We start from the raw sequence: 57,671 nt of genomic DNA on the forward strand, positions 1-57,671 counted from the left end.
TCAATACCCTGCTCGACGCCGCCCCCGCCGGGCTGAGCGAGCGCCTGAGCGCCGCAGCCAGGGCCGTGCCCGGCGTCGTCGCGGTGGAATGGCTGAAGGTTCGGCCCTCGGGCGGCCAGACGCATGGCGAAATCGGAATTCGCGTCTCGCGGACGCTCCCGCTCGACCGCGTCGTCGCCATCAAGGATGCGCTCGTGCTGGCGCTGCGCGAGGTCGAGCCAGGGGCCGAGATCACCGTCACCGCCAACCCGATCCAGGTCGATGACGAGACCGCGCTCGAACGGGTTCTGCTGATCGCGCTCAAGCTCAAGATCCCGGTCCACCACGTCACCGTGCACAGCATCGGCGACCGGCTCTCGGTCAGCCTCGATATGGAGGTCGATTCCCGGTTGCCGCTCGGTGAGGCACATGAGATCGCAACCCGGCTCGAGACTGCGATCCGGGCCGAGTTCGGCGGCGAGACCGAGGTCGAGACTCATATCGAGCCGATGGAAACCGGCACGCCGCCGGGCCACAATGCCGCCTGGGATGCGGTGGAGGACATCGGCAAGGCGCTTGCCAAGGAGGCTGCGGCGCTCGACGGCCCGATCCACGACATCCACAGCGTCCGCGTGCGCCAGACGCCGAACGGCCTCGTGGTCAATTATCACTGCCGCGTCGATCCGGCGCTCGATGTCGCCGCGGTCCATGCTGCGGTCGACGCGATCGAGCGCGCCGTCCGGATCGCGCGCCCGCAGGTCTGCCGGCTGGTCAGCCATGCCGAGCCTGCGCATCTGCCCCAGCCCGCCTGATCAGCGCGCACGGACTTTCAGCGGACGGGGGCTCGGGCTACAGACAAGGCTCAGATGTCGTTTTCGCCAGGGTTGTCCATGCGCGCCGAAGATACCCCCCTGATCCGTCTCGAGGATTATCGTCCCTCCGACTGGCTGATCGACACGGTCGATCTCGACTTCGTTCTCGATGCGCATGAAACGAAGGTGCGTGCCCAGCTTGGCCTCAGGCCGAATCCGGCGGGCCAGCCCGGATCGGCACTGGTCCTCGACGGGGACGAACTTGCGCTGGTCTCGCTCAAGCTCGACGGCACGACGCTGGATGAGGCAGCCTACAGCGCCACGCCCCAGGGACTGACCGTGCTCGCGCCACCGCAGCGCGGCTTCACCCTCACGATCGAGACGGTGCTGAATCCCTCGGCCAACACCAAGCTGATGGGGCTCTATCGCTCGTCCAACGTCTACTGCACCCAATGCGAGGCGGATGGCTTCCGCCGGATCACCTATTTCCTCGACCGCCCTGACGTGATGTCGGTCTACACCGTGCGTCTGGAGGCAAAGAAGGCCGAGGCTCCGGTCCTGCTCTCGAACGGCAACCGGGTCGCGACCGGCGATGTCGCCGGCACCGACCGGCATTTCGCAGTCTGGCGCGACCCTCATCCGAAGCCGGCCTATCTGTTCGCCCTGGTCGGCGGCACGCTCGATCATGTCCGCGAGGACTATGTCACCGCCGAGGGTCGCAAGGTCGAGCTCGCCGTCTATGTCGAGCCCGGCAAGGGCGGCCGCGCCGGCTGGGCGCTCGACTCGCTGGTGCGCTGCATGCGCTGGGACGAACGCGTCTTCGGCCGGAACTATGATCTCGACGTGTTCAACGTCGTCGCCGTGTCGGATTTCAACATGGGCGCGATGGAGAACAAGGGCCTCAACATCTTCAACGACAAATATGTGCTGGCCGACCCTCAGACCGCCAGCGATGGCGATTATGCCAGCATCGAGGCGATTATCGCGCACGAGTATTTTCACAACTGGACCGGCAACCGCATCACCTGCCGCGACTGGTTTCAGCTCTGCCTGAAGGAAGGGCTCACCGTCTTCCGCGATCAGGAATTCTCCTCCGACGAGCGCTCGCGGCCGGTGAAGCGCATCGCCGATGTACGCACCCTGCGCGCAACCCAGTTCTCCGAGGATGCAGGCCCCCTCGCCCACCCTGTCAGGCCGCGCGCCTACAAGGAGATCAACAACTTCTACACGCCCACCGTCTACGAGAAGGGTGCGGAGGTGATCCGCATGCTCAAGGTCCTGATCGGCGACGGGGCCTTCAAGCGCGGCATGGACCTGTATTTCGAGCGCTGCGATGGCACCGCCGCGACGATCGAGGAATTTCTGGCCTGTTTCGCCGAGAGCTCGGGCCAGGATCTCAGCCATTTCGCCCGCTGGTACGAACAGGCCGGCACCCCGACGATCGTCGCCTCCGGCCGCTACGACGCCGCTGCAAGGAGCTATACGCTCGACCTCGCCCAGAGCACGCCACCGACCCCCGGCCAGCCCGAGAAAGCGCCCGTGGCGCTGCCGATCGCGCTCGGCCTCGTCGGCAAGGCCGGCGACCTGCCGCTCCGCAGCGGCTCGAACGCCTATGCGGGCGACGGCCTCATCGTCCTCGACCAGCCGTCGCTGTCCGTGACCTTCACGGGCCTGGACGAAGCGCCGATCCCCTCGCTGCTGCGCGGCTTCTCGGCACCAGCTCGGCTGGAGCTCGATCTCGCGGACACTGATCTGCTGCGCCTGTTCTCTGCAGACAGCGATTCCTTCAATCGCTGGCAGGCGCTCCAAACGGTCGCGACGCGCGCGTTGACAAGCGCCGGGCGCGGGGCCCTCGGTGCGGCCGGGCTTGCGGACAAGGCGACGGAACTCGCCGGTGCGCTCGACGCTTTCCTGCGCGATCACGCGCTGGCCGACCCTGCCTTTGCCGCCCAGGTGCTGCGCCTGCCAGCCGCCGCCGATATCGCCCGAGAGATCGGCAGGGATGTCGATCCCGATACGATCCATGCGGCCCACCGCACGCTCTCGGCCAAGATCGGTGAGGCACTGGCGGACAGGCTTTCGAGCTTGCGCGACGCGCTGGACGTGAAGGGCCTCTATTCGCCGGATGCCACGGCAGCCGGGCGACGGGCGCTGCGTAACGAGGCGCTGGGATTGCTGGCCATCGGCGCCCCCGAAACCAGCGCGCGCCTCGCAGACACCCAGTTCAGCGTCGCTGACAACCTGACCGACCGGCTCGCGGCACTCGCCGCCATGACGCTGATCCCCGGCGACGCTCGCGAAGCCCTGATCGGGCGCTTCGGAGAGCGCTATGCGGCTGAGCCGCTGGTGCTCGACAAATGGCTGATGGCGCAGGCCCTGATCGCCGAAGCCGGCACGCTCGGCCGCGTCAAGGAACTGATGCGGCACCCGACCTTCTCGCTCGGCAACCCGAACCGCGTCCGCTCGCTCATTGGCGGCTTCGCCGCCAATCTGACGCAGTTCAACCGCCCCGATGGTGCCGGCTACGATTTCGTCGCCGACATCGTGGTCGCCCTCGACCGGACCAACCCCCAGATCGCCTCGCGCCTGCTCGGCTCCTTCAAGACCTGGCGCACGCTGGAATCCGGCCGCCGCGGCCTCGCTCAGGCGGCCCTCACCATGGTGTCACGCACCCCCAATCTGTCGCGGGACGTCGCCGATATCGCGGAGCGCGCACTCGCCTGAGAGGCGGGGCACGCGCCGCCTGTCCGGTTCATTAACGATTTATTACCCGCACAAGATTCATTCTATGAATTACTACAACCATAAGGCGAAATCTGAGACCCTGATTCAACTCAAGGCTAGACAAACCGATTCGGTCGGATTCAACTGACGGTGATTCGAGGGGATGCGGCACGTCTCCCGATCTTACTGACGGTACTGTTATCCGAAGGGGGACGGGCATGGCGCGTGCGAACGCGACCTGCGCGGCAACGCGCGCAGGCACGATTCTGGGTGTCGCAAGATCGCTGACTCATCCGCTCTATCAGCGGTTTGAGAAGGCTGAGCCGACCTTTCGCAAAGTCATTCCTGCCCTCGTCCTCGGATTTTTCGTTCTTTTCGGTGCCGGCGCCTATATCCAGACCTCCGCAATGCGCGATGATGCATTGTCGGATGCGATATCTGACCTTGACCTCGTCGCGGCACTGATCGCGCGAGAACTCGACATCGCAACAAAGATCGATGCGGCACCTGCGACTGTTCTTGCCGCTCTTGCGACTAAGCACCTGTCCTCACACGGCCGTCTCGTCCATGTCAGCGATGCCAGCGGGCAGGTCATTGCCAGCGAGCCGGTGATCGGACAGGCCCGCCGCACGCTGATCGACTTCCTTGGCCAGACCCAGCCCCTGACCGTGTTCGGCGACCGCGCCGGCGTCATGAAGATCGTCCTCCCAGGCGGCCTCGAGACTTTCGCGACGGTCCGCAACCTCGCCGCCCCGCTCGGCCAGGTTGCGGTGCTGCAACCGGCGTCGCGGGTGCTCTCGCTCTGGAATGAGCGCAGCCGTGCGCTCAACATCCTGTTCGGCTCCGCCGCGCTGGTCCTTGGAACGCTCACCGTCGCCTTCCTGATGCAGTCGAAACGCGCCCGTGCTGCCGACGAGGACTGCGACTGTGTGCGCGAGCGCATCGACACCGCGCTCAACCGCGGCCATTGCGGCCTCTGGGACTGGGATCTGGCCCGCGGCCGCATCTACTGGTCGGACTCGATGTATGCGATGCTCGGCTATGATCGTGCCGGCGATTTCATGTCCTTCGGCGAGGTCAACGCCTTCATCCATCCGGCGGATGTCGATCTCTACGCGCTCGCCGACGCGATCAGCCGCGGCGAGGCCGACCATCTCGACCAGGAATTCCGGGTTCGCGACGTCAATGGCGGCTGGGTCTGGCTCAAGGCCCGCGCCGAGCTGGTCACCGACCGGCGCACCCATTCGCAGCATCTCGTCGGCATCGCGGTCGACATCTCCGAGCAACGCCGCATGGCCGAGCAGACCGCGACAGCCGATGCCCGCCTGCGCGATGCCGTCGAGGCCATTTCGGAAGCATTCGTGCTCTGGGACGCGGATAACCGGCTCGTGCTCTGCAACGCCAAATATCAGCAATTGCACCAGCTTCCCGCCGACGCCGTCCGCAGGGGCGTCAGCCATGAAGAGGTGATGAGCCTCAGCGCCCAGCCCAATATCGACCGCGAGCCGACCCGCCACTCCCGCGAGAACGGCACCTCCTATGAGGCGCGCCTCTCCGATGGCCGCTGGCTCCAGATCAATGGCCGCCGCACCAAGGATGGCGGTTCGGTTTCGGTCGGCACCGACATCACCACGCTGAAGCAGCAGGAAGAGCGGCTCACCCAGTCCGAGCATGAACTCCTGATGCACGTCACCAATCTCAAGGCCTCACGCCAGAAACTCGAAGCGCAAGCGCAGCAACTCGCCGACCTCGCCGAGCGCTATCTCGAGCAGAAGGCCGCCGCCGAGAGCGCCAACCGCGCCAAGTCGGAATTCCTGGCGAATATGAGCCACGAGCTGCGCACGCCGCTCAACGCCATCATCGGTTTCTCCGAGATCATGGAGAACGGCATGTTCGGTGCCCTCGGCAGCGAACGCTATGTCGAATATGTCCGCGACATCCGGACCAGCGGCGGCTATCTGCTCGGGGTCATCAACGACATCCTCGACATGTCGCGGCTGGAATCCGGCAAGCGCCGGCTGGAAGCCTCCGATGTCGCCGTCGACCTGGTCGTCGCCGAGGCCGTCCATGAGGCCCAGGAGCAGATCACGCGCAAGGATCTCACCCTGACTGTCGAGGGAGCCAAGAACCTGCACCTCGTCGCCGATCCGCATGCGCTCTACCAGATCCTCCAGAACCTGCTCGACAACGCGATCAAGTTCACCCCCACCGGCGGGCGCGTCGCCATCCGCACGCGGCAGGTGCCGGACGCGCTCAACATCTATGTCGAGGATACCGGCATCGGCATCCCGAAGGAGAAGATCGATCGCATCGGCCGGCCTTTCGAGCAGGTGGAGGGCGAGCTGATCCGCAGCCATGGCGGCTCCGGCCTCGGCCTCGCCATTGCCCGGTCCCTGACGGAGCTCCATGGCGGCTCGCTGCGCCTGCGCTCGACCAGCGGCGCCGGCACGATCGTGATGGTGCATCTGCCCCTGAACGGGGGCGCCGGGCGCATCAGCGCCCAGGCTGCGTAAGGTTGCCTCAGCCCTGACGGGCTGCGCCCAGCACGCGCTTGAAGATCCCGCGCACGGCGCTACGCGTTTCGTCCAGTTCTGCGCGCAGCACCTTGGCGTCCGGCCGCCCAACCGCCGTCGCGATCCGACGTAGCACACGATCCGGCACCGCCTTCGGATCGAAGGCCTCCTCAACCGTGAAGCGCTGCCAGAGCTGCACGTCGCCGATCAGGCGTTGCGCCTCCACGAGAACCGAGGCATCGCCCTGCGTGAGCAGCCCGGCCTCGCGCGCAGCGACGAAGACGGACGCGGTCTCTCGCACCAGAAGTCCGGGATGACCGCTGGCGTGAGCCAGGATCAGGAACTGAGCCAGGAAATCCAGGTCCGTCAGCCCGCCCGCGGCGAGCTTGAGATCCCATGGATCGCTTTCACCCTTCTCCCTGGCGATCAGCGCCCGCATATCCGCAACCGCCGCAGCGACCTTGGCCGGCTCGCGCCGGCGGCTCAGGATGGCCGCGATCGCCGCTTCAGTGCGCCGTGCAAGCGCAGCATCGCCGGTGATGACGCGGGCTCGGGTCAGCGCCATTTCCTCCCAGATCTCGGCTTCGCCCCCATGATAGGCCTCGAAACCGGCGAACTGGGTCGCCGCCGGGCTCTTGTTGCCAGAGGGCCGCAGCCGCATGTCGACCTGATAGAGCGTCCCACGCCGCGTCGGCACGGTAAGGGCGGCAACGAGGCGCTGGGTGAAGCGGATATGCCAGGTGACAGGATCGAGCGATTTGCGCCCGGTGCTGGCCTCGGACGATGCCGGCCGGTCATAGAGCAGGATCAGATCGAGATCGGAAGACGGCGTCAACTCGCCGGCCCCGAGCCGTCCGAGCCCGAGGACCACAGTTTCCGCCCCCTCGATCACACCATGATCTTCGCCGAAGGCCGTCTTGGTGTCGTCGAAGGCAACGCACAGGCAGGCGTCGGCCACCGCGCAATAGGCCTGTCCCGCCTGCTGGGCAGCATAGACGCCCGAAAGCAGCCGCGCCCCGACGAGGAAGTTCTCCTGCCGGGCCGCATCGCGCAGTCGATCGAGTCCGTCCTCCACGCTGGGCGGCGGTGTGCCGACTGCTGCACGAATGCGCCGCGCGATCGCCTCGCCATCAAGCACGGATGATGTGAAGGCCGGGTCGATGACGCCATCAAGCACATGCGGGTGGAGGGCGGCGACCTTGGCCAGGCGGGGAGCGCTGCCAAGAATTTCGGCGAAGATCGTCAGCAGCGAGCCATGCGAACGTAGCAGGGTCAGCAGTTCGACAGCCGCCGGCATCCGCACAAAGGCGTTGTCGAGATGGGCGAGCGCACCATCGGGATCGGCCGTGCGGCCAAGCGCCACGAGCAGCGCCGGCGTCAGCTCGGTCAGGACCTCACGGGCGCGGGCGCTGGTGACGGCGGCGCGGCGGCCGAAATGCCATCCGCGCACGGTCTCTGCCACGGTCTTGGGGGCGCGGAAGCCGAGCTTGCCCAGCGTTTCCAGCGTGTCGGGATCGAGCTCGGTGCCCGTGAAGCTCAATGTGCCCGCTTCGCTCGCCAGGCTCGGCCCCTCCTCGAACAGCAGCCCATAATGGCCCTCGACGTGCTTGGCATGAGCCGTCAGGGCCTTGCCGAAGGCGGCCGTCGAGGGATAGCCGCAGAAACGGGCAAAGGCCTCGAGATCGGCCTTCTGCGTCGGCAGCGTCTGCGTCTGTTCGTCATTGCGCATCTGCAGGCGGTGTTCGATCGTGCGCAGGAAGCGATAGGATTCCCCGAGTTCGTCGCGCGCCTGAGGCGTGATCCAGCCTTCGCGGGTCAGTTCGGCCAGCATGTCGAGAGTTCGCGCGCCGCGCAAAGCCGGGCGCCGGCCGCCGAAGACCAGTTGCTGCGTCTGTACGAAGAACTCGATCTCGCGGATGCCGCCGCGCCCGAGCTTCACATTATGGCCGGCGACCGCAACGGTCTCGTGGCCCTTCACCGTCTGAATCTGGCGCTTCATCGCGTGGATGTCGGCGATCGCGGCGAAGTCGAAATATTTGCGCCAGATGAAGGGGGCGAGATCGCCGATGAAGCGGTGCCCAAGCGCGAGATCGCCCGCCACGGGGCGCGCCTTGATCATCGCCGCCCGTTCCCAGTTCTGACCGACGGTCTCATAGTAGGAATAGGCGGTCGGCAGCGCGACGGCGACATGGGTCGAGCCGGGATCGGGGCGCAGCCTGAGATCGACGCGGAAGACGTAACCGTCCGGCGTACGCTCCTGGATGATCCGGGCGACCTGCTGCGTCAGCTTGACGAAAAAGCTCGACGGCTCGGCGACGCCGGCGGCCTCGGCCGCTTCGGGATCGAAGAACACGACGATGTCGATGTCGGAGGAGTAATTCAGCTCGCCGGCGCCGTGCTTGCCGAGCGCGAGAACGACGAGTCCGGAGCCCGGCCCGGGATCGGCTGGATCGGCCAGGGTCATCCGGCCAAGGTCGGCCGCCTGCCGCAACGCATGCGCAACCGCCAGCCGCACCGCCACGTCAGCCGTTGCGGTCAGGGCGGCTGTCACCGTCTCGACATCCCAGAGGCCGCCGATATCGGCGAGCGCCACGAGCAGCGCCATAGCCTGGCGAAAGCGCCGCAAGCCCCGCATCAGCTCGCTCATCTCGCATTCGGCGGCGGCACCTAGAGCCTGGATAGCACTGAGCAGAGCGTCCCGGCGCGCTTCCGGCGCCAATGTCAGCGAGGCGAGCAGCCCTTCGGGATCAAGCCGCATGACCTGCGCGAGAAAGGGCGAATGCGCCAGCAGGCCGGCGACGAGTTCGGCCGAACGCGGATGTCCGGCGAAATGAGCGGCGAGCGCCTGGGCGAGGTCCTCGTCCCGCAGACGATCGATCAGATCATGCGCGATGAGCGCGTCGATCTTGGCCCGCGCCGGCAGGACAGGCGCGCTCGATACTCTCTCGCAAAGCTGCCCGTCCATTGCATAACCCCGCCGTTCAAACCGACTGGAGGCCAGCAGGGTTCGCCTGCGCTGTCGAGGCGGGAAGCGCTCCTTCCCCGGCTGTTTCCACAGGCTTGCGCGGCGCTTCCGGCAGCAGCATGACGACGCGAAGGCCCGGCGCATTGTCCTCGAGCCTGATCAGGCCACCATGCAACCGGACAACGCCGGCCGCGAGCGAAAGGCCGAGGCCGAAGCCGGGCTTGCTGCGACTCTGATCCAATCTGACGAAGCGCTCGAGAACGCGACCGCGGTCGGCCTCGGGAATGCCCGGCCCATGATCAGCGACGGTAAGTTCGATCTGCTCTCCGACCACCCCGGCGGCAACCCGCACGACCGGGACCGCGTCCCCTGTCGGCTTGCCATATTTCAGGGCGTTGTCGATCAGATTGGCGAGCGCCTGGCCGATCAGCTCTCTGTTGCCCGACACGCGCAGGTTCGGCGTGACCTCGGTGACGATCTCAAGCCCCGCCTCCTCCGCCAACGGTTCGTAGAGCTCGGCGAGACCCGAGACGACCTCCGAGAGATCGAGCTCGGCCATGCTGTCATTGATCCGCCCCGTCTCAAGCCGCGCGATCATCAGGAGCGCATTGAAGACGCGGATCAGATTGTCCGCCTCGTCGATGGACGCATCCAGTGCGCCACGGAGTTCGTCCGGCGACTGAGCGGTGCGCAGCGCCTCCTCTGCCCGGTTGCGCAGGCGCGTCAGCGGCGTCTTGAGGTCATGGGCGATATTGTCCGAGACCTCCTGCATGCCGGCCATCAACTCGCCGATCCGGTCCAGCATGGCATTGAGATTGAGCGCCAGCCGATCCAGCTCATCGCCGGTGCCGGAGATCGCGAGCCGTCCCTTGAGATCGCCCGCCATGATGGTTTGCGCGGTGTCGGTCATGTCGTCGATGCGCTTGAGCACGCGCCGCGCCACGAACCAGCTCGCGAAGCAGCCCAGCACGAAGACCAGCAGGAGCGACCAGCCGGCGGCCCGCCGGATCACCACTCCCAGCCGGTCCCGCTCCTCCAGATCCCGGCCGACGAGCAGCCTGAAGCCGCCAGGAAGCATGAAGACCCGAACGATGGCGCGGCTCGGCGTGTCAAGCGCGTCGCTGCTGCGGGAATATTCGATCTCGCTCTCGCCAGGCCGGTCGAGCGCGCCCGGCTGCAAGGCCTCGACATTTCCGGCCAGGCGCTCACCGACCGGCGTCGTCACGAGATAAAGCGAAGCGCCAGGCCCGCGCGAGCGCCGCTCGATGATATTGACGAGGCGCCTGATGCCCCCCAGGCGCTGCTGCTCGGCGAGCCCCTGGATCTCGGCATCAATCGTCGAACGGATCTGGTCGTCCAGCAGGCGCTTGGCATTCCAGGCGACGTAGCCAAGCACGAACCCCGCGAAGAGCGCGAAGATGACGAGATAGATCGCGGTCAGCTTGAAGGCCGTGGTGCGGAACAGGTTCGGCAGGAAGCGCTGCTTCCTCTTCGGAGCCTGAGACGCACCGGAGCCCGGCGAGACGATGTCAGCGGGTCGTGTCACGAACCATGTATCCCGCGCCGCGAATGGTGTGGATCATCGGATGCTCGAAGCCCTTGTCGACCTTCGAACGCAACCGCGAGACATGCACGTCGATGACGTTGGTCTGCGGATCAAAATGATAGTCCCAGACATTTTCGAGCAGCATCGTGCGCGTCACGACCTGCCCGGCATGCTTCATCAAATACTCAAGCAGGCGGAATTCGCGCGGCTGCAGCGGAATCTCGCTGTCGCCGCGGGTGACCCGATGGGCCAGCCGGTCGAGTACGAGGTCACCGACACGATAGGTCGTTGGCTCCGAGGCCGGAGCCGCACGCCGCCGCGACAACACCTCGACGCGCGCCAGCAGCTCGGAGAAGGCATAGGGCTTCGGCAGATAATCATCGCCGCCAGCACGCAGCCCCTTCACGCGGTCATCGACCTGCGCAAGCGCGGACAGGATCAGCGCCGGCGTCGCATCGTTCTGCTCCCTGAGCGAACGGATCAGCGACAGGCCGTCGAGCCGCGGCAGCATGCGATCGACCACCAGAACATCATAGCCGCCCCCTTCCGCCATGGCATAGCCCTGCAGGCCGTCGGCAGCATGATCGGCGACATGGCCTGCCTCGCGAAAGGCCTTGACGAGATAGGCCGCCGCTTCGGCGTCGTCTTCAACGATAAGGAGTCGCATGACGGCAGGTTACCTCAGGACACTGAAAAACGGCAGGCCGGATGAGTACATCCGGCCTGCCGCGTTAAGGCTGGTTTACCTGGCAGGGGCGACTGAAAGCCAGGAACCCGCCCAACCTTGCTTAGGCGGCCGGCTGACGGCCGACCTCGAAGCTGACCTCGCGCTCCTTGCCTTCGCGCCACACGGTCAGGGTCGTCTTGGTGCCCGGCGCGAAGACCGCGATCTTCTTGGAGAGATCGCGGGCGTCGGCGACCTTCTCGCCATTGACGGCGATGATCGTGTCACCGCGCTTGATGCCTGCCTTGGCAGCGGGGCCATTGGCCTGCGCCTCGGCGATCAGGGCGCCACGCGGCTCCTTGAGACCGATCGCGTCGGCGAGTTCGGCGGTGACGGGCTGGATCTGGACGCCGATGAAGCCACGGGCGACAGAGCCATCCTTCTTCAGCGAGGCGACGACGCTCTCGACAGTGGCAGCCGGAACGGCGAAGGCGATGCCGACATTGCCACCCGAAGGCGAGTAGATCGCGGTGTTGACGCCGACGACCTCACCCTTCTGGTTGAAGGTCGGGCCGCCCGAATTGCCGCGGTTCACGGCCGCGTCGATCTGCAGGAAATCGTCATAAGGACCGGAGCCGATGTCGCGGCCCTGGGCCGAGACAATGCCCGCAGTCACGGTGCCGCCGAGGCCGAAGGGGTTGCCGACAGCCAGCACCCAGTCGCCAATCCGCGGCTTCGCCTTGGAGAGCTGGACGAAGGGATAATTGCCTTCCTCGGTGACCTTCAGCAGTGCGATATCGGTCCGCGGATCGGTGCCGATGACCTTGGCCGCAAGCGTCTTGCCGGTGTCGGTGACGAGTTGGACCTCGGTCGCGTTCTGGACGACGTGGTTGTTGGTCACGACATAGCCGTCCTGGCTGACGAAGAAGCCCGAGCCCTGCGACATGCCCTGACGCGGCTGCGGCCTGCCCTGGCGCGGACCCTGGCCCTGCCCCTCTTCACCGAAACGGCGGAGGAAACGCTCGAGCGGGTGGCCGGGCGGCAGGCCCTCGATGCCGCTCTCGCCGTCCTCAGGGGAGGCAGCAGCGACACTGGTCTTGACGCGAACGGAAACGACAGCCGGCTTCACGTGGTCGACCATGTCCGCGAAGGACGGAAGCTGGGTCTGGACGCCGGAGAGCTGGATCGGCTGGGCGAAGGCGCTGTGGTTCTGCATGAGAGCGCCATCGGCGAGACCAGCGGCAAGGCCGATGCCCAGCGTGGCCGCACCAGCGATCAGGGCGCCGCGCTTGAGAATGGACTTGGAGGTGTTGGGGGTCGTCATGGTTTTACCTCTGCGACTGACGGCAGGGGCATTCCCTGCTTGGTGTCGTGACCATGACGGGCAGCGCCTTACCTCGTTTTCGCGCCGAGATGACGGTTTTGTAAGGTTGAGCGGACGACGGGCCCATGCGCCGCCGGAATACCTATGCCGGGCCACAAACCCAGGGTGGAGCCTATCTCACGGGCAGGAGGATCGCAGCCCAGCGGGGGTATTCCGGGGACAAGCAGCCTGCTTCGCCCGGGTCTTCGCTGAGAACGCGACGTTCAGGCCATCACCGATCCGTACCGGCGTTGTGAATTGGAGCGCCAACCTGGGTCCTGCCATAACAGGCGAGATGCTGAGCCAGTGCGGCATCTCCGTCTGACCTGGGCGTCAGTGTTTGCATCGGCTTTCCCAAAAACCGCAACCCACTTTTCGGGCCGATGCTCTAGTTGCCGTCCCGCCTGATCAACGCATCAAGCCGTGCCTGCTCGTCCTCGCTCAGGGGTTTCGTCTTCTGACCGGCCGGGGTCCGCATCAGCCGGCTTTTCCGACCGAGATAGGCAAGGCCGAAGGCAAGGATCAGGAATGGCGCAACCCACAACGCAATCGTGCGGATATTGAGGGGGGGACTCAGCAGGACGAAATTGCCGTAACGCGCGACGACGAAATCCCGCACCGCCTCATCCGTATCACCGGCAACCAGCCGCTCGCGCACAAGGATGCGCAGGTCGCGGGCAAGGGGCGCGTCGGAATCGTCGATCGATTGATTCTGGCAGACGAGGCAGCGCAGCCCGCCGGAAATCTGCCGCGCCCGCTGCTCGAGCGTAGCGTTAGGCAGGACCTCGTCGGGCTGCACCGCCCCGACCGGGCTGGCGCAGAGCAGGCCGAGCATCAGCAAGGCAAGGACGCGGCGCATGGGTTCACTCCGCCGGCTGGATGACGGCGCGCGTCGCAGCGGGCCGCGGCACGGCGAGGCGGAAGCGCCGGTCGGTCAGCGAAAGCGCGCCGCCGAAAGCCATGACGACGGCACCGATCCAGATCAGCAGGATGAGCGGCTTGTCATAGACCCTGACGGCAATTCCGCCGCCCTGCGGCTCGCCAAGGCTGATATAGACCTGGCTGAGGCCGTCGGTCCGAATGCCGGCCTCCGTCGTCGGCATGGCGCGCGCGGTGTAGACCCGCTTCATCGCCTCGACGGGCGGCAGCTGCCGGTCGCCGGCAGAAATCCGGAAGCGCGCCACATCCTCGGTAAAGTTGGAGCCCTTGCGCGGGGTGACCGACTCCAGGACCACGGTATAGCGGCCGCTGGTCAGGCTCTCGCCCGGCTTCAGCACGCCGATCCCCTCCGCGCTCCATGCGGCAGCCGCGATACCGATCACGCTGAGGCCGACGCCGGCATGGGCAAAGGCCGTGCCCCAGGCCGAGCGCGGCAGGCCGAGCGCGCGTGACAGCATCGCCGAGGCGCCGCTCGCACGCCTCACCACGCGCTCCCCGATATCCCAGGCAGCGCCTGCAATGAGGAAGACCCCAAGCCCGATGCCGAGCGGCGCCAGGACGGCCCCCCCGCGCATGATCGCGACGACCGCAAGCCCGGAGAGGACTGCAAGCGCGAGAGCAGCCGACATGCGTTGTGCCGCACCGAGCAGATCGCCGCGCTTCCAGGCCAGCGTCTGGCCGATCGGCAGCAGCAACAAGAGGGGCACGACCACGGGCACGAAGGTGGCGTTGAAGAACGGTGGGCCGACCGAAATCTTGTCGCCGGTCAGCATCTCCAGCACCAGCGGATAGAGCGTGCCGATGAAGACCGTCGCGCAAGCGGTCGCGATGAAAAGGTTGTTCACGACCAGCGCGCCCTCCCGCGAGATCGGAGCGAAGAGGCCCCCCTGCCGCAGCAGCGGCGCGCGCCAGGCGAAGAGCGCCAGCGAACCGCCGACGAAGAAGACCAGGATCGCAAGGATGAAAAGGCCGCGCCCGGGATCGCTGGCGAAGGAATGCACCGAGGTCAGGACGCCGGAGCGGACGATGAAGGTGCCCAGCAGCGAGAGCGAGAAGGTCAGGATTGCGAGCAGGATCGTCCAGACCTTCAGCGCATCGCGCTTCTCCATCACGACGGTGGAGTGAATCAGCGCCGTGCCCGCCAGCCAGGGCATCAGCGAGGCGTTCTCGACCGGGTCCCAGAACCACCAGCCGCCCCAGCCAAGCTCGTAATAGGCCCAGTAGGAGCCCATCGCGATGCCGAGCGTCAGGAAGACCCAGGCCAGAAGCGTCCACGGCCTCACGGCGCGCGCCCAGACGGCATCGATGCGCCCGTCGATCAGGGCGGCGACCGCGAAGGCATAGGTGATCGAGAAGCCGACATAACCGACATAGAGCAGCGGCGGGTGGATCGCGAGGCCGAGATCCTGAAGGATCGGGTTGAGATCCTGGCCCTCGCCGGGCGCCGGATCGAGCCGGCGGAACGGGTTCGAGGTCAGCAGCACGAAGGCCAGGAAGGCGACCGTGACGAACCCCTGCGCCGCCAATGTTCCGGCCCTGAGACGCGTCGGCAAAGAGCGGCGCGACAAGGCGACCAACGCGCCGAACAATGTCAGGATCAGCACCCAGAGCAGCATGGAGCCTTCGTGATTGCCCCAGGTTGACGTCACCTTGTAGATCAGCGGCTGGGCCGAATGCGAATTGGCGACGACGTTCTCGACCGAGAAGTCCGAGCGCACATAGGACACGACGAGCGCAACGAAGGAGAGGGCAACCAACAGGAAACAGGTCACCGCCGCCGTCGGACCGACTGAAGCCAGCGCCGCATCCCGCCGCGAGACTCCCCAGAGAGGGACGAGCGCCTGGACGACGGCGACACCCAGCGCCAGCGCCAGCGCGAAATGTCCGATCTCGACGATCATCCTGCCCTCACCGCTGCGGCTTCTGCGCGCCGGCGTCGCCGGGCTGCCAATGACCTTGCTTCTTCAATGCGTCCGCGACTTCGCGCGGCATATAGGTTTCGTCATGCTTGGCGAGGACCGAATCCGCACGGAACCGGCCTGCGGCCTCGAGCACGCCTTCCGTCACGACGCCCTGCCCCTCACGGAAGAGATCCGGCAGGAGTCCGTCATAGCTCACCTGGACCGTGGTCTTGCTGTCGGTGATGGCGAAGGTCACGCGCTGGCCTGGCCCACGAGATACCGACCCCGTCTCGACGAGACCGCCGAGCCGCATGCGCGTGCCGGGCTGAAGTCCCTTCTCGGTGATTTCCGTCGGCCCGTAGAAAAAGACGATCGTATCGCGCATGGCGAAGAGCACGAGGCCGGCGGCAAGGCACAGGACTGCGCCCGCCGCGCCGATCAGGGCAAGGCGACGTTGCTTGCGGCTCATCCCGCGGCGCGGTGCCACCACCCGCGACGGTTGCGTAGCGGTCATGGTGCGGGCTCCCGCAATCCGAGTTCTCCGGCCAGGGCATCAAGCTGGCCAAGCGCCGCACCATCATCGACGAAGCGCTGGCGGGCAGCGATGATCGCCTCTCGCGCCGCCGGCTTGTCGCCGAGCACGACCTGCGAGCGGATCAGACGCGTCCACTCGGCGAAGGTGCCACCGCCCATCTTGAGGCGCTCGGCGAGACCATCGACCATGCCCCGGATGGCGAGCTGCTGCTCGCCCCGCGGCAAGGCTGCAATCGAGGCGCCGGTGGAAGGCGCAGCTTCCAGCCCCTCCAGGCGCAGGCGCACCGTCCCGACCCAGGTCGCATCGGCCGGGGCCTCGGCCAGCAAAGCCCGCAGATCCGCGATCGCGCTGGCATTGTCCCCGTCCTGCTCCTTGGCTATGGCCAGGAAGAAGCGGGCCCGGGCATTGCCGGCGTCGAGCTTGACCGCTTCGGTCAGCGGCTGGCGCGCTTCGGCCGTCACCACCCCGCCCGCCGCGAGCGCGCGCGCCTCGCCAAGGCCCGCCAGCCATTCGGCATTGGCTCCGCCATGCTCCAGTGCCGCCGCGAAGGCCCGCGCCGCCTCGTCGTAGCGACCCTGGCGCAAATAGACCGGTGCCACGACGGACCAGCCCCGTGCATCCCCGGGGTTGGCTGCCAGATGAGCCTCGATGCGGCTAACCGCGAGCGCAAAATCCTGAGAGGGGTCCGATCTCAGCCGCGCCGAGAGGGGCTGATCCGGCCGCTCGGGCGAGCCCTGGGCGCCATAGAGCAGAAGAGCCAGGAGCGGCACGCAGGACAGCGCGATCGCCGAGGCTGCACGCCGGCGACGCAGCGCGGGTTCGCTGTCTCCCGTGGGGCCAGCTTCGCCGTCTGCCGCGCGCAGCAGCCTGCGCCCGGCCTCCGCGCGCGCGGCATCTGCCTCGGCACCGCCGATCAGGCCGCGGCCAAAATCACGGTCGATTTCCGCAAGCTGGGAGCGATAGAGGCTCTTTGCATCGGCGACCTCGGCAAACGCGTGCGCGTCCCCGCGCCCAAGGGCCCAGAGCAAGGCGAAGACCGCCGCTGCCGTCATTGCTGCAAAGATGATCCAGATCAGCATGTCGCGTTCATAGCCAATCGCTGACGCCGTATCATGTCCGCCGATGGCGACAAAGGGTCACGTCGGCACCGTCAAACCGAAGGAAGCAGCAGGCGCGCTCGCAGCCCGCCGAGGCGAGAGCGCTCGAGCGTGACCTCGCCGCCATAGAGCTTGGCGAGATCGACCACGATCGAAAGCCCGAGGCCGGAGCCCGGCGTCGTCTCATCGAGCCTGCGGCCGCGCTTGAGCACGTCGAGCAAAGCCTCGGACGGCAGCCCGGGACCATCATCGTCGATCAGCAGCGCGATCCGCCCTTCTTCGGCTTCGGGTGCCAGGCTCACCTCGACCGCCGAGCGCGCCCATTTGAACGCATTGTCGAGCAGGTTGCCGAGCATCTCCTCCAGATCCTGCCGTTCGCCGCGAAAACGGACATGGGCCGGGACGTGGTGCATGCCGGTTATGCCACGCCCCTGCGAGATCTTGGCGAAGGTGCGGATCAGCGCATCGAGCGAGGGTGCAACCTCGGTGACGCTGCCGAGCGCCCCGGAGAGCGCGGCCGCCCGCGCACGGTCGAGATAATATTGCACCTGGTCACGCATGATCGCGGCCTGGGTCTGCACCGTCTGCGGCAGATGCGGGTCGCTCGCCTCGGCTTCGTTCAGCATCACGCTCAGCGGCGTCTTCAGCGCGTGGGCGAGATTGCCGACCTGTGTCCGTGCCCGCTCCAGGATTTCACGGTTGGCATCGATGAGCTGATTGAGCTCGCCCGCCAGCGGGGCAAGATCAGGTGGGTATTTTCCGGCGATCCGGGCCGCCTCGCCGGTCCGCACCGAGCCGACCGCGGTGCCAAGCCTGACGAGGGGGCGCAGGCCGAAGCGAACCTGGATCAGGGTCGAGGCGACGAGCGCAAGCCCCAGGAGCAGGAAGGTCAATGTCAGCGCCAGGCGGAAATCACGGATATCGCCCTCGATCTCGTCAGCAGGCGCCGCGACGCCGACGGTGAAGCGGCCATCCTCGCCGACATCGATCTCGCGCTCGATGATGCGCAGGTCTCTCTCGTCCGGACCCGAGACATAGCTCTCGCGCAGGCCGCGCGCATTCGGCGTCAGTTGCTGGTCGAGAAGCTTCGGCAACTGCCCGCCGACGAGGGAGCGCGAGGTGCGCACCACAGGCTTTTCGCCGTCGAGCCTGACGATCTGCCAGTACCAGCCGGACAGCGGCAGATCGAAACGCGGCTCGCCGAGATCGCCGATCGCCTGGCGTTCGGTTTCCGGCGGAGCAGCGAGATCCGCGACCAGTTCCTTGATATAGACGCTGAGCCGCTCGTCGAAGCCGCGCTCGGCCGAGCGTCGGTAGAATGTCGTCAGGCCGAAACCGGCAAGGGCCAGAACCAGCGCGCAGCACACTGCCGCCGACAGGAAAAGGCGGGCGCCGAGCGAATAGCGATGCGATTTGCCCGGCATGGACGGTCGTCAGACCTTGGCAGGCGCGGCGGCGATGTAGCCAAGCCCACGGACGGTCTCGATGATCTCGACGCCGAGCTTCTTGCGGAGACGGCCGACGAAAACCTCGATCGTGTTGGAGTCCCGGTCGAAATCCTGATCGTAGAGATGCTCGACCAACTCGGTACGCGAGACGACGCGCCCCTGGTGATGCATCAGATAGGCAAGCAGCCGGTACTCGTGCGAGGTGAGCTTGACCGGATTGCCGTCGACGACGACCCGGCTGGCGCGGGTGTCGAGCCGCACGGGGCCGCAGGTCAGCTCCGAGGTGGCATGGCCAGCCGCACGGCGCAGCAGCGCCCGGACGCGAGCCAGCAGCTCCTCGATATGGAACGGCTTGACGACATAGTCGTCGGCGCCCGCATCGAAGCCCGAGACCTTGTCGCTCCAGCGATCCCGCGCGGTCAGGATCAGCACCGGCATGGTCTTCTCGGCCCGGCGCCAGCCCTGGAGCACAGTCACGCCGTCGACCTTCGGCAGGCCGAGATCGAGGATCACTGCATCATAGGGTTCGGTCTCTCCGAGATAGAGACCCTCCTCGCCGTCGAACGCCTTGTCGACGGCATAGCCGGCATTCTCCAGCGCGGTCACGATCTGGCGATTGAGGTCCTTGTCGTCCTCGACGACGAGCAGTCTCACGTCGGCTCACTCCTGTCTTGATGTCCGGGGCCGGATGCCTTCGCCTGAAGGCTGCCGCTCAGCGAATGGTTGAGACCTTGCCGGACTGGCCCTCGAGCGTCACGCGGGCCACGCGACCGTCGCGCTTCAACGTCGTTACAACATAGACGAAATCTTCGCCCTGGCGACACAGTCTGATACGGACGACCTCGCCCGGCGCAGCGTTGCGCGCATGCCTGGAGGCCTGGGCCGGCTGGATCACCCGCCCTTCCGACACCGCATCGCGCATCTCGTCCGCCGACAGGCAGGAGATGGGCTCCTGGCTGTCGATCGTGACAATCGGGAGAGGTTGGGCAAGCAGTGTCAGGGCGAAGATCGTTTCGACGGGCATCATCGACATTCGCTAATCCCGAGCAACTGAACACGCCATGAATGGGCGGCTCGCGTATCGTCAGGATATGCCAGCGCACTGCCAGCCGTCCACGCCATTCCTCCCCCTTGCCCACAACCTTGCGGAGCTGTGCGGCAGCGATCTCAATCTCGGTTTGCAGAAGCAGGATCCAAGTGTCCTGCATTTTCTGTCCTGCATTTTCTGTCCTGCATTTTCGCGCCTCGTCGGCCGCATCGCCACCAGACCGGCCTCAGCGAGCGAATCCGGCTCGCGTGCGCAAAGCGTCGGGGGCACCGGGTTTCGTGGGCCGCTCCGATTGCGGGTTCAATTGTGCGGTTCGACGCGCTATCGCTCCCGGCTCACGAGGAGAGGAGATCCGATGAGCGTCAGAGGTTCGATTGGTCTTGGCGGGCTCGCACTCGTCGCGCTGCTCGCGGCGACGCCTGCCCTGGCCGTGCTCGGCGGACGCGAGGGCGGTCCTTCGGCCGCTTCGGCGCTGATGGTCCTGAATGCGCGCGGCGGCGTCTGCACCGGGATCGTCCTGTCATCACGAACGGTCCTGACCGCAGCACATTGCGCCGATGGCGGCGTCGAGCTGCGCATCCACTGGAAGGACGGCAGCGGCGAGCCCGTGCTGATCGCTCCTGCCACGGTCTCCTTCCATCCCGGCTTCGACGCGAAGGCGATCACGGCCCGGCGCCGCTCGATTGATCTCGCGCTGCTGCGCCTCTCCGCACCGCTCCCTTCGCGCTTCTCGCCCGCTACCCTGATCGACGGTGGCCTGCCGCGCGCCGGTTCGGAGATAATGCTTGCCGGGTATGGGGTCGCGCGGGAGGGAGAGGCCCGCACGACCGGTACCTACCGTTCCGCCATTCTGGCGACGGTCGAGCCCTATGGCCCGGGAAAGGTCCTGCTCTGGGCGGCAGACCCTGCAGGCGCCGGCAGCCGTCCCGGCGCCGGCGCCTGCCAAGGCGATTCCGGCGGCCCGATCTGGCAAGGCAGTGACGGCGTCATTGCCGTGACGAGCTGGTCCACCGGCCCGAAGGGCAGGAATTGCGGGCTGCTCAGCCAGGGTGTTCTGATCGCGCCCCAGAGAAACTGGATCGATCGCACCTTGTCGCAATGGGGCGAGAGCGCTTCCTGGACAACCGGTCGCTGATCGAAACACTGGACTGGCTCGAAACAGACCATAGAGTGGCAAAGTGAATCCGGCGGTTTCTCCATGATATCTCGTGCTTCGATCCTTGCCTTTGCCGCTGCGCTTTGCGCGGTTGCCTCGCCGGCGGCGGCCGTCGTTGGTGGTTCTGCCTCGCGAGGGGTCGACGGCCCGCGCGCCTGGACGGTCAGGGTCGAGACCAGCCGCGGCGAGCTCTGCTCCGGCGCGGCGATCGCCCCTGAACTCGTCCTGACCGCGGCGCACTGCCTGATGGGCGGCGGGGCCGTCCGCGTCGTGAGCCTGGACCCGCGTTTTCGCGAGCGCAGCCATCCGGTGATCGGGGTCCTGCCGCATCCGAGCTTCGTTCCCGGCACCACGCCGCGCACCCAGCCAGGCACCGATCTCGCTGTTCTGCGGCTGGCCTCTCCCCTCCCCGCCGATATCGAGCCGCTCTCGCTTGGCAGCGGCCTCTGGCAGGGCGAGACCGTGACGATGGCTGGCTATGGCCTCTCGTCCGAGAACAACAAGCGCACCGCGCGGCGGCTGCGCGAGACACCGCTCGTCAATGCCGGAAACTACACGACCTCGAACACGGTGAAGGTCGCGGTCGATACGCAAGCCATGGGCGAGACGCCTGGCGCCGGTGCCTGCCGTGGTGATTCCGGCGGTCCCGTCCTGCGCGGCGCGGCTGCCTCGCGCGATCTGGTCGGCATCGTCAGCTGGTCGAGCGGCCCACTGAATGCGCGCGTCAGGCGCATCTGCGGCGGCTTCACCGCCATTACGCCGGTCAGCGACCATCGCTCCTGGATCACCGAGGCCAGCGGCCGGCTGCTTGCGCGTGGCGAAGGCGGGCGACAGGAAACTCCGGTCGCGCCGCGCGCCAGCTATAGCTGGTGGTTCGGGCGCTGAACCGAACCGGGCGGCTCGCACGGCGAGTTTCGCCCCTGCCGCCAGATCCGCTCGATGCGTTAGACGTTCACAACCCGAGCGGCGAAACCCCGCAAGGAGCGGAAGGAGGCTCAGGTCTCGTCCTTCTCCACCCATTTGAAGGTCGCGGATGGGACATATTGATCCATCCTCTCGATCAGGGTCGCCGGCTCGGTGTCCGTCATCGCCATGGCGCGGTGGTTCTGCTTCAGGAAACCCGCCTCGACGGTGTTGTCGAGGAAGGTCGCAAGCGGGTCGTAGAAGCCGCCGATATTCAGGAAACCGAGCGGCTTTGTGTGGATGCCGAGCTGGCCCCAGGTCCAGACCTCGAAAATCTCCTCGAACGTGCCGATGCCGCCCGGCATCGCGATAAAGCCATCCGAGAGTTCGGCCATGCGCGCCTTGCGCGTATGCATCGTGTCGACCACCTCGAGCCGGGTCAGCCCGTTATGGCCGATTTCCTTTTCGCGGAGCGCGCGCGGGATGATGCCGTGGACCTCGCCTCCGGCCGCGAGCGCCGCGTTGGCGACGACTCCCATGAGGCCGACAGCACCGCCGCCATAGACGAGCATCAGCCCGCGCCGAGCGATCTCGGCCCCCATGGCCCGGGCGCCGGCCGCATAGACCTCGTCATTGCCCGGGTTGGAGCCGCAAAAGATACAAACCGATTTCATGCGCCGAGCGCCTGCAGGATGCGGGCCCAGGAACGCTGGCCCTTGTGGAAGGAGGAGAGGTCGTATTTCTCGTTCGGCGAGTGGAGACGGTCATCGTCGAGGCCGAAGCCGACGAGCAGCGTATCCATGCCGAGCGTGCGCTTGAAGTCGCCGGCGACCGGAATCGAGCCGCCCGAGCCGATGGTCACCGCCTTGCGACCCCATTCCTCGGTCAGCGCGGCCTGCGCCTTGAGCAGTGCCAGCGAATCGACCGGAACGGCAATCGCTGGCGAGGCGCCATGCGCAATGAACTCGGCCGTGACATCCGCCGGCAGCCGCGCCCGCACAAAGGCCTGGAATGCCGCCGCGATCTTCTGCGGGTCCTGCTTGCCGACGAGGCGGAAGGAGATCTTGGCCGAAGCCTTGGCCGCGATCACCGTCTTGGTGCCTTCGCCGATATAGCCGCCCCATATGCCGTTGACGTCGCAGGTCGGGCGCGACTGGATCTGCTCGATCAGCATCCGACCCTTCTCCCCGATCGAGCGCTTCAGGCCGATCCCCCCGAGGAATTCCGCCTCGGTCAGGCCAAGCGCCTGCCAATCCGCCTTCTGCTCGGCGGTCGGCTCCTCGACACCGTCATAGAAGCCGGGAATGGTGATCCGCCCGGTCTCGTCGCGGAGCGCCGCGACAATGCTCGAGAGCACATGGATCGGATTGGCGGCGGCACCACCGAACAGCCCCGAATGCAGGTCACGGTCGGCGCAGGTGATCGTCACCTCCTGATAGACCAGCCCGCGCAGCGAGGCGGTGATGGCCGGCGTTTCCCGGTCCCACATGCCGGTGTCGCAGATCAGCGCGACATCCGCCTTCAGTTCCTCGGCATTCGCCGCGACGAAGGGCGGCAGGTTGGGCGAGCCGGACTCCTCCTCGCCCTCCACCAGGATGGTGATGCCGACCGGAAGATCGCCGGTTTCCTTCAGCGTCGCCCGCAAGGCCTCGATGAAGGTCATCACCTGGCCCTTGTCGTCACAGGCTCCGCGCCCCGTGATGACCTTCCGGCCGGGCGCGATCTCCTTGACCACAGGCTTGAAGGGCTCGCTTTCCCACAGGGTCAACGGGTCGACCGGCTGCACGTCGTAATGGCCGTAGAACAGCACATGCGGTGCGCCAGGCTTGGGTCGATGCCCGACGACAATCGGCTGACCGGGCGTTTCGCGCAGCGACGCCTTGAAGCCGAGCGATTCGAGATCATCCCGAAGCCATTGCGCGGCGCGGCGGCTATCGGCGGCATAGGCCGGATCGGTGGAGATCGACGGAATCGCAATCCACGAGGCCAGCCGAGCCAGCGAGGCATCAAGTTCGGCATCGAGGCGGGAGAGAATCGCAGGAAGCTTGGGCATGTCGCTCGATCTCACTATGGGCTCAAGGCATGAGCGGATTCAGGTTGCATCATCATGACAAGCCATGGTGCCGGCGCCAGCAGGCCGGCCGGCATGGCTGCCCCGCGTCGCGGGTTATTTGCGCCCGCCCATCATCGAGCCGAGCACCCCACGCAGGATGGCCGAGCCGATCTGGCGCCCCATCGTCGAGGCGGCCGAACGGGCGGCCGACGTAATGATCTTCTCCGTCATGCTTGGCGGAATCCGTCCGCCACGGCTGCCCGGACCGGTCTTCGGCCGCTCGCCATTGCCGACCGCGTCGCCGAGCCAGCCGCCGATCGTATCCATGATGCCGCCGCCGCCGGTCGACGCTTCGACCGGCGAACCATCGCCGTTCAGGCCCTTGCGCTTCATCAGTTCTTCATAGGCCGAATCGCGGTCGATCATGGTGTCGTATTTCCCGGCAAAGCCGGAATCGCGCATGCACTGGGCACGCGCCTGCGGCGAGACCGGACCGACCTGCGCCATGGGTGGTGCGATCAGCGTGCGCTCGACCATGGTCGGCGTGCCCTTGCCTTCCAGTGTCGAGGTCAACGCCTCGCCGACCGCCAGCTGGGTGATCGCTTCCTCGGTCTTGAATTTCGGGTTCTGGCGGAAGGTTTCTGCGGCGGCCTTGACCGCCTTCTGATCGCGCGGCGTGAAGGCGCGCAACGCGTGCTGCACGCGGTTGCCGAGCTGGGCCAGAACCGTGTCCGGGATATCGAGCGGGTTCTGCGTGACGAAATAGACGCCGACGCCCTTCGAGCGGATCAGCCTGACGACCTGCTCGACGGCCGTCAGCAGCGCCTTCGGCGCACCGTTGAAGAGCAGGTGCGCCTCGTCGAAGAAGAAGACCAGCTTCGGCTTGTCGAGATCGCCGACCTCCGGCAGCTGCTCGAACAGCTCCGAGAGCAGCCAGAGCAGGAAAGTGGCATAGAGCCGCGGATTGGCCATCAGCTTGTCGGCCGCGAGCATGTTGATGATGCCGCGCCCGTCGCGGTCGGTCCGCATCAGGTCGTTGATGTCGAGCGCCGGCTCGCCGAAGAACAGATCGCCCTTCTGGTTTTCCAGCACCAGCAGGGCGCGCTGGATCGTCCCGACCGACTGGGCGGTGACATTGCCGTATTTCGTCGTCAGCGCCTGCGCGTTCTCGGCGATGAAGGCGAGGATCGAACGCAGATCCTTGAGGTCGAGCAGCAGCAGCTTCTGCTCGTCGGCGATGCGGAAGGCGATGTTGAGCACCCCTTCCTGCGTATCATTGAGATCAAGCAGGCGTGAGAGCAGCAGCGGGCCCATTTCCGAGATGGTGGCGCGGACGGGATGGCCCTGCTCGCCGAACACGTCCCAGAACACGGTGGTGAACTGGTCGGGCTGGTAGGTCACGCCGATCTCCTCGGCGCGCTTGACGAAGGGCGGCTTGGAATCGCCCGGCGCGGCAACGCCGGACAGGTCGCCCTTGATGTCGGCGGCAAAGACGGGAACGCCGTGGCGCGCGAAGCCTTCGGCCAGAACCTGCAATGTCACCGTCTTGCCGGTGCCGGTTGCACCGGTGATCAGTCCGTGACGATTGGCGAGCTTGAGCAGGAGCGATTCGGGCTTCCAGCTCTTGCCGATCAGAATCGTGCCGTCATCCGCCATGAGATTCGCCTATGCTGTTGTCGAAGCGTCAGGCGACGGGTGTAGCGAAACGGGCCGACCGGCGGAAGCCTGAACCCTGTTTGATTCAGGTCGTAAATATGTAAACTATCGCCAAGCGGCGCAGGCCGACCCCTTGAAGAGGACAAATCCATGGATGAACTGATCTCCCGCATCATGACGGCTTCCGGTCTCGATGAAGGCCTTGCCCGCAAGGCGATCGGCATCATCCTCGCCTTCCTGCAGAAGGAAGGTCCGGCCGCCGAGATCGAGCAGTTGATGTCGGCCCTGCCCGGAGCACAGGAGCTCGCCAATGCCGCCAATGGAGGCAAAGGCGGCCTGATGGGCATGGTCGGTGGCCTGATGGGCGGTGGCGGTGGCGGTGGCGTCATGGCGCTCGGCGGGCAGTTGATGGGCGCCGGGCTCTCGATGGGCCAGATCCAGAGCGTGTCCAAGGAGATGTTCGCGGTCGGCCGCGAAAAAGCCGGCGAAGATGCGATGGGCGCGATCGTCGGAGCGATTCCGGGGCTCGGCCAGTTCGTCTGATCCCGTTTCCGGCTTGAGTATCGAACGCCGCCCGGCACCGGGCGGCGTTTTCGATTCGCCCTGGGATTTGCGCACGCGGCGTTGGACGAAGTAGGGATGGCGGTGCGTCTGCGCACGTGGCATCACGCATTCGCAATTGCAGCATGCCGCAAGCAGGGAGACCGGCGCGCATGAACTCGGCCTCGATATCCGATCTGCCCTTCATGGAAGCCTTTCCGCGGCCCGATCAGGCGCAGTGGCGTGCAGCCGTCGACAAGGTCCTGAAGGGCGCCGATTTCGAGAAGCGCCTCGTCGCGCGAACCGCAGACGGCATCCGGATCGAGCCGCTCTATGCAGCAGTCAGCCCGCAGGCGCGGCCGTCGCGATCACAGGCCGGGCGCTGGCATGTCAGCACGCGGGTCGACCATCCTTCCCCCGCTGAGGCGCGCGATCTGGCGCTGGCCGATCTCGAAGGCGGCGCGGACTCCCTCGTTCTCAGCTTTGCAGGCGCTCGCGCGGCCCGCGGCTACGGGCTCGTCGCCGATGATGTCGCCGCGCTGGATGCCGCACTCGACGGCGTGATGCTCGACCTGATCAGCCTGAGGATCGACCCCGCTGCGGGCGGCCGCATCAACGCGCTGCTGCTTGCCGCGCTTGTCGAACGTCGTGGAATAGACCCCGCGACGACGACAATCGACTTCGGACTCGACCCGGTCGGCATCCTGGCCAGCCGGGGCGCATTCGCGGCCTCCTGGCCCGAGATCGGTCGCCGCCTCGTCGAAACCATCGCAGCGCTGAAGGCGCGCGGCTTCGCCGGACCGTTCCTTACGGCCGATGCACGCCCCTATCATGAGGCTGGCGCGACCGAGGCGCAGGAGCTCGGCGCGGCCATGGCGACCGCGGTTGCCTATCTGCGCGCGCTGGAAGCCGGCGGCATGCCCCTCGATCAGGCCCGCGACGCCATGTCCTTCATTCTCGTCGCCGATACCGACGAGTTCATGACCATCGCCAAGTTCCGCGCCGCGCGGCTGCTCTGGCAGCGCGTGCAGCAGGCCTGCGGGCTTGAGCCCAAGCCCATGGTGCTGAACGCCGAGACGGCATGGCGCTCGCTGACCCGGCGCGACCCCTGGGTCAATCTGCTGCGTGCGACGGTCGCGACCTTCTCGGCCGGAATCGGCGGGGCAGATTCTCTCACCGTCCTGCCATTCACCGCCGCGCTCGGCCTGCCCGATGGCTTCGCCCGCCGGGTCGCCCGCAACACCCAGCTCGTCCTGCTGGAGGAGGCCAATCTCTGGCGCGTCGCCGACCCTGCCGCGGGAGCCGGCGGTTTTGAGGCTCTGACGCAGGCGCTGTGCGAACAGGCCTGGACCAAGTTGCAGGATCTGGAGCGCGAAGCCAGTGGTGATCAGCCCGGCATCGTCGCGGCACTCGCCAATGGACATGTCCAGCAGGGCCTTGCCCGCCAGCGCGACGTCCGCGCCAAAGCCATCGCGACCCGCCGCGAGCCGATCACCGGGACCAGCGAGTTCCCGAATCTGGCGGAGGCTCCGGTCAGGGTGCTCGAGATTGCGCCGGTCAAGCGGACAGGATCGTCGCCGTCCTCGACCAGGGCAGCCGATCAGAACCAGGCGGCCCTGATCGACAAGCTTGCAGAGGGCGCAACGCGCGCCGACGCCACGACGGCCCCAGAACAGGATGGGCTGAAGGTCGCCCCCCTCCCCTCGGCGCGGCTTGCGGAGGCTTTCGAGGCCCTTCGCGACAAGGCGGATATGCTGACGCAGGAGCGCGGCACGCGTCCGACCGTTTTCCTCGCGACGCTGGGCCCCGTCTCCGACTTCACGGCGCGTGCCGGCTTTGCCCGGAACCTGTTCGAGGCCGGTGGCCTGTCGACTCCCGGCCATGACGGCTTCCCCGGCAATGGCGGGACCGACATGGCGGCGCTGGTCGCGGCTTATCAGGCTTCGGGCGCACGGCTCGCCTGCCTCTGTGGCTCGGATCCCGGCTATGCGGCCGAGGCGGTTGCCGCCTCGGAGGCCTTGCGCGCCCAGGGCGCAACGGTCTGGCTCGCCGGCAAGCCCGGCGAACTCGAGCATGCGTTGAACCAGGCCGGCGTAGCCGCGTTCATTTTTGCGGGAGCCGATGTCGTCGCCACGCTTGAACAGGCGCAGGCGATCGCGGCCGCCTGATCTGGAGAGCATTGCCGTGACACCCATCGCCCTTACCATTGCCGGCTCCGATTCCAGCGGCGGCGCCGGGATTCAAGCCGATCTCAAGACCTTTGCGGCGCATCAGGTCTATGGCGCCAGCGTCATTGTCGCGCTGACCGCACAGAACACCACCGGCGTCACCGCCATCCATGCCGTGCCGGCCGATTTCGTCGCCCAGCAGATCGACGCCGTCTTTTCCGATCTCGACGTGGCAGCGGTGAAAATCGGCATGCTCGCCACGGCCGAACTGATCGAGACGGTTGCCGCGGGCCTGGTGCGGCACAAGGCCCGCAACATCGTGCTCGATCCGGTCATGGTCGCGGCTTCAGGGGCTCGCCTGCTTGAGGACAAGGCCGTTGACGCCATCCGGCTCCTGCTGTTTCCGCTCGCCACCCTGGTCACGCCCAATCTGCCGGAAGCAGCGGCGCTACTCGGCGCCGCGATGGCGACCAGCGATGCGGCGATCGACGAGCAAGCCGAAAGGCTGATCAGCTTCGGCGCCGAGAACGTGCTGCTGAAAGGCGGGCATGGCAGCGGCGAGACCAGCACGGATCTGCTGGTCCTGGCGGGCGGCCAGCGCCAGCACTTCAGCGCGCCGCGCCATGATACGCGCAACACCCACGGCACCGGCTGCACATTGTCCTCGGCAATCGCATCCGGCCTCGCCAAGGGATTGGCACTGCCTGAAGCGATCGGCCAGGCAAAGACCTATATCTCGGCGGCCATCGCCGCCGCCGACCAGGTTCCGGTTGGCCATGGCCATGGACCGGTGCATCATTTCCACCATTGGTGGGACAGGACCGACGGGAGGAAGCCATGACCGCGATCCCGGATTTCACGACGCTCGCCTTCGAGGATCGCACCCCGGTAGCAGCTCCGCTTCCGGCCTCGGCAGCCGAGCCCTGGCTGACGCCGGAGGGCATCCCGGTCAAGCCCGCCTATACCGCCGCCGACCGCGACGGGCTTGCCTTCGTCGACAGCCTGCCGGGCCTGCCGCCCTATCTGCGCGGCCCCTACCCGACCATGTATGTGAACCAGCCCTGGACGATCCGGCAATATGCCGGCTTCTCCACGGCGGAGGATTCGAACGCCTTCTACCGGCGCAATCTCGCCGCCGGGCAGAAGGGGCTCTCGGTCGCCTTCGATCTCGCGACCCATCGCGGGTATGACAGCGACCATCCGCGCGTCGGCGGCGATGTCGGCATGGCAGGCGTCGCGATCGACTCGATCTACGACATGCGCACGCTGTTCTCCGGCATCCCGCTCGATCAGATGAGCGTGTCGATGACGATGAACGGCGCGGTCCTGCCGGTTCTCGCGCTCTATATCGTCGCGGCCGAGGAACAGGGCGTGCCGGCAGCCAAGCTCTCGGGGACCATCCAGAACGACATCCTCAAGGAGTTCATGGTCCGCAACACCTATATCTATCCGCCATCGCCCTCGATGCGGATCATCGGCGACATCTTCGCCTATACCTCGGCGAACATGCCGAAATTCAACTCGATCTCGATCTCCGGCTATCACATGCAGGAGGCAGGAGCGACGCAGGACCTGGAGCTCGGCTACACGCTTGCCGATGGCGTCGAATATATCCGCGCCGGGCAGCAGGCCGGTCTCGGCGTCGATGTCTTCGCGCCGCGGCTCTCGTTCTTCTGGGCCATCGGCATGAACTTCTTCATGGAAGTGGCGAAGCTGCGCGCGGCCAGGCTGATCTGGGCCAAGCTGGTCAAGGATTTCGGCGCCCAGAACGAGAAATCCCTGCCGCTGCGCACGCATTGCCAGACCTCCGGCTGGTCCTTGACCGCGCAGGACGTATTCAACAACGTGCCGCGCACGATGATCGAGGCGATGGCGGCGACGCAGGGCCACACCCAGTCGCTTCACACCAATGCGCTCGACGAGGCGCTGGCATTGCCGACCGACTTTTCCGCGCGCATCGCCCGCAACACCCAGATCCTGCTGCAGCAGGAGAGCGGCACGAGCCGGATCATCGATCCCTGGGGCGGTTCCTATTATGTCGAGCGGCTCACCGCCGAACTCGCGGCCAAGGCCTGGGACCATATCCAGGAGGTCGAGGCGCTCGGAGGCATGGCCAAGGCGATCGAGGCCGGCATTCCGAAGCTGCGCATCGAAGAAGCAGCCGCCAAGACCCAGGCACGCATCGACGGCAAGCAACAGGCGATCATCGGGGTCAATATCTTCAAGCCGGAGAACGAGGCCTCGATCGACGTGCTCAAGGTCGACAACGCCTCGGTCCGGACCCAGCAGTTCGACAAGCTCCGTCGCCTCAAGGCCGAGCGAAACGAGGCCGAGACGCAAGCCGCACTGACGGCGCTCACCAATGGTGCCGCCGGGGACGCCAACCTGCTCGATCTCGCGGTCAAGGCGGCCCGCGCCAAGGCGACGGTCGGCGAGATTTCCATGGCGATGGAGACAGTCTTCGGGCGGCACCGAGCCGAGATCAAGTCGATCTCCGGCGTCTACAAGCGGGAGGTCGGCATGGAGAATCCGGCGGTGACGCGCGTGCAGATGATGACGCAGGCGTTCGAGGAGGCCGATGGTCGCCGGCCGCGCATCCTCGTCGCCAAGATGGGCCAGGACGGGCACGACCGCGGTCAGAAGGTGATCGCGTCGGCCTTCGCCGATCTCGGTTTCGACGTCGACATCGGACCGCTCTTCGCGACGCCGGACGAGGCGGCGCGACAGGCCGTGGAGAACGACGTCCATATCGTCGGCGTCTCCTCGCTGGCGGCGGGGCATCTGACGCTGGTGCCGGAACTGAAGGCGGCGCTCGGCAAGGCAGGCAGGCCCGACATCATGATCGTCGTTGGCGGCGTGATCCCGCCGCAGGATTTCGAGGCGCTGATCGAAGCTGGCGCGAGCGCCATATTCCCGCCGGGCACGGTGATCGCCGATGCCGCCGAGAAGCTGCTCGAGGAACTCAACCAGCGGCTCGGCTACAGCCAGCGCACGGCTGCCGAATAGCAAACGGGCGCGGCTGGAAGTGCCGCGCCCGCGCCACGACTACCGGCTGTCGCTACACGACATCAACGCCAGCCGTAGCCATGGCTCTCGTAGTGGCGGGGACGAGCATAGCGCCGGTTGTCCTCGCCGAAGCGACGCCACTGACGGTGCCCCCAATAGCCATGGAAAGCGGGCGGAGCCGGGCGCCAGCCATAGGCCGGGCGATCCTGATGGCGATCCCAGCGGCCATCATAGGCCGCGGCGGAGCCCGTTCCCGCGAGGCTTGCCGCGCCCAGGGTCGCAGCGCCGATGATGAAGGTCGCGAGTCCGGCTGAGGCGAGTTTGCGGAACATGGTCCTGATCCTGTGTGGCGGCCCGGGCGATCCCCTTGCCTGACACCGACATTCGCAGGTTCCGGCTGAACGGCCCTTGAGGGAGCCATTCACCAGCCGTTCAAGCGCCGGCCAGTTGATCGCGCTTGAGGAGCAGCGAGGCCGCGATGACGACGAGCGCGACGGCGCCGATCATGATCGTGCAGGCCGCGTTGATTTCAGGAGAGACGCCCAGCCTGACCGCGGAATAAAGCCGCATCGGCAGGGTCGTCGCGCCTGGACCGGTCGTGAAGCTCGCGATCACGAGATCGTCGAGCGACAGCGTGAAGGCGAGCATCCAGGCGGCGGCAACGGCCGGCCAGATCAGCGGCAGGGTCACGGTCCAGAAGGTGATGACAGGCGTGGCACCGAGATCGCGCGCCGCTTCCTCCAGCGAGCGGTCGAAGCCGGCGAGCCGCGACTGCACGACGATGCAGGCGAAGCCGAGGCTGAAGGTGGCGTGGGCGATGGTGACGGTCCAGAAGCCGCGCTCCACCTGCGCCGAAACGAAGAGCAGCAGCAGCGACAGACCGGTGATCACCTCCGGCATCACCAGCGGCGCCAGCACCATGCCCGAGAACAGGGTGCGTCCGCGAAATGCGCCATGGCGTGCGAGCGCCAGCGCGGCCAGCGTCCCGAGCACCGTCGCAGCCGTCGCCGAGACGAAGGCCAGGCGGATGCTGAGCCAGGCCGCATCGAGCAGCGGCTCGTTCGCCATCAGCGCGCCATACCAATGCGTCGAGAACCCGCCCCAGACCGTGACCAGCCGGGAGGCGTTGAAGGAATAGGCGATGAGCGCGAGGATCGGCAGGTAAAGGAAGGCGAACCCCGCCACCAGCGCCATGATCAAGCCGGGGCCGAGCCGCTTCATGCCACCCCTCCCCGCGCCAGCCGCGCCCGCTGCAGCAGAGCGAGCGGCGCGACCAGCACGAACAGCAGGACCACCGCGACGGCGGAGGCAAGCGGCCAGTCGCGGTTCGAGAAGAATTCGCTCCAGAGCACCTTGCCGATCATCACCGTATCGGGGCCGCCGAGCAGATCGGGAATGACGAACTCGCCGACCGCCGGAATGAAGACGAGCGCCGAACCCGCCAGGATGCCGGGAATGGACAGGGGCAGCGTCACCGTCGCGAAGGCCGTCAATGCGGGGGCACCGAGATCGGCGGCAGCCTCCAGCAGCGAGCGATCGAGCTTCTGCAGCGTCGCAAAGAGCGGCAGCACCATGAAGGGCAGATAGGAATAGACCATGCCGATCAGCACGGCGGCTTCCGTGTTGAGCAGCCGCAGCGGTTCGCTCGTCACTCCCATGCCGGTTAGGACGATGTCGAGCAGCCCCTCGGGCCGCAGGATTCCGATCCAGGCGTAGACGCGGATCAGGAAGGAGGTCCAGAACGGCAGGATGACCAGCACCAGCAGCATGCCCTGCCAGCGCCTCGGCACGCTCGCCATCGCATAGGCCAGGGGATAGCCGATCGCGAGCGCGATCAGCGTCGTCAGCGCGGCGATGCGCAGCGAATACAGATAGCTCTGCCAATAGAGCGCGTCGTCGCCAAGGAGCCTGAAATTCTCGAGATCCAGCGCGGCGATGAACTCGCCAAGTTGGGAGAAGCCCTGGAAATGCGGCGCATAGGGCGGCAGATCGGTCGCTGCATCCGAGAATGCCATGCGCAGGACGATCGCGAACGGCGCCAGGAAGAACAGCAGCAGCCAGAGATAGGGCACGGCCACAACGAGGTGGCCGCGCCGATGCGCGGGACCATTCCCCGTCTTCATGGCGGCAGGACCAGCCCGGCTTCGACATCCCAGGAGAGCCAGACGCGGTCCTCCCAGGCAAAGGGGCGCTCGATTCGGCGGGTGCGGTTGGCCAGCGCAACCTTGAGCAACTGCCCGTCATCGCCGCCGACCATGACCTGCACCATGGTGAAATCGCCGAGATAGCCGATATCCCAGATCTCGCCGGCGACCTTGTTGACCACCTGCGCTGGCTCGTCATGGCTCAGCGTGATCTTTTCGGGCCTGAGGCCAACGAAGATCGCCTCACCGATGGCAAGCGAAGCCGCCTCCTCGTCGAGCTCGACCGCGCCGGCCATCGCCGTCTCGACCCGAACGATCTCGCCGGCGACGGACGCAACCCGACCTTCAAGAATGTTGATGTCCCCGACGAACTCGGCGACGTAGCGGCTGGTCGGCGCCTCGTAGATCTCATCGGGCGGGCCGATCTGGACAAGCCGGCCATGGTTCATCACCGCCATGCGGTCGGCCATGGTCATCGCCTCGTCCTGGTCGTGGGTGACGACCATGAAGGTGAGCCCGAGTTCGCTCTGCAGATCCATCAGCTCGAACTGCGTCGACTCGCGCAGCTTGCGATCAAGCGCCGCCATCGGCTCGTCGAGCAGCAGGAGCTTCGGACGCTTGGCGAGCGAGCGTGCCAGTGCGACGCGCTGGCGCTGGCCGCCGGAGAGCTGGTCCGGGCGGCGCTTCTCGAGCCCGTCGAGCTTGACCAGAGCCAGCATCTCCGCGACGCGCCGCGCGATCCTCTCGCGCGGCAGCCCTTCCCGCCTCAGGCCATAGGCGATGTTGTCGCCGACGCTGAGATGCGGAAACAGCGCATAGGACTGGAACATCATGTTGATCGGCCGACGATGCGGCGGCACGGCGGTGATGTCGACACCATCGAGCAGAATCTCGCCCGCATCCGGCTGCTCGAACCCCGCCAGCATCCGCATCAGCGTGGTCTTGCCGCAGCCTGACGCGCCGAGCAGCGCGAAGAATTCGCGCGGGTAAAGCGCAAGCGACAGGTTGTCGACCGCCGTCACCGTGTCGAAGCGCTTGGTGACATTGCGGAAGACGACCAGCGGCTCCGCCGCGGGGTCATTCCATGGCTGGAAGGCCCGGCGAACGCTACCGGGCGAAGCCTTGCGCTTCCCCCGGAGCGGAGCCCCAGCCCCGGCATCGCGTGGGTTCATTTACCGGTCTTGATGCGGGTCCAGAGCCGGTTGACCACCTTCTGGCTCTTCTGATCGTAGGGGGTGATCGTGTAGAGCCGGCTCATCACGGCCTCCGAGGGATAGATGCCGGGATTGTCGCGCACCGCCGCCGAAAGCAGCGGTTTCGAGGCGATGTTGCCATTGGCATACTGGATGAAGTCCGAGTTCTTCGCCGCCATCTCGGGCCGGTTGACGAAATCGATGAACTTCAGCGCGGCATCCGGATTGGCGGCATCCTTCGGAATGACGAAGGAGTCGAACCACATCAGCGCGCCTTCCTTTGGAATGGAATAAGCGATCTCGACCTTGTTCTTGGCCTCTTCCGCCCGCTTCTTCGCCTGCAGGATGTCGCCGGAATAGCCGACCGCGAGGCAGATATCGCCATTGGCGAGCGCGTTGATGTATTCCGAGGAATGGAACTTCTGGATATGCGGGCGGATCTTGCGCAGCAATTCGCCGGCCTTGTTCAGATCCGCCTCGTTCTTCGAATCCGGGTTCAGGCCGAGATAGCGCAGCGCCGCCGGGAACATTTCCTCGACCGCATCGAGAACATGCACGCCGCAATTCGAGAGCTTCTTGAGCTGGTCGGGTTCGAACAGGATGCGCCAGGAATCGATCACCGCGTCCGGGCCAAGCCGCTCCTTTATCTTGGCGACATTGTAGCCGATGCCGGTCGTGCCCCACATGTAGTTCACGGCGAACGTGTTGCCGGGATCGTATTTCGCGAGCCGCTGCTGGATCTCGAGCCAGGCGTTCTTCAGGTTCGGAACGGCGGCTGCATCGATCGGCCTGTAGAGATTGAGCGGGATATGGCGCGGCAGGAACGAGGCCGTGACCACGATCAGGTCATAGCCGGTCTTGCCTGCGAGCAACTTTGTCTCGACCGTCTCCATCTGGTCGAACGTGTCGTAGACGACAGTGATGCCGGTTTCCTTCTTGAAGGCATCAAGCACCTCCGGATCGACATAGTCCGACCAGTTGAAAATCCGCAGCTGCTTGTCCTGCGCGCTAGCGGCCGTTCCCGAAACCAGCGCCCATCCAAGCGCGATGGCTGTCGCAAGGCCCTTCAGCCCCCGTACCGATGAACCCAATCTGCCCCTCCTTAGCGAGTGAATCTCCACCCGGCGCGCGGCACGCTATCAGCTTGCTGCCAAGCCTCAACCACCTTTTCGTGAAGTCATGTCGCAGTGTCTTTTCTTGCGATGCCACAATCCGGCTCACTATCGTCCAGTCATGCACCATCTACGCCGCGTCCTGACCCTTTTCCTCGTCCTTTTCCTGCTGCCTGTCGCCACGCATGCGGCCTGGTGGCAATGGCAGCCGCTCGCCGCCGACTGGCGCCGGGCGGACTGGTCCAGCGCCAGGCTCCTGCCGGCCGCGGCAACCGTGCCCGAGGCGACGATCCATGTCTTCGCTGCCCGCGTCGGACGCTGGCGCGGGATCTTCGCGCATCATTCCTGGGTGGTGGTCAAGGAGGCGGGCGCGCGCGCCTATACGCGCTTCGATGTCGTCGGCTGGGGCAATCCCGTGCGCGTCAACCATCGTGAGGCCGATGGCCGCTGGTTCGGCAACGTGCCGGAATTGGTGACGGAGGTGAAAGGCGACGCGGCGGAAGCGCTGATCCCGCGCCTTCGTGCTGCCGTGCAGAGCTATGCCTATAGCGCGTCAGGCAGCTATTCCGCTTGGCCGGGCCCCAATTCGAACAGCTTCGTGCAACATGTGCTCGCCGAGATTCCCGAACTCGCCCATGCCTTGCCGCCAACCGCGATCGGGAAGGACTGGCGCGATGAAGGCCTGTTTGTCGGCATGGCGCCGAGCCGCACCGGCGTCCAGGCCTCGCTCTTCGGAGTTGCCGGCATCACGCTGGCCTGGGTCGAAGGCGTCGAGATCAACCTGCTAGGGCTCGTCACCGGCTTCGACATCCGCCAGCCGGCACTGAAGCTGCCGGGCTGGGGGAGATTGGGCTTCTAGGCGCCGTCTCTTCATAGCGCGCGCCAGGCCAGGCACGGCGCGCTGCAGCTCGCGAACAGGGATGGCCGGCTCGAGACCGGCCATGATGCTGCCGCTCACACCGCCTCGAAGGCCTGCGCCAGATCCGAGATCAGGTCCTCGATATTCTCGATGCCGACCGAGATGCGGATCAGCGCATCGGTGAGCCCGATCTCCTCGCGCAGCTCGCGGGCGACACCCGAATGGGTCATCGCGGCCGGATGCGAGACAAGCGTCTCCGTGCCACCAAGGCTGACCGCGAGCTTCATGATCTGGAGATTGTCGAGCAGTGCGAATGCTTCCTTCTCGCCACCCTTGACGTCGAAGGAGAAGGTCGAGCCCGGCGCCGAGCACTGCTTGTCGAAGACGGGCTTGCGCGGATCGCCGTCCTTCAGATCGCCAAGGTAATGCAGCTTGGCAACCTTGGGATGGCCAGCGAGATACTCCGCCACAAGTCGGGCGTTCTCGTTGGCGCGGCTCATGCGGATGTCGAGCGTCTCCAGCGAGCGCATCAGCATCCAGCAGGAATTCGGATCGAGCTGCGTGCCGAGCGACGAGCGCCAGCCCTTGACCTGGCGGACGAGCGCATCCTTGCCGCTGATCGAGCCGCCGACGAGATCGCTATGGCCGCCGACATATTTGGTGAGCGAAAGCAGCGAGAGATCGGCGCCATGCTGCAGCGGCTTCTGGAATTTCGGGCCAAGCATGGTGTTGTCGACCACGACGGGCGGGCGATGTCCCTGCGACTTCTCGAGTTCGTCGGCGATCGTCGCGCAGGCTGCGAGATCGACCAGCCCATTGGTCGGGTTGGCCGGAGTCTCGACCAGGATCATCCCGACGCGCCCCTTGGCGGCCGCAGCCTTGGCGGTCGCACGCATCTGCGCGACATCGACGCCGTCGGTGAAGCCGAAAGGCGTCACCCCGAAGGCGCCCATCTGGTTCTTCAGCAGGGTCTCGGTTCCGCCATAGAGCGGCCGGCTGTGGATGATTGTGTCGCCCGGGCGGAGGAAGGCGAAGCAGGTCGTCGCGATGGCCGCCATGCCGCTGGCGAAGACGGCGCAGCGTTCGGCCTCGTCCCAGATCGCCAGGCGATCCTCGAGGATCTCCATGTTCGGATGGTTGAAGCGCGAGTAGACCAGACCGGATTTCTCGCCGGGCTTGAGCTGGCGACGCCCCGCGGTGAGGTCGAAGAAATCCTTGCCCTGCTGGGCGCTCTCAAAAACAAAGGTCGAGGTCAGGAAGACCGGCGGCTTGAGCGAGCCCTCCGACATCGCCGGCGAGTAGCCATAGCCCATCATCAGCGTCTCGGGATGGAGCTTGCGGTTGGCGATGCGGTCCTTGTGATAATTGTCCTGGCTCATCGCGCTCTCCTCTGCCGGTCAGGGGCGCCGACCTTGCGGCTCCGGAAAAGCAGGTTAGGCCGATCCGCGCGGCATTGCATGAATGATCCCGCCCGGATTACATCCCGTTTGCGCATCTTCCTGCTCAGATACCGAATTCGAGGAGCATCTTATGCTCGATACGACCGACCGCCGTATGCTTGCCGTGCTGCAGGAGGACGGGCGCATCACCAATCAGGACCTGTCGCAGAAGATCGGCCTGTCACCGACGCCCTGCCTGCGTCGGCTGAAACGACTGGAAGAGACCGGCGTGATCAAGGGCTATGCCGCGATCGTCGATCCCAAGGCTTACGGCCTGCCCTTCAGCGTCTTTGTCTCGATCCGCTTGAGCCAGCAGACCCAGGAGCATATCAGCGAGTTCGAGAAGGCGGTAGAGAGCTGGAACGAGGTCGCCGAGTGCTACCTGATGACCGGGTCGCAGGATTACCTGTTGCGGGTGCTGACGGACGGGATCGAGGGCTATGAGCGCTTCCTGAAGCAGAAGATCACGCGGCTGAAATGCATCCAGTCGGTCGAGTCCAATTTCGCCATGGCAACCATCAAGAAGCGCAACGGCCTACCACCGCTCTGAGCCCTATTTGCCGCCGAACAGCGCCTGCGCCGCCGCATTGGCCATCTTCCCCTGCTCATGCCCAACGCCCGGCACGACGCCCTCGCGCCATGGACTGGCAACACCGAGACGCTTCGCCTCTGCAGCCGCAACTTGCGTGAAATTCTGTCCGCGCGCGAAGCGGCTGGGGCCTTGCGCCTCGGCGCCCTTGGATTTGTTGAGTTGGGAGTGGTTCGGATCGGTGTCCTGGTCGCCCAGCATGATCAGCATCGGTTTGGCGAAGGCGGCCTTCGTGCTCGCCTCGGTCGCCGGCGTGCCATCGAGCGAGTAGGGATAGCTGAAGCCGCCTGCCGCCTCCTTGCCGACAGGCAAGGTGTAGTAGCCGGCATTGGCGATGATCGCCGTCGAAAACCGTGCCTCCGGCACCAGGAGCGCCATGCGGTGGACGAACTGCGCTCCGGCGGAATGGCCGAACAGCACATAGCCCGTGTCCGTGACGCGACCGCTTTTCAATGCCCGATCATAGAAGCGCTCGATGACGGAGTAGACCCATTTCGCCCGGTCCGGCTCCCCCTGGACTCCGCCCTGCTGGTAAAGGCGCGTCGGAAAGCGCTCCTTGTCGAAATGCGGGGCGGCGATGATCAGGCCGTGCCGGTCTGCGGCTTCAACCCAGTTGTCGCGCGCCGAGGCTGCATTGCGCAACAGACCGTGCAGCGAGATCACCAGCGGGCAGCGCGTGTCGGCACAGGCCTGCGGCACATAGGTCTCGATGTTGATGGTCTCGGTGCCGGCGGGCGAAACGTCCTCATGCAGGACATGCGAGCGCCCGGGTTCCTGGAACGGCGTCAGGTCATGCGCCTGCCCGGCCAGAGGCATGAGCACAAGCAGGCAAGCAGCACGCAACAATACTCGTGGCATCGGCGTCTCCTTGACGGCAAGCGCGATGCTGCCCCCAAGACGAGCCGTTCTGCAAGCGTCAGGAGCCCGTGCGGTCCATGGCGCGCCGCACCACCTGCGTGACCTCGCTGTCCGTCAGGAAGAGATCGTGCCTGAGCATGCTCCAGCCGCGGCCGGAAGTGTCGGCGACACGCACGCCCAGAGCCTCGAGCCGCGAGCGTTCGGCTGCGCCGGCTCGCGCCACGCCACCGGCGATACGCGAGGAAACTGCGAGTGCCCTATCGCCCGGGTCGATGATCAGGGTCATGCGCTGGGCAAGCGGGCCCAGCCGGGAGACCGTCTGCTCGAATGCGTCGATGTCGATATCGGGCGATGCGAAAACAACCGAGCCAATCTGCGAGGAGACGTCCGACGAGTCCCGGAGCTCGCGCAGGCCTTCCAGCGTCAGGAAGGTGCCCATCGAGTGCGCAACGATGTGGATGCGCCCCACGGTCGGGTTGGCGACGAGGGCGCGCAAGGCCTGGACGAAGCCCTCGCGCGACCAGAGTGCGCTCTCGCGGTCATAGCCGTAATCGAAGAGCTTGCCGCCGGAAGGCCAGGTGAAGAGCGCGGTGCGCCCCTGGAATTTCAGCGCATGCGAAAGCTGCCCGGCGCTGCGGGCGGCGGATTCGAATGTCTCGTTATAGCCGTGGACGTAGAGCAGCACGTCGCGCCCGGTCGCAGCGTCGGCGAAGGCGCGGGCGGCATTGGTGGACGTCCGGTTGCTGACACCAACGACGCGCCAGTCGCTGCCGACGGTCGCAGCGACAACGCCGCGTCCCGGAGGCGAGAGCCGCGCTTCGGCGAAACTCAGGCCCGAACCACGATCCGGCCCGAAGAACGGCTCGCGGTCGCCGAGAGACTTCCGCGTGGTCGCAACCAGGAGCACAGGCTCCCTGCCGAACGTGGACGACTCCGCGTGAGCCGTTTCGGAGAATGGCGAGATCGCGGCCTCGGTCTGCGCGCAGGCCGACAATGCGAGCGAAAGCAGCGCTGCAAGCGCAACGAAGCGACGGGAAGGGGCGTGCCGCACAGCGGACATGGTCGATCGAGAATTCCAGTGTTGCAGGAAGGCAGGCCGAAATGGCCAGCCCGGCCTTAAAGCCAAGCTAACGCGGCCATAATGCGGCAACCCTGCAGCAATCTTCGCGCAAGGCTCGTGCGTGTCTCTGGCGCAACAGCTGCCCTATTGCTGGACAATCGCGGCCGGGGCCGTGACCACGAACTCCAGCGTGCCGCCCACGGTGCCGACCACGCCACCGGCGATATCGCCCAGGCGATCACCGAATTGAGGTCCGCGCATCGCGATACCCCTGTCCGCCTGCAGCCGCTTGCCGATCATCTGGACGACCTTGAGCGAGGCGGCGAACTTGCCGTGGTTGAGACTGTCGCTGGTCGAGACCTCGGAAAGATCGACAATGGAGCGCCGCACGCATCATGACCGATCTTCGGCTCATTGACGTAGCGGATGTTCAAGAGACGCGGATGACACAGTGATGACCGAACTCGTGGCTTGTCGCCCGAGCCCAAGGCTTGCTAGGTGCCTGTCATGGTTGATGTCTCCACCCTCGCCGACGCAATTCTCTCCGGTCAACGGGCGGCCCTGGCGCGTGCCATCACACTGGCGGAATCCCGCCGGGCCGATCATCGCAGGCAGGCCCATGCACTGATCCAGCAATTGCTGCCGCATACCGGAAAGTCGATCCGGGTCGGCATCACCGGCGTCCCCGGCGTTGGCAAGTCGACGACCATCGATGCACTCGGCACTTACCTGACAGGGCTGGGTCACAAGGTCGCCGTGCTGGCGGTCGACCCATCCTCGACGCGGACCGGCGGTTCGATCCTCGGCGACAAGACGCGGATGGCTCGCCTTGCCGTCGATCCCAATGCCTATATCCGCCCTTCTCCCTCTTCCGGCACGCTCGGCGGCGTCGCGGCCAAGACGCGTGAAACGATGCTGCTCTGTGAGGCTGCCGGCTTCGACGTCATCCTGGTCGAGACGGTGGGGGTCGGCCAATCAGAAACCGCGGTCGCCGATCTCACCGATTTTTTTCTCGTGCTGATGCTGCCCAATGCCGGCGACGAATTGCAGGGCATCAAGAAGGGTATCATCGAGCTCGCCGACATGATTGCAGTCAACAAGGCGGATGGCGCCGGAGCCGTGGCGGCGAAGGCGGCAGCCGCGCAATATCGTGCGGCCCTGCACATTCTCGCCCCGACATCGAGCGTCTGGTCCACTCCGGTAGTGACGGTCTCGGGGCTGACGGGTGAAGGCCTCGACGCACTCTGGGCGAAGGTCGAGGATCATCGCCAGCGGCTGGATGCCAAGAACCTGATCCAGGAGAAGCGTCGTCAGCAGGACGTCAAATGGATGTGGGCCATGGTCGAAGACCGCCTGCGCGCCAGGCTCCGGCATGATCCTGCCCTCAAGGCCCGGACTCCCGCGCTTGAAGCGGCCGTCGGGGCAGGTGAACTCAACCCGACCCTGGCCGCCGACGAAATCGCGCGGGCACTCGGCCTTTGAGCTACAGCATCGGCCCGAAAAGTGGATTGCGGTTTTCGGGAAAGCCGACGCAAACACGAAGAGGTTGGACCATCGGCGGACGGGCTTGTCCGGCGGGTGCGCGAGCCTGAACGACACAACCAGGCCGGCACGCCGCTTGTACCCTTGCGGCGACCTGGAGGCCCTCATGGCGATTTCTCGGCGTTCCCTGCTGGCGGCGACATTTTTTGGGACAGGAGGGTGCGCCGCTCCGGCCGCAGCGCAGCAGGCAGCGCGGAACGAACCATCGCGCGCACTCGGCCAGTTCGGGCTGGAGGCCACTCATTTCGGACTGCGCCCCGGCTCCGCCGACGATCAGTCGCGGCTGCTTCAGAATGCGCTCGCGGAAGCGGCCAAGCGCAGCGCGCCCTTGCTGCTGCCGCCGGGGCGCTATCGCGTGTCCAATGTCGCCCTGCCCGAAGGCTCACGGCTGGTCGGCATTCCGGGCGCCACACAGCTCGTCGCGGCGCAAGCAGGCCCGCTGCTCATCGCCCGCCGCATCAAGCGCGCGGCGCTGACAGGGCTCAGTTTCGACGGTCTCGACATCCGCGCCAGCGAACGTGCCGGGCTTGTGGCAGCCGAGGAGGTCCTGGAACTGACCGTGAATGACTGCGACCTCGCCAATGCGGGCTCGGTCGGCCTGGTCCTGACCCGGACGGCAGGGCGCATCCAGGCCAGCAGGTTTCGCAACATGCGCGAATCGGCGCTGTTCTCGCTCGATTCGCGCGGGCTCTCGATCGAAGGCAACCAGATCGAGGATTGCGGCAATAACGGCATCCAGATCTGGCGCAGCCAGGCGGGGGACGATCAGTCGCTCATTCGCGGCAACCGGATCAACCGCATCCGTTCCGATTCCGGCGGTGACGGCCCCAACGGCAACGGCATCAGCCTGTTCCGCGCCGGCGGTGTCATCATCGAGAGCAACAGCCTGCGCGACTGCGCGCTGACCTTCATCCGGAACAACTCCGGCTCAACCGTGCAGATCATCGGCAACCAGGGCAAACGCTGCGGCGAGACCGCGCTCTATTCGGAATTCGCCTTCGAGGGCGCCATCATCAGCGGCAATCTGCTGGAGGATTGTGCGATGGGCGTGAGCCTCACCAATCTCGACCATGGCGGACGGCTCGCTGTCGTCGCCAACAACATCATCCGCAACGCTCAGAAGGGCTACGCCCCGAAGGGCAAGGAGCCGGTCGGTGGCATGGGCGTGCATGTCGAGGCGGAAGCCACCGTGACCGGCAATGTCGTGGAGAATGCCAGCGATGTCGGCATCTCGCTCGGCTGGTCCTGGGCCATGCGCAATCTGGTGGCCACCGGCAACATCGTCCGCAAGACCGGGATCGGCATCTCGGTCTCGCTGGTCCCGAAGGAGCGCAACGCCCTGATCGCCAACAATGTCATTGCGGAAGCGAAGCTCGGCGCCGTCCTCGGTACCGAATACGGCAAGATCGTCACGGGCGACCTGACGCAAGCTGCCGACAAGCGGGCAACCGGCATCCGCGTCGAGAACAACGCGGTGAGCTAGGCGTCATTTCCAAGAAGGTTGTCCAGTCTAGTCCGGGGCTGCTTTCCGCCGAGGTCTGAGTGTGGTGGGGAGAGATTGGTCTGTCCCTTCCACGCAATCTCCAAGGCGATCACTCCGCTGCAAGCGAATGATGGCGATGGCGTAGCTCCGGATGCTCTGAAAATGGCTGCAACGGCGTCATCCAGCGCCGAAGCGTGTCGGCGGCATCGAGTTTCGCAACGAAGGGGTCGTTGCCATAGACCGTCCAGACGATCCTCTCGCTGAGCTCCAGCAACCCCCAGGCGCCCGCCGGCCGCGGCATGGTGGTGAAGCTCTCGGTCAGCGATTGCAGCGTCAGATGCGGGATGCCGTCGACGGTGGTCAGGGTGTTCCAGTGGACATGCCCTGAGAGGCAGATGACCGGAACACGGGCCTGGCGCAGCACGGCGCGCGCCCGCTCAGCTCCGGGATAGGTCGAGAATTCGGGATTGCGCTCGAAATAGTAGTTGCCGGTCTGGGCGTGGCCCGAAAGCGGGACATGGCTCATGATCGCGAGCGGGCGGTCGGCGGCGTTGACGGTCGCGGCGAGCCAGAGCAGGTCGGCCTCGGTCAGCACAAAGCCGCCCGGCCGGTGGATTTTCGAATCCGCCGCCCAGAGCACGAGGCGCCAATCGCCCAGATCGACAGTCCGATGGCCGAGCGGCTGGCCGAGGATCGCCTCGTTTTCGACGACAGTCAGATGATCGCGGTCATGGTTGCCGCAGAGGTGAAAGCGCGGTGCGGCGATGGCAGCGAAGGCGTCCGCCACCTCCTGCTCCAGCCGGAGGTCGGTCGCATGGTCGCGATCGGAGATGCGGTCGCCGAGATCGATGACGGCGTCGGGCCGGGCTTCCGCGACGAAACGGCGGAATTCGGCCATGAGCGGCAGGGCCTCGCTGCCCTTCTTGGTGAAGCTGTTCTCACCGTGATGGATATCGGCGACGACGGCGAGGCGAAGGGTTTTGGCCATGGCTGGGCTCACGATGCGAGGGACGGCGAAGGAACTGAGGGGCCGGCGCGAGCGGGCCCCTCTCGATGAATTCAGCGGGCGGCGAGCGTCACGCGGCCGGCACGGAAATCGAGGACATAAGGGATATGCCCAGGCAGCGGCCGCCAGGCGAGCGCGCGCTTCATGCCGTATGACTCGTAGGGCTGGTAGAGCGGCAGGACCGGTGGGTCGTTCTTGATCGCCTGCATCAGCTCGGCATAGGCCTTCTTGCGCTCGCCGAGATCGGTCGAGAAGCGGAAGCGCTCCCATAGTGCGATATAGGCGTCGTCAGCCTTGAAGCGGCCTTCCGAGGCCGAGTTGCCGGTGGGCGCCCACATGATGCCGAAGGCGCCCGCGGGATCGGGGAAATACATCGGGTTCGACCAGGCGCGGGCCATCATGGTCGGATCGGAGCCGGTCCATTGCTCGGTGACGTTGAGTTGGGTCTTGACGCCGATGGCGGCCCACATTTCCTGGATCGCCTGCGCGGCGAGCAGGCCGTTGGTGTAATAGGCCGCCTGGACATCGTAGCGGATCGGGGTGCCGTCGTAGCCGGCTTCCTTGAGCAGGGCCTTGGCCTTCGCCGGATCGTATTCGAAGGTGCTGAGCTCGGGCATGTAAAGCTGGCCGAACTGCTGGAAGCTATGGCTCGTCGGTACCTTCGCCTTGCCGAACCAGAGCGCCTCGTTCAGCGTCTTGCGGTCGATGGCGTAGGAGAGCGCCTGGCGCAGCTTCGGATTGGCCATCTTCGGGTTCTGCGTATTGAAGATGACGACGTGGAAGAGCGGCGTCTGCATGCCCTCGACCTTGAGCTTCGCGTCCGAGGCGATCGGCTCGAGCTGGTCCGGCGGGACATTGGTGATCAGGTCGACTTCGGCATTCTTCAGCGCCGTCAGCCGGCCGGAGAGTTCCGGGATGCGTTGCAGCGTGATCTTCTGGAACGGCGCCTTCTCACCCCAGAAGCCATCGAAACGCTCATAGACGAGGCGCTGGTTCGGCACGAATTCGGTGATCTTGTAGGGGCCGGTGCCGACGGGCTTCAGCGCGAAGGCTTCGAAATCGGCCGGCTCGGCGACGTTCGGATCGCCAGTCAGGGCCAGGATGTATTTCTTCGGCACGATCATGCCCTGCTGCACATTGAGCAGCGTCTCGAACAGCGGTTCGGGCTTCGTCGCGGTGATCCGCACCGTCTCGGCATCGACCGCCTCGACCTTCGCCATGTTGGGCAGCGTGTCGCGCTTGCGCACGGTATAGGGCGCGAAGGTCGAGTTGATGATGCGGTCGAAGGAGAAGACCACATCCTCGACCGTCATGGGAGCGCCGTTGTGGAAGGTCACGCCCTGGCGGATCTTGAGCTCGATCTCGGTCGGCGAAACCTGCTTCCAGCTTGTCGCGATGCCCGGCTGCCAGACGCTCTCGGCGCGGTTCGCATCCTTGCCGATCAGCGGGTCGAAGGCGTTGAAATAGAACTGCGAGCCGACATTGGAGAAATCGCGGCCGGGGTCGAGCCAGGGCGCCATGTTCTGCACGCCGACCTTGAGGTCCTGGGCTCGGGCAAGCCCGGTCAGAGCGGTTGTCGCGAGCGCGGCGGCGAGCGCGGTCTTCAGCAAGGTCTTGAGCATCGTTTTCAGCCCTTTTCGGTTCGAGCAAAGGTCATTCGGCAGGCAAGGCGGCGGCGGTGCGTCAGCGTTCGCGCAAACGCACGTCGAAATGGTCGCGCAGGAAATCGCCGAGCAGCATGGCGGCGAGGCTGACGAGCACGATCACCACGGCCGGCACCACCACGATCCAGGGTGCGGAGGCCATGTAGTCGCGCCCCTGACCGACCATGGAGCCGAGCGTGGCAGTCGGCGGCTGGACGCCGAGCCCGAGGAAGGAGAGGGCGGATTCGAGCAGGATCAGGTTCGAGAAATTCAGGCTCGCCATCACCACGACCGGCGAGACGATGTTCGGGATCATGTGGACGGTCGCGATGTGCCAGCGGGTCGCGCCGGCGGCTCGGGCAGCCTCGATGAAAGGCATCTCCCGCAAGCCGAGGACCTGGGCCCGCACCAGCCTGGCGAAATGGGCCCAATAGGCGACGCCGAGCACGCAGATCAGCACCGCGACATCGGTTCCCGCCAGCGCAATGACGAGCAGCGCGACGAGCGTGAAGGGCAGTGACAGCTTGATGTCGACGAGCCCCATGATCAGCGCATCGACCCGGCCTCCGAGCTGCCCGGCGACGAGCCCGAACGCAACACCAATGACGAGGCCGATCAGCGTTCCGAACAGCGCGAGCGCCAGCGTCAGCCTGAGGCCGTAAAGGCAGCGCGACAGCAGATCGCGGCCGAGTTGATCATTGCCGAGCCAATGCGCCGGATTGGCGCGCTCGAACCCGAGCGGCGGACGCAGCCGCGCCAGCAGCTTCTGCTGATCGGGGTCGAAGGGTGCGAGCACGGGCGCGAGCACGGCCAGGATCATGAGCGCGAGCGCCAGAAGCGCAGCCGCGACGACCAGGGCGTTCATGCCCGCGGGAAGCACGAAGCGCCCGCGCGGCTTGCGCTGCGGCGCGAAGGCGATCTTGGGGTCGAGAGTGTCGGTCATGACCGCTCAGGCTCCAGCCAGGCGCACGCGCGGATCGACCAGCGCATAGGCGAGATCGACCAGCAGGTTGACGACGATGACGGCGGAGGCGACGACGAGGACGCCAAATTGCAGGACGGGATAGTCGCGGCGCAGCGTCGCGCCGACCAGAAGGTCGCCGACGCCGTTCCAGGCGAAGACGGTCTCGACCACCACTGCGCCCGAGACGAGCGTGGTGATCTGCAGGCCGAGCACCGTGATGACCGGGATCAACGCATTGCGCAGGCCGTGATGGAGAATGATGCTGCTCTCGGGGAGCCCCTTGGCCCGGGCCGTACGCATATAGTCCTGCGAGAGGACGTCGAGCATGGCGTTGCGGGTGTAGCGCACCAGCGCCGCGACGAAATAGGCCGAGAGCGCGACTGTCGGCATGATGTAATGCGCGAAGGTGGCCGAGCCGGCGCTGGGCAGCCAGTGCAGCGTGTAGGAGAAGACCAGCAGCAGCAGGATGGCGAGCACGAAGTTCGGGATGGCGTAGCCGAGAAAGGCCGTGAAGAGCACGGCGCTGCCGCGCGCCTGGCCGCGCCAGACGGCCGCCAGGATACCGACCGGCACGCCGACACAGATCGTCAGTGCCAGGGTCGCGACCAGGAGCGAGGCGCTCTGCCAGAGCCGTTCGGTGAAGATCGTCGCGACCGGCCGCCGCTCCATCAGTCCGAGGCCGAAATCGCCTGACAGAAGCGAGCGCCAGAAGAGCCAGTACTGCTCGGCGACGGACCGATCGAGCCCCCAATAGGCGATCATCTCGCGCCGCGAGGCGGCATCCAGCCCTTCCGGCATCAGGAAGTCGATCGGGTTGCCGGTCAGGCGCGTCGCGAGGAAGACGACCGAGGCGATCGCCCAGAGCGTTATCCCCATGCGCAGCAGCCGGCCTCCGAGGAATTCGACCATGTTTTCCTCCTGCCATGGAGCCGCGGAACGTCGCCTTGCATGCCCGGCTTCGGCCGTGGCGCGTCCTGCGACGGTCTCGTTCTAGGCGGCGTTTCATGACAGGATGATGAAATAATCTCATCACATATCGAATTTGACACTGAGTTAATCTCAGTTCATGGACTCGCCTCACTCGCTGTCAGGTTTTGGATTCGCGCGATGGGCTCGCTTCACGACATTCAGGGTTGTCTCGTTGATCTCGACGGCACCCTGGTGCGCGGCCGGCAGGTTCTTCCCGGCGCACATGCCTTTCTCGAAAGGCTGGGAGGCCGCTTCGTCATCGTCTCGAACGATGCCGAGCATACCCCGCTCGAATTGTCCCGCGGCCTCAAGCGCCTCGGCCTGGTTGCCGAGCAGCACCGGATCGTTCTCGCCGGCGCGACCGCGCTCGACGAGATCGCGCGCCGGCGGCCCCGGGCCCGCATCTACATTATGGCCAGCAAGAGCCTGATGAGCCATGCCCGCGACCGCGACCTCGTCCCGGTGCAGGAACGGCCAGACATCGTCTTTCTCGGACGCGACCGGCATTTTTCCTACGAACGCCTGATGGTTGCGGCCAATGCGGTGCGCGACGGCGCCGAGCTCGTCGCGGCCAATCCCGATCTCGTCCATCCCGGCCCCGATGGTGCGGTGGTGCCGGAGACCGGCGCACTCATGGCGGCGCTGCTCGCCTGCACCGGCCCCGTGCCGTATCGCATCATCGGCAAACCGGAACCCGCATTGTTCGAGGCCGGCCTGGCGCTGCTCGGGCTGCCCAAGAGGGTCGTGCTGATGGTTGGTGACAACCCGGCGACCGACGGCGAGGGCGCACGGGGCTTCGGCCTGCGCTATTTCGAAGTTCGCAACGGGATCTTCCCTGCCATCGCGGCGAATGCGCCTTGTCGTGATGCGGTCGACATGCTGGCGTTCTCTGCATGACGGCGTCGAATCGCAATTCCAGACCGGCCGAGGCTGCCCCCGGCGAACCGGGCACCGAGCGGCGCAAGGGCAACGTCACGCCCAACCTTGAGGGTGCGCGCGAACGCCTGCAGGCGCTGCGCGCCAAGCTGCCGCCCACGGCTGCACGCATCGCCGATTTCTTCATGACCCATACCGCCGAGGTGGTGCACATGTCGGTCACCGAAGTGGCCGAACGCACCGGAGCGAGCGAAGGCAGCGTCATCTCGCTCTGCCAGCAGCTCGGCGCGCGCGGCTTCCAGCAGGTCAAGATCGCCCTGGCGCGCGATCTGGTGCAGCCGGTTCAGTTCATCCATGAGGATCTGGCCCGCTCCGACGACACCGGCACGGTGATCGAAAAGATCTTTCGCAGCGATCTCCAGGCTCTGCATGACACCATGAAGGTGCTCGACACCAAGGCGATGGAGGCGGCGGTTGCCGCGATCCTGAAGGCGCGTCGCGTCGAGCTCTACGGCATCGGCAGCGCGGCTCCGATTGCCGAGGATGCCAATTACCGCCTGCTGCGCGTCGGTATCGAGGCGAAGGTCGTGGTTGATTCCCACATCCAGGCGATCAGCGCCTCGTTGACCGGGCCAGACGTGGCGGTGATCACCATCTCCCACTCCGGCAGCACGCTTGAGACGGTTGCAGCCACGAAACTTGCCAAGGAAGCCGGCGCGACGACGATCTGCATCACCAATTTCGGCAAGTCGCCGCTGCTCGCCCATGCCGATATTGTGCTGCACACGATGGCGCGCGAAACGCAATTCCGCACCGAGGCGATGACGAGCCGGATCGCACAGCTCGCCATCATTGACGCGCTGATCGCCTGCTTGTCGCTCGCCACCTACGACAAGGCTCTGGCGACGATAGGCAAGACCTTCGACGTCCTGTCGACCAAGCGCTTCTGAGCCGTCGGCAGGGGGAGCTTCATTCAGACGAACATGTTTGCGCCGCTGCTAGATCATCGGATCGGATATCGTATCCGATCCGATGATCTAGCCTGATGTGTTTGCATCGGCTTTGCCCCGAAAACCGCAATCCACTTTTCGGGCCGATGCTTTAGGCGCTGGCCGCCGCCCTCACCCGCCCGACCTCGATGCCGTTCCAGTTCTTCAGGACGCTTTCGCGCAGCGGCGCGAAGCTCGCCGCTTCCGTCTCGCTCATCGGCAGGAAGCGCGCGATCAGCGAGGCCATCACGACCTCGGCGGCGCGGCCCGCCCCGTCATCGCATTTCAGCGCGATCCCAAGCCCGAGCTCCGGAATCGCTCCGCAATAGACGCCTTCCGCCCCGGTCTTGATGAAGATGCGCTCGCGCAGGAGTTCCATCGCCCGCGTGTCGAACCGGCCGGTACCCGCCACCATGAAGGGATGGGCTGCGACCGCCTTGCGGATGCGGAGTGCGGCCTCGGCGCGCTTCGGTCCTAGCCCGTGGCCGGACCCGAGGCGGGCGAAGCCGAGCGCCAGAGACGTCAGCGGCACGGCGTAGGTCGGAATGGAGCAGCCGTCGGTGCCCATGAGATCAGTGGTGTGGGCGGCGCCTGTCACCTCTTCGAGCGCGCCGCGCACCGCCTTCTGCACGGCGTGACCGGCCTTCACGTAACCGGTCGGGTCCTCATCCAGACCGCAGGACAGGCAGACGAAACCGGCATGTTTGCCCGAGCAGTTGTTGTTGAGAGCGGTCGGCTCCTGGCCGTCCTTGGAGATGGCACGCGCCGCTGCTTCGTTCATCGGCCAATGCGCGCCGCATTCGAGGCAGCCGGCGTCCCGCCCGGCCTTCCTCAGCATGCCGAGCGAGGTTTCGGCATGAGCCGACTCGCCGGAATGCGAGGCGACGGCAAGCGCGATCTCGGCTTCGGTCAATCGGTAGCGGTCGGCAGCGCCGCTCTCGAACAGCGGCAGGGCCTGGATCGCCTTCACCGCCGAGCGCGGGAACACCGGGCGCTCGACATCCCCCAGCGAAAGCACCGCGGCGCCGTCAGCGTCCACCACGATTGCCGCGCCGCGATGGCGCGATTCGACGACGGCGCCGCGCATCACCTCGGCAAGAACGGGGTTTTCCATAACGATCTCCAGGCTCGCAGAGGCCATGCACATGGGGCCCAGCCTTGTGGCGTTTGCGGCTCGACCTGTCAAAAGCCATGGCGCAGACTGGCGAGGTCTGCGATTCAGGACGTCGTCCGCAACCGCAGAGCCGGAGAGCCGAGCCAGCCATGTCGACGGATTACGAGACAGAGTACAATAACCGCGCCCGCGTGCCGGAGCATCCTGAGATCATCGCCGGCTGGCAGGCCGACGCTGCCGCCTATCGCGCTGTCGCCGTCAGCGAACTCGGCATTTCCTATGGCCCGGGCGAGCGCCAGCATTACGACCTGTTCAAGCCCGAGGCGGTCAAGGGCAATGCGATCGTGCTCTTCATCCATGGCGGCTACTGGCAGGCGCTGGACCGCTCCTATTTCTCGCATATGGCGCGCGGCGTGAACCGGCTCGGCGTCCCCATGGCGGTCGCGGGCTACGATCTCTGCCCGCAGGTCGAGCTCGGCCACATCGTCTGGGAACTGCAGCAGGCGGCCGCAGCCCTCTGGCGGCAGTTCCGCCGACCGATCGTTGCAGCCGGCCACTCGGCCGGCGGGCACCTCGCCGCCTGCCTGCTCGCCACCGACTGGAAGAATGTCGACCACGACCTGCCGGTCCACCTGGTGCCGGCGGCCTATGGCATCTCCGGCCTCTACAACCTCAAGCCCCTGACAGAGACCAGTATCAACGCGGCGCTGGGGCTCGACATGGCATCGGCCGAGCGGGAAAGCCCCCTGTTCTGGCCGGCTCCCTCCGGGTTGCTGATGGACGCGGTGGTCGGCGGGGCCGAGAGCGGTGAGTACCTGAAACAGAGCCGTCGGATCACCGATGTCTGGGGCCTGGAAGGCGTCAGGACGCATTATGGCGAGATCGACGGCGCAAACCATTTCACCGTTCTTGCCGATCTTCCGGATCCGGAAAGCGCGATGAGCAAGCGCCTGGCCGAACTCGCAGGCGCTTGATCTTCCGGCGCGAGGCTCTATCCAGAGGGACAGGATTTTCGGAGCGCGTGATGCAGACCTTCTTCGTCGAGATCAAATGCAAGCTCGGCAAGACCTATGAGGTCGCCAGCGAACTCGCCGATCGCGAGATCGCCTCGGAGATCTACTCGACCGCCGGCAACTACGACATCCTGGCCAAGTTCCACGTCGCCGCGGATGTCGATATCGGCCATTTCGTCGCGCAGAAGGTGCAGTCGATCCCCGAGATCGCCGACACGCACACGATCATCACCTTCAAGGCGTTCTAAGGCCTTTCACCACCCTCTTCCTGCCACACGCAGGCATGCACCGGCTTTACGAATCCGTGGAGAAGAAAATTCTCCACGCGGTGACTGCTGGCCATGCCGGCACCAATCCGCCAAAACATCCGCTGAACTCGGGAGGTTCTTTCAATGAGAAACGTCGCCACATTCGCCAGCCGCGCTGCCATGGCCGCGGCGCTGTCCCTGGTCGCGGGCGCCGCTGTCGCGCAGGAATTGCGCATCGGCATCTCGGCCGAGCCGAGCGCGATGGACCCGCATTATCACAACCTGACCCCCAACAACATGCTGGCCCGGCACATCTACGAGCCGCTGGTCGGCCAGGACGCCTCGCAGCGGCTGGTTCCCGGCCTCGCCGAAAGCTGGAAGGCAGTCGACGACACGACCTGGGAGTTCAAGCTCCGGCAGAACGTCAAGTTCCATGACGGCTCGCCCTTCACCGCCGACGACGTGCTCGCGACCTTCCAGCGCGCGCCGAACGTGCCCAAGAGCCCGTCGAGCTTCTCGGCCTATGTGCGCGGCAAGGAGATCAGCAAGGTCGACGACCACACGATCCGCATCAAGACGGCCGCGCCCGCGCCGCTGGTGCCGACCGACCTGTCGACGTTCGGCGTCATCTCGGCCAAGTGCAAGGACACCACGACCGAGGAATTCAATGCCGGCAAATGCGCTGCTGGCGGTACCGGCCCCTACAAGCAGGCCGAATTCGTCTCGGGCGACCGCGTCGTCATGACCGCCAATGAGAACTGGTGGGGCGGCAGCAAGGGCCTCTGGAAGAAGGTGACGTTCCGGATCGTCACCTCGGCGCCCACCCGGGTCGCAGCCCTGCTCGCCGGCGATGTCGACATGATCGAAGCCGTGCCGACCTCGGATGTCGCCAAGCTCAAGGGCGACAAGAACCTTAACGTCGTCAGCCAGGTCTCCAACCGCGTGGTCTATTTCCACATGGACCATTTCCGCGACGTCTCGCCCTTCATCAAGGGCAAGGACGGCTCCGAGATCAAGAACCCGCTCAAGGATGTCCGCGTCCGCAAGGCGCTTTCGATGGCGATCAATCGGCCCGGCATCGTCGAGCGCATCATGGAGAAGGAAGCGATCCCCGCCGGCCAGCTCCTGCCCGATTCATTCTTCGGCACCTCCAAGAACCTGAAGCCTGTCGCCTTCGATCTCAACGGCGCCAAGAAGCTGCTCGCCGAGGCCGGTTACCCGAACGGCTTCAAGATGAAGATGCATGGGCCGAACGGGCGCTACACCAACGACACCAAGATCATCGAGGCCGCCGCCCAGATGTTCGCACGGCTCGGCATCGAGACCGAGGTCGAGACGCTGCCCCCGGCGAATTTCTTCACCCGTGCCTCGCAGGGCGCACCGGGCAATGTGCCGGAATTCTCCTTCATCCTCGTCGGCTGGGCCGCCGGGACGGGCGAATCCTCGGACTCGCTCAAGGCGCTGCTTGCAACCTTCAACCCGCAGAAGGGCATGGGAGCGACCAATCGCGGCCGCTACTCGAACGCGGCCTTCGACGCGAAGGTCGAGGAAGGCCTGCGCACGGTCGACGACAAGAAGCGCGATGCCATCTTCGGCGAGGCGATGGAGATCGGCATGAACGATGTCGGGCTGATCCCGACACATTTCCAGCTCAACACCTGGGCTGCCCGCAAGGGCTTCAAGGTCGAGCCGCGCTCGGACGAGTACACGCTCGCAACCTCCGTCGCCAAGCAGTGACGGCTCGGGCGGATTGACGTCGTTCCCGGGCTTAAAGCCCGGGACCCTCTTGCCGGAGACCGCTGGTCACGGAATGGTCGGGCCCAACCCGGCCACGCTGCTTTGAGCGCTGCGTTCGCGCACACCATCCTGCTCGCGAAGGAACCAACCCCATGGCTGCCTTCATCCTTCGTCGCCTGGCGCAGGCACTCTTCGTCATCGGGGCGATGCTGGTCATTGTCTTCTTCGGCGTGAACGTCGTTGGCGATCCGATCTACATGCTCGTCTCGCCGGAGATGAACCAGGAGCAGATCGCCGAAACGGCCCGCTCGCTCGGCCTCGACCGGCCGATCTGGGAACAGTTCCTGATCTTCCTCAGGAATGCCGTGCAAGGCGATCTCGGCCGCTCCTTCGTGCATGGCGAGTCCGCGATCAAGCTCATCCTGTCGCGCATGCCGGCGACGCTGGAGCTCGCCCTTGTCGCACTTTTCATGGCGATCGTGATCGGGCTGCCGCTTGGCCTCTATGCGGGGCTGAAGCCGGAGAGCAAGGCGTCCCGCGCGATCATGGCGATCTCGATCCTCGGCTTCTCGCTGCCGACCTTCTGGGTCGGGCTGATGCTGATCCTCGCCTTCGCCGTGGGATTGGGCTGGCTGCCCGCCACGGGCCGGGGCGAAACCGTCTCCGTACTCGGCATCGAGACCTCGCTGCTCACGGTGGACGGCTGGCAGCATGTGGCCCTGCCGGCGCTGAATCTCGCGCTGCTCAAGATCTCGCTTGTCATCCGCCTGGCGCGGGCGGGGGCACGCGAGGCCGCCCTGATGGACTATGTCAAATTCGCCCGTGCCAAGGGCCTGTCGCAGAGCCGGATCATCGGCGTTCACATCCTGAAGAACATCATGATCCCGATCGTCACCGTGCTCGGACTCGAATTCGGCTCGCTCGTCGCCTTCTCCGTGGTGACGGAGACGATCTTCGCCTGGCCCGGCATGGGCCGTCTCCTGCTGGAGGCGATCACCCGGCTCGATCGACCGGTCATCGTCGCCTATGTCATGGTCGTCGTCGTGCTGTTCGTGACGATCAACCTGCTGGTCGATCTCGTTTATTCCGCGCTCGATCCGCGCGTCCGCCTGACGGAGGCCAGCACGTGAGCGAGACCAGCCTGCCCCCGGTCACGACGACCCCGGCCGCCCCGACCAGGGAGGAGACGCCGCTGCGGCGCTTCGCCCGCAGCTTCATCGAGGACCGCGTTGCGTTGCTCGGTCTCCTGGTCTTCGCGACGATCGTGCTGCTGGCGCTCGCCGCGCCGCTGATCGCACCGCAGAACCCCTATGACCTTGCAGCGGTCGACGTGATGGACTCCCGCCAGCCGCCAGGTGCCGTGGCCGGCGAAGGGTTTACGATGTGGCTGGGCTCGGATGGCGTCGGCCGTGACCTGCTCTCCGGCATTCTCTACGGCCTGCGCATTTCGCTGATGGTGGGAGCCTTCTCCGGGCTGATCGCCGCCACCGTCGGCATGACCGTCGGACTGATCGCCGCCTATGCCGGCGGCAAGGTCGAGACCGTGATCATGCGGCTCGTCGACCTGCAATTGTCGCTGCCCTCGGTCCTCGTCGCGCTGATCCTCGTCGCGGCGCTCGGCAAGGGCGTCGACAAGATCATCATCGCCCTCGTCATCGTGCAATGGGCCTATTACGCCCGCACGGTCCGCGGCTCTGCGCTGGTCGAGCGACGCAAGGAATATGTCGAGGCCGCGCAGTCGCTCGGCCTTTCCCATGCGCGCACCGTCTTCCGCCATATCCTGCCAAACTGCCTCGCCCCGGTCATCGTGATCGCGACCGTGCAGACCGCTCACGCGATCTCGCTGGAGGCGACGCTGTCCTTCCTCGGGGTCGGCCTGCCGCAGACGGAGCCCTCGCTCGGCGTGCTGATCGCCAACGGCTTCCAGTACATGATCTCGGGCAGCTACTGGATCTCGGTCTTCCCCGGCCTCGCCTTGCTCATGACCATCGTCTCGATCAACCTGGTCGGCGACAGGTTGCGCGACGTGCTGAACCCGCGCCTGGAGAAGTGAAGCCATGAGCGATCACGTGCTCCAGGTCAGCGATCTCAAGACCCATTTCTTCACCCGCGCCGGCACGGTGAAGTCGGTCGACGGGGTCTCGTTCCATGTCAGTCGCGGCGAGGTGCTGGGCCTGGTCGGCGAATCCGGCTCGGGCAAATCCGTCACCGGCTTCTCGATCATGGGGCTGATCGATCCCCCCGGCCGTATTGTCGAGGGCTCGATCAAGCTCAACGGCAAGGAGCTCGTCGGTCTCGGTGAAGGCGAATTCCGGAAGGTCCGCGGTCGCGAGGTCGCGATGATCTTCCAGGATCCGATGATGACGCTGAACCCGGTCCTGCGCATCGACACGCAGATGATCGAAGCCGTCACCGCCCATGACAAGGTCTCGCACAAGGCGGCGCGTGCACGCGCCCGCGATGCCCTCGCCAAGGTCGGCATCCCCTCGCCCGAGGAGCGGTTGAAGGCCTATCCGCATCAGTTCTCGGGCGGCATGCGCCAGCGTGTCGCCATCGCGATTGCGCTGCTGCATCGACCACCGCTGATCATTTGCGACGAGCCGACGACCGCCCTCGACGTCACCATCCAGAGCCAGATCCTTGCCGAGATGCAATCGCTCTGCGCCGAGACCGGGACGGCCCTGGTCTGGATCACCCATGACCTCGGCGTCGTCGCCGGGCTCGCGGACCGGATCGCGGTGATGTACGCCGGCCGCATCGTCGAGGCGGGCGCGGTCGATCCCGTGCTGGACACCCCCTTGCACCCCTATACGGCCGGCCTGCTCGGCTCGCTACCGAGCGAGGGCGAACCAGGTGAGATGCTGCGCCAGATCAGGGGCTCGACACCCTCGCTCGCTCGCCTGCCGCAGGGCTGCGCCTTTGCTCCGCGCTGCGACTACGCGCAGGCCGACTGCCTCACTATCGCCCCCGCCACGACGGCTTTCCCCGGCGAGCGCGGCGTGCGCTGTCATCACCCCCTGAGCGGAACCGGGGTTGCGGCATGAACGATAGACCGATCCTCACCCTCGAAGGCGTCTCGAAGCGCTTCGCCAAACCGCTCGACGCAGCTGCGAAATTCGCGAACTGGTTCGGCGCCGGCAATACCGAAGAGGTCGTGCACGCGGTCGACAGCGTCGATCTCTCGATCGGGGCCGGCGAGGTCGTCGGGCTGGTCGGCGAATCCGGCTGCGGCAAATCAACGCTCGGGCGGGTCGTTGCAGGGATCCACAAGGCAAGCGCCGGCCGCGTGAGCTGGCGCGGGCGCTATACCGACGAGATGAGCGCCGAGGAGCGCCACGCCGCAACGCTGGCGATCCAGATGATCTTCCAGGATCCGATGTCCTCGCTCAATCCGCGCATGCGGGTCAGCGATATCGTCGGCGAAGCGCCGGTCGTGCACGGGCTGACGACACGCGCCGGCCAGGCCGATTATGTCGACGACATTCTCAATCGCGTCGGCCTCGATCCGACCTACAAGCGCCGCTATCCGCACCAGTTCTCGGGCGGACAGCGGGCCCGCATCGGCATCGCGAGAGCGCTGGCGGTGAAGCCGGAATTCCTCGTCTGCGACGAAAGCGTGGCTGCTCTCGATGTCTCGATTCAGGCTCAGGTGCTGAATCTTTTCATGAAGCTGCGCGACGAACTCAACCTGACCTACCTCTTCATCAGCCACGACCTCGGCGTGGTCCGGCACCTCTCGGACCGGGTCGTGATCATGTATCTCGGTCGTGTCGTCGAAGCCGCGCCCGCGGCCGCCCTCTTCAAGGGGCCGCAGCAC

49 protein-coding genes and 1 pseudogene (2 of these 50 only partly in view) are annotated in these 57,671 nt (G+C 66.0%); 22 read left to right on the forward strand and 28 right to left on the reverse strand.

All coding sequences use genetic code 11. The features are described 5' to 3' along the window. The 3 genes from FG93_RS27515 to FG93_RS27525 form a co-directional block, all read left to right on the forward strand. Window positions 1-791: the 3' portion of a cation-efflux pump gene (locus FG93_RS27515; protein WP_043241132.1), read on the forward strand. Its footprint begins 646 nt before the window's first position; 791 of the gene's 1,437 nt are visible here — the last part of the coding sequence; the start codon falls outside the window, past its left edge; its stop codon occupies window positions 789-791. A 78-nt stretch (window positions 792-869) separates the two neighbouring features. Further along, window positions 870-3,515: an aminopeptidase N gene (pepN, locus tag FG93_RS27520; protein WP_043241135.1), complete on the forward strand. Its 2,646-nt coding sequence runs from the start codon at window positions 870-872 to the stop codon at window positions 3,513-3,515. A gap of 218 nt (window positions 3,516-3,733) precedes the next feature. Then, window positions 3,734-6,028, forward strand: coding sequence for a PAS domain-containing sensor histidine kinase (locus FG93_RS27525; protein WP_043241137.1), 2,295 nt, complete (start codon window positions 3,734-3,736; stop codon window positions 6,026-6,028). Window positions 6,029-6,035: 7 nt separating this feature from the next. Here the strand turns inward: FG93_RS27525 and FG93_RS27530 are convergent, their stop codons facing one another. The 11 genes and pseudogenes from FG93_RS27530 to FG93_RS27580 form a co-directional block, all read right to left on the reverse strand. After that, window positions 6,036-8,993, reverse strand: a complete 2,958-nt coding sequence (locus FG93_RS27530) for a bifunctional [glutamine synthetase] adenylyltransferase/[glutamine synthetase]-adenylyl-L-tyrosine phosphorylase (protein ID WP_043241140.1) — start codon at window positions 8,991-8,993, stop codon at window positions 6,036-6,038. Window positions 8,994-9,009: 16 nt separating this feature from the next. Then, the gene (locus FG93_RS27535) at window positions 9,010-10,467 is read right to left on the reverse strand and encodes an ATP-binding protein (RefSeq protein WP_152579680.1); all 1,458 of its coding nucleotides are present in this window, start codon (window positions 10,465-10,467) and stop codon (window positions 9,010-9,012) included. Window positions 10,468-10,522: 55 nt separating this feature from the next. Then, on the reverse strand, window positions 10,523-11,206 hold the full coding sequence (locus FG93_RS27540; RefSeq protein ID WP_043241143.1) for a response regulator transcription factor: 684 nt from the start codon (window positions 11,204-11,206) through the stop codon (window positions 10,523-10,525). 139 nt (window positions 11,207-11,345) lie between these two features. Further along, window positions 11,346-12,527, reverse strand: a pseudogene (locus FG93_RS27545) (trypsin-like peptidase domain-containing protein); the annotation flags it as partial. 427 nt (window positions 12,528-12,954) lie between these two features. Continuing rightward, complete coding sequence (locus FG93_RS27550) at window positions 12,955-13,425, reverse strand: cytochrome c-type biogenesis protein (RefSeq protein WP_043241146.1); 471 nt, start codon at window positions 13,423-13,425, stop codon at window positions 12,955-12,957. A 4-nt stretch (window positions 13,426-13,429) separates the two neighbouring features. Continuing rightward, window positions 13,430-15,406, reverse strand: a complete 1,977-nt coding sequence (locus FG93_RS27555) for a heme lyase CcmF/NrfE family subunit (RefSeq protein ID WP_043241148.1) — start codon at window positions 15,404-15,406, stop codon at window positions 13,430-13,432. Between the two features lie 7 nt (window positions 15,407-15,413). Beyond that, complete coding sequence (ccmE, locus tag FG93_RS27560; protein ID WP_043241579.1) at window positions 15,414-15,875, reverse strand: cytochrome c maturation protein CcmE; 462 nt, start codon at window positions 15,873-15,875, stop codon at window positions 15,414-15,416. Window positions 15,876-15,916: 41 nt separating this feature from the next. After that, window positions 15,917-17,020, reverse strand: a complete 1,104-nt coding sequence (gene ccmI / locus FG93_RS27565) for a c-type cytochrome biogenesis protein CcmI (RefSeq protein ID WP_043241151.1) — start codon at window positions 17,018-17,020, stop codon at window positions 15,917-15,919. Between the two features lie 71 nt (window positions 17,021-17,091). Beyond that, window positions 17,092-18,462 carry an ATP-binding protein gene (locus FG93_RS27570; RefSeq protein WP_043241153.1) on the reverse strand — a complete coding sequence of 457 codons (1,371 nt, stop codon included), beginning with the start codon at window positions 18,460-18,462 and terminating at the stop codon, window positions 17,092-17,094. Between the two features lie 9 nt (window positions 18,463-18,471). After that, window positions 18,472-19,140 (reverse strand): response regulator transcription factor, encoded by a 669-nt coding sequence (locus tag FG93_RS27575; RefSeq protein WP_043241156.1) that lies wholly within the window; start codon window positions 19,138-19,140, stop codon window positions 18,472-18,474. 58 nt (window positions 19,141-19,198) lie between these two features. Beyond that, window positions 19,199-19,519 (reverse strand): PepSY domain-containing protein, encoded by a 321-nt coding sequence (locus FG93_RS27580; protein ID WP_052514284.1) that lies wholly within the window; start codon window positions 19,517-19,519, stop codon window positions 19,199-19,201. Between the two features lie 370 nt (window positions 19,520-19,889). On the opposite strand from FG93_RS27580, the gene FG93_RS27585 reads away from it, so the two are divergent. Further along, window positions 19,890-20,669, forward strand: a complete 780-nt coding sequence (locus FG93_RS27585) for a trypsin-like serine protease (RefSeq protein ID WP_043241158.1) — start codon at window positions 19,890-19,892, stop codon at window positions 20,667-20,669. A 63-nt stretch (window positions 20,670-20,732) separates the two neighbouring features. Continuing rightward, window positions 20,733-21,575: a trypsin-like serine protease gene (locus tag FG93_RS27590; protein WP_081881944.1), complete on the forward strand. Its 843-nt coding sequence runs from the start codon at window positions 20,733-20,735 to the stop codon at window positions 21,573-21,575. A gap of 110 nt (window positions 21,576-21,685) precedes the next feature. Here FG93_RS27590 and FG93_RS27595 read toward each other — a convergent pair whose 3' ends face one another. The 3 genes from FG93_RS27595 to FG93_RS27605 form a co-directional block, all read right to left on the reverse strand. Further along, window positions 21,686-22,267 carry a TIGR00730 family Rossman fold protein gene (locus tag FG93_RS27595; RefSeq protein ID WP_043241161.1) on the reverse strand — a complete coding sequence of 194 codons (582 nt, stop codon included), beginning with the start codon at window positions 22,265-22,267 and terminating at the stop codon, window positions 21,686-21,688. Further along, the gene (locus FG93_RS27600) at window positions 22,264-23,646 is read right to left on the reverse strand and encodes a dipeptidase (RefSeq protein ID WP_043241163.1); all 1,383 of its coding nucleotides are present in this window, start codon (window positions 23,644-23,646) and stop codon (window positions 22,264-22,266) included. Before FG93_RS27600 ends, FG93_RS27595 begins: the two co-directional genes overlap by 4 nt. Before the next feature lie 114 nt (window positions 23,647-23,760). Further along, window positions 23,761-25,302, reverse strand: a complete 1,542-nt coding sequence (locus FG93_RS27605; RefSeq protein WP_043241165.1) for a helicase HerA-like domain-containing protein — start codon at window positions 25,300-25,302, stop codon at window positions 23,761-23,763. Between the two features lie 150 nt (window positions 25,303-25,452). Here FG93_RS27605 and FG93_RS27610 point away from each other — a divergent pair, with 150 nt between their 5' ends. The 4 genes from FG93_RS27610 (at window position 25,453) to scpA (ending at window position 31,016) form a co-directional block, all read left to right on the forward strand. Next, window positions 25,453-25,845: a DUF2267 domain-containing protein gene (locus tag FG93_RS27610; RefSeq protein ID WP_043241167.1), complete on the forward strand. Its 393-nt coding sequence runs from the start codon at window positions 25,453-25,455 to the stop codon at window positions 25,843-25,845. Window positions 25,846-26,015: 170 nt separating this feature from the next. Further along, the gene (locus FG93_RS27615) at window positions 26,016-28,010 is read left to right on the forward strand and encodes a methylmalonyl-CoA mutase subunit beta (protein ID WP_244448754.1); all 1,995 of its coding nucleotides are present in this window, start codon (window positions 26,016-26,018) and stop codon (window positions 28,008-28,010) included. 16 nt (window positions 28,011-28,026) lie between these two features. Then, the gene (gene thiD, locus FG93_RS27620; protein ID WP_043241588.1) at window positions 28,027-28,851 is read left to right on the forward strand and encodes a bifunctional hydroxymethylpyrimidine kinase/phosphomethylpyrimidine kinase; all 825 of its coding nucleotides are present in this window, start codon (window positions 28,027-28,029) and stop codon (window positions 28,849-28,851) included. Continuing rightward, on the forward strand, window positions 28,848-31,016 hold the full coding sequence (gene scpA, locus FG93_RS27625) for a methylmalonyl-CoA mutase (RefSeq protein ID WP_043241169.1): 2,169 nt from the start codon (window positions 28,848-28,850) through the stop codon (window positions 31,014-31,016). Before thiD ends, scpA begins: the two co-directional genes overlap by 4 nt. A gap of 62 nt (window positions 31,017-31,078) precedes the next feature. On the opposite strand, the gene FG93_RS27630 is transcribed toward scpA, so the two are convergent. From FG93_RS27630 to FG93_RS27650, 5 genes are all read right to left on the reverse strand, one after another. Beyond that, window positions 31,079-31,348, reverse strand: a complete 270-nt coding sequence (locus FG93_RS27630) for a hypothetical protein (protein ID WP_043241171.1) — start codon at window positions 31,346-31,348, stop codon at window positions 31,079-31,081. A gap of 100 nt (window positions 31,349-31,448) precedes the next feature. Next, complete coding sequence (locus tag FG93_RS27635; protein WP_043241173.1) at window positions 31,449-32,237, reverse strand: ABC transporter permease; 789 nt, start codon at window positions 32,235-32,237, stop codon at window positions 31,449-31,451. Continuing rightward, on the reverse strand, window positions 32,234-33,139 hold the full coding sequence (locus FG93_RS27640; RefSeq protein WP_052514285.1) for an ABC transporter permease: 906 nt from the start codon (window positions 33,137-33,139) through the stop codon (window positions 32,234-32,236). The genes FG93_RS27635 and FG93_RS27640 overlap by 4 nt, the downstream gene beginning before the upstream one ends. Beyond that, on the reverse strand, window positions 33,136-34,332 hold the full coding sequence (locus FG93_RS27645; protein ID WP_052514286.1) for an ABC transporter ATP-binding protein: 1,197 nt from the start codon (window positions 34,330-34,332) through the stop codon (window positions 33,136-33,138). Before FG93_RS27645 ends, FG93_RS27640 begins: the two co-directional genes overlap by 4 nt. Continuing rightward, on the reverse strand, window positions 34,329-35,444 hold the full coding sequence (locus FG93_RS27650) for a polyamine ABC transporter substrate-binding protein (RefSeq protein ID WP_052514287.1): 1,116 nt from the start codon (window positions 35,442-35,444) through the stop codon (window positions 34,329-34,331). The genes FG93_RS27645 and FG93_RS27650 overlap by 4 nt, the downstream gene beginning before the upstream one ends. A 142-nt stretch (window positions 35,445-35,586) precedes the next feature. Here FG93_RS27650 and FG93_RS27655 point away from each other — a divergent pair, with 142 nt between their 5' ends. Further along, on the forward strand, window positions 35,587-36,324 hold the full coding sequence (locus tag FG93_RS27655) for a DUF3750 domain-containing protein (RefSeq protein ID WP_043241175.1): 738 nt from the start codon (window positions 35,587-35,589) through the stop codon (window positions 36,322-36,324). Window positions 36,325-36,419: 95 nt separating this feature from the next. On the opposite strand, the gene FG93_RS27660 is transcribed toward FG93_RS27655, so the two are convergent. Continuing rightward, the gene (locus FG93_RS27660; protein ID WP_043241178.1) at window positions 36,420-37,703 is read right to left on the reverse strand and encodes a cystathionine gamma-synthase family protein; all 1,284 of its coding nucleotides are present in this window, start codon (window positions 37,701-37,703) and stop codon (window positions 36,420-36,422) included. A gap of 151 nt (window positions 37,704-37,854) precedes the next feature. On the opposite strand from FG93_RS27660, the gene FG93_RS27665 reads away from it, so the two are divergent. Next, window positions 37,855-38,313, forward strand: coding sequence for an Lrp/AsnC family transcriptional regulator (locus FG93_RS27665; protein WP_043241181.1), 459 nt, complete (start codon window positions 37,855-37,857; stop codon window positions 38,311-38,313). Window positions 38,314-38,316: 3 nt separating this feature from the next. Here FG93_RS27665 and FG93_RS27670 read toward each other — a convergent pair whose 3' ends face one another. The 3 genes from FG93_RS27670 to FG93_RS27680 all read right to left on the reverse strand — a co-directional run bounded on the left by FG93_RS27670 (window position 38,317) and on the right by FG93_RS27680 (window position 40,660). Continuing rightward, entirely contained in the window at window positions 38,317-39,210 is an 894-nt protein-coding gene (locus tag FG93_RS27670; RefSeq protein WP_152579667.1) for a hypothetical protein, read from the reverse strand. A gap of 58 nt (window positions 39,211-39,268) precedes the next feature. After that, complete coding sequence (locus FG93_RS27675) at window positions 39,269-40,270, reverse strand: alpha/beta hydrolase (RefSeq protein WP_043241187.1); 1,002 nt, start codon at window positions 40,268-40,270, stop codon at window positions 39,269-39,271. 144 nt (window positions 40,271-40,414) lie between these two features. Further along, window positions 40,415-40,660 (reverse strand): hypothetical protein, encoded by a 246-nt coding sequence (locus FG93_RS27680; RefSeq protein WP_043241190.1) that lies wholly within the window; start codon window positions 40,658-40,660, stop codon window positions 40,415-40,417. A gap of 117 nt (window positions 40,661-40,777) precedes the next feature. On the opposite strand from FG93_RS27680, the gene meaB reads away from it, so the two are divergent. After that, window positions 40,778-41,752 carry a methylmalonyl Co-A mutase-associated GTPase MeaB gene (gene meaB / locus FG93_RS27685; RefSeq protein WP_043241195.1) on the forward strand — a complete coding sequence of 325 codons (975 nt, stop codon included), beginning with the start codon at window positions 40,778-40,780 and terminating at the stop codon, window positions 41,750-41,752. A 166-nt stretch (window positions 41,753-41,918) separates the two neighbouring features. Beyond that, on the forward strand, window positions 41,919-43,295 hold the full coding sequence (locus tag FG93_RS27690; RefSeq protein WP_043241197.1) for a TIGR03808 family TAT-translocated repetitive protein: 1,377 nt from the start codon (window positions 41,919-41,921) through the stop codon (window positions 43,293-43,295). Between the two features lie 109 nt (window positions 43,296-43,404). Here FG93_RS27690 and FG93_RS27695 read toward each other — a convergent pair whose 3' ends face one another. The 4 genes from FG93_RS27695 to FG93_RS27710 form a co-directional block, all read right to left on the reverse strand. Next, window positions 43,405-44,283: a metallophosphoesterase gene (locus FG93_RS27695; RefSeq protein WP_043241200.1), complete on the reverse strand. Its 879-nt coding sequence runs from the start codon at window positions 44,281-44,283 to the stop codon at window positions 43,405-43,407. A gap of 71 nt (window positions 44,284-44,354) precedes the next feature. After that, window positions 44,355-45,923 carry an ABC transporter substrate-binding protein gene (locus FG93_RS27700; protein WP_043241204.1) on the reverse strand — a complete coding sequence of 523 codons (1,569 nt, stop codon included), beginning with the start codon at window positions 45,921-45,923 and terminating at the stop codon, window positions 44,355-44,357. A gap of 61 nt (window positions 45,924-45,984) precedes the next feature. Next, entirely contained in the window at window positions 45,985-46,887 is a 903-nt protein-coding gene (locus FG93_RS27705; protein ID WP_043241207.1) for an ABC transporter permease, read from the reverse strand. 6 nt (window positions 46,888-46,893) lie between these two features. After that, a complete protein-coding gene (locus FG93_RS27710; RefSeq protein ID WP_043241210.1) occupies window positions 46,894-47,817 on the reverse strand; it encodes an ABC transporter permease in 924 nt (307 codons plus the stop codon). Between the two features lie 198 nt (window positions 47,818-48,015). On the opposite strand from FG93_RS27710, the gene FG93_RS27715 reads away from it, so the two are divergent. Beyond that, window positions 48,016-48,774: an HAD-IIA family hydrolase gene (locus tag FG93_RS27715; RefSeq protein ID WP_052514288.1), complete on the forward strand. Its 759-nt coding sequence runs from the start codon at window positions 48,016-48,018 to the stop codon at window positions 48,772-48,774. Continuing rightward, a complete protein-coding gene (locus FG93_RS27720; protein WP_081881949.1) occupies window positions 48,771-49,703 on the forward strand; it encodes a MurR/RpiR family transcriptional regulator in 933 nt (310 codons plus the stop codon). The genes FG93_RS27715 and FG93_RS27720 overlap by 4 nt, the downstream gene beginning before the upstream one ends. A gap of 151 nt (window positions 49,704-49,854) precedes the next feature. On the opposite strand, the gene FG93_RS27725 is transcribed toward FG93_RS27720, so the two are convergent. Next, complete coding sequence (locus FG93_RS27725; protein ID WP_043241213.1) at window positions 49,855-50,856, reverse strand: asparaginase; 1,002 nt, start codon at window positions 50,854-50,856, stop codon at window positions 49,855-49,857. A gap of 149 nt (window positions 50,857-51,005) precedes the next feature. Here FG93_RS27725 and FG93_RS27730 point away from each other — a divergent pair, with 149 nt between their 5' ends. The 7 genes from FG93_RS27730 to FG93_RS27760 all read left to right on the forward strand — a co-directional run. Next, window positions 51,006-51,830: an alpha/beta hydrolase gene (locus FG93_RS27730; protein ID WP_043241604.1), complete on the forward strand. Its 825-nt coding sequence runs from the start codon at window positions 51,006-51,008 to the stop codon at window positions 51,828-51,830. Window positions 51,831-51,880: 50 nt separating this feature from the next. Next, window positions 51,881-52,117, forward strand: coding sequence for an Lrp/AsnC ligand binding domain-containing protein (locus FG93_RS27735; protein ID WP_038361355.1), 237 nt, complete (start codon window positions 51,881-51,883; stop codon window positions 52,115-52,117). A 144-nt stretch (window positions 52,118-52,261) separates the two neighbouring features. Next, complete coding sequence (locus FG93_RS27740) at window positions 52,262-53,854, forward strand: ABC transporter substrate-binding protein (protein WP_052514289.1); 1,593 nt, start codon at window positions 52,262-52,264, stop codon at window positions 53,852-53,854. Between the two features lie 152 nt (window positions 53,855-54,006). Continuing rightward, on the forward strand, window positions 54,007-54,984 hold the full coding sequence (locus FG93_RS27745; RefSeq protein WP_043241217.1) for an ABC transporter permease: 978 nt from the start codon (window positions 54,007-54,009) through the stop codon (window positions 54,982-54,984). Next, window positions 54,981-55,907: an ABC transporter permease gene (locus FG93_RS27750; protein WP_043241220.1), complete on the forward strand. Its 927-nt coding sequence runs from the start codon at window positions 54,981-54,983 to the stop codon at window positions 55,905-55,907. Before FG93_RS27745 ends, FG93_RS27750 begins: the two co-directional genes overlap by 4 nt. A gap of 4 nt (window positions 55,908-55,911) precedes the next feature. Further along, entirely contained in the window at window positions 55,912-56,898 is a 987-nt protein-coding gene (locus FG93_RS27755; protein WP_043241222.1) for an ABC transporter ATP-binding protein, read from the forward strand. Beyond that, a protein-coding gene (locus FG93_RS27760; protein WP_043241225.1) for an ABC transporter ATP-binding protein crosses the window boundary here: on the forward strand, window positions 56,895-57,671 show its 5' portion. The gene runs 243 nt beyond the window's last position; only the first 777 of its 1,020 coding nucleotides appear in the window; its start codon is at window positions 56,895-56,897; the stop codon falls past the right edge of the window. The genes FG93_RS27755 and FG93_RS27760 overlap by 4 nt, the downstream gene beginning before the upstream one ends.

The sequence above is a fragment of the Allobosea sp. LC85 genome (assembly GCF_000735605.1).
Taxonomy (GTDB): domain Bacteria; phylum Pseudomonadota; class Alphaproteobacteria; order Rhizobiales; family Beijerinckiaceae; genus Allobosea.

Coding starts and splice junctions, on each gene's coding strand:
- pepN (WP_043241135.1), top strand. CDS start 870: ATGCGCGCCGAAGATACCCCCCTGATCCGTCTCGAGGATTATCGTCCC.
- FG93_RS27525 (WP_043241137.1), top strand. CDS start 3,734: ATGGCGCGTGCGAACGCGACCTGCGCGGCAACGCGCGCAGGCACGATT.
- FG93_RS27530 (WP_043241140.1), bottom strand. CDS start 8,993: ATGGACGGGCAGCTTTGCGAGAGAGTATCGAGCGCGCCTGTCCTGCCG.
- FG93_RS27540 (WP_043241143.1), bottom strand. CDS start 11,206: ATGCGACTCCTTATCGTTGAAGACGACGCCGAAGCGGCGGCCTATCTC.
- FG93_RS27550 (WP_043241146.1), bottom strand. CDS start 13,425: ATGCGCCGCGTCCTTGCCTTGCTGATGCTCGGCCTGCTCTGCGCCAGC.
- FG93_RS27555 (WP_043241148.1), bottom strand. CDS start 15,406: ATGATCGTCGAGATCGGACATTTCGCGCTGGCGCTGGCGCTGGGTGTC.
- ccmE (WP_043241579.1), bottom strand. CDS start 15,875: ATGAGCCGCAAGCAACGTCGCCTTGCCCTGATCGGCGCGGCGGGCGCA.
- ccmI (WP_043241151.1), bottom strand. CDS start 17,020: ATGCTGATCTGGATCATCTTTGCAGCAATGACGGCAGCGGCGGTCTTC.
- FG93_RS27570 (WP_043241153.1), bottom strand. CDS start 18,462: ATGCCGGGCAAATCGCATCGCTATTCGCTCGGCGCCCGCCTTTTCCTG.
- FG93_RS27580 (WP_052514284.1), bottom strand. CDS start 19,519: ATGTCGATGATGCCCGTCGAAACGATCTTCGCCCTGACACTGCTTGCC.
- FG93_RS27585 (WP_043241158.1), top strand. CDS start 19,890: ATGAGCGTCAGAGGTTCGATTGGTCTTGGCGGGCTCGCACTCGTCGCG.
- FG93_RS27590 (WP_081881944.1), top strand. CDS start 20,733: ATGATATCTCGTGCTTCGATCCTTGCCTTTGCCGCTGCGCTTTGCGCG.
- FG93_RS27595 (WP_043241161.1), bottom strand. CDS start 22,267: ATGAAATCGGTTTGTATCTTTTGCGGCTCCAACCCGGGCAATGACGAG.
- FG93_RS27600 (WP_043241163.1), bottom strand. CDS start 23,646: ATGCCCAAGCTTCCTGCGATTCTCTCCCGCCTCGATGCCGAACTTGAT.
- FG93_RS27605 (WP_043241165.1), bottom strand. CDS start 25,302: ATGGCGGATGACGGCACGATTCTGATCGGCAAGAGCTGGAAGCCCGAA.
- FG93_RS27610 (WP_043241167.1), top strand. CDS start 25,453: ATGGATGAACTGATCTCCCGCATCATGACGGCTTCCGGTCTCGATGAA.
- FG93_RS27615 (WP_244448754.1), top strand. CDS start 26,016: ATGAACTCGGCCTCGATATCCGATCTGCCCTTCATGGAAGCCTTTCCG.
- scpA (WP_043241169.1), top strand. CDS start 28,848: ATGACCGCGATCCCGGATTTCACGACGCTCGCCTTCGAGGATCGCACC.
- FG93_RS27630 (WP_043241171.1), bottom strand. CDS start 31,348: ATGTTCCGCAAACTCGCCTCAGCCGGACTCGCGACCTTCATCATCGGC.
- FG93_RS27635 (WP_043241173.1), bottom strand. CDS start 32,237: ATGAAGCGGCTCGGCCCCGGCTTGATCATGGCGCTGGTGGCGGGGTTC.
- FG93_RS27640 (WP_052514285.1), bottom strand. CDS start 33,139: ATGAAGACGGGGAATGGTCCCGCGCATCGGCGCGGCCACCTCGTTGTG.
- FG93_RS27645 (WP_052514286.1), bottom strand. CDS start 34,332: ATGAACCCACGCGATGCCGGGGCTGGGGCTCCGCTCCGGGGGAAGCGC.
- FG93_RS27655 (WP_043241175.1), top strand. CDS start 35,587: ATGCACCATCTACGCCGCGTCCTGACCCTTTTCCTCGTCCTTTTCCTG.
- FG93_RS27660 (WP_043241178.1), bottom strand. CDS start 37,703: ATGAGCCAGGACAATTATCACAAGGACCGCATCGCCAACCGCAAGCTC.
- FG93_RS27665 (WP_043241181.1), top strand. CDS start 37,855: ATGCTCGATACGACCGACCGCCGTATGCTTGCCGTGCTGCAGGAGGAC.
- FG93_RS27670 (WP_152579667.1), bottom strand. CDS start 39,210: ATGCCACGAGTATTGTTGCGTGCTGCTTGCCTGCTTGTGCTCATGCCT.
- FG93_RS27675 (WP_043241187.1), bottom strand. CDS start 40,270: ATGTCCGCTGTGCGGCACGCCCCTTCCCGTCGCTTCGTTGCGCTTGCA.
- meaB (WP_043241195.1), top strand. CDS start 40,778: ATGGTTGATGTCTCCACCCTCGCCGACGCAATTCTCTCCGGTCAACGG.
- FG93_RS27690 (WP_043241197.1), top strand. CDS start 41,919: ATGGCGATTTCTCGGCGTTCCCTGCTGGCGGCGACATTTTTTGGGACA.
- FG93_RS27695 (WP_043241200.1), bottom strand. CDS start 44,283: ATGGCCAAAACCCTTCGCCTCGCCGTCGTCGCCGATATCCATCACGGT.
- FG93_RS27700 (WP_043241204.1), bottom strand. CDS start 45,923: ATGCTCAAGACCTTGCTGAAGACCGCGCTCGCCGCCGCGCTCGCGACA.
- FG93_RS27705 (WP_043241207.1), bottom strand. CDS start 46,887: ATGACCGACACTCTCGACCCCAAGATCGCCTTCGCGCCGCAGCGCAAG.
- FG93_RS27710 (WP_043241210.1), bottom strand. CDS start 47,817: ATGGTCGAATTCCTCGGAGGCCGGCTGCTGCGCATGGGGATAACGCTC.
- FG93_RS27715 (WP_052514288.1), top strand. CDS start 48,016: ATGGGCTCGCTTCACGACATTCAGGGTTGTCTCGTTGATCTCGACGGC.
- FG93_RS27720 (WP_081881949.1), top strand. CDS start 48,771: ATGACGGCGTCGAATCGCAATTCCAGACCGGCCGAGGCTGCCCCCGGC.
- FG93_RS27725 (WP_043241213.1), bottom strand. CDS start 50,856: ATGGAAAACCCCGTTCTTGCCGAGGTGATGCGCGGCGCCGTCGTCGAA.
- FG93_RS27730 (WP_043241604.1), top strand. CDS start 51,006: ATGTCGACGGATTACGAGACAGAGTACAATAACCGCGCCCGCGTGCCG.
- FG93_RS27735 (WP_038361355.1), top strand. CDS start 51,881: ATGCAGACCTTCTTCGTCGAGATCAAATGCAAGCTCGGCAAGACCTAT.
- FG93_RS27740 (WP_052514289.1), top strand. CDS start 52,262: ATGAGAAACGTCGCCACATTCGCCAGCCGCGCTGCCATGGCCGCGGCG.
- FG93_RS27745 (WP_043241217.1), top strand. CDS start 54,007: ATGGCTGCCTTCATCCTTCGTCGCCTGGCGCAGGCACTCTTCGTCATC.
- FG93_RS27755 (WP_043241222.1), top strand. CDS start 55,912: ATGAGCGATCACGTGCTCCAGGTCAGCGATCTCAAGACCCATTTCTTC.